The following is a 57671-nucleotide window of genomic DNA, read 5'->3' as shown; positions in this document are numbered from 1 at the left end:
ATTCGTAATGAAAAAACATCGTCATCTGAGTTGGCGATGTTTTTATTTATTCTTCATTTCTTTTATATACTGCTTTTCCTCTTCTGGTGATAAACGTTCTGTTGCCTTGCCAGTATCTCCACCTTGAAGGCTCCATAAAAAGTTGTGCTCCTCAACAGTTTGAGAAAAATCTCCTCTTTCCCATCTATTTATAATAGAAAATAACTTCATTTTATATTGAAAACCTGTACTATTTTCAATATCTCTTTTCACATTAGAAATTTCCTTGTTTGTCATTTCTACAAAACCCCATTTTTCAGAGGATTTTACCTTTTGGTGTACCATTTTGTGCATAGTAGAAATAATTTCACCTTCACTAACTTGTGAAAATTCTTCTGCAACTTTCTTCTCTTTTTCGTTTGCCACTTGCTGGGTTTGAATATTTTTATTTTCTTTTTCCACATATGCAAGCAATTTCTTTCCGCCAACTATAGACGAGAAAATTACTATAATTGTAATGCATATACCTACGCCCCATTTAAAAAGCATTATCTCTTCATCGCTTCTCTAACAAGATGACTATCTACATACTGCTTAAACTTCACAATTTTTCCGTTCTCAAGTTGCCATACATGAACAAATTCTGCTTCAAATGATTTTCCCGTGTCTTTATAAACTCCTGAATACATACCTTCAGCAATAATTACATCTTTTCCGCTTACTTCATGATATGTATTTACACTCGCTTTATAATCATCCCATTCTGATCCTAATCGGCTAAATACATTTTCCATTATTGCTTCTACACCGATATAAGTTCCCCCGTACGGGAACCCTTCTGCCTCTGTCCATTCTACTTTTTCAGAGAGGGCTTCTGCTAAATGTTTTGCATTCGAAGAAGCTGATCCTTCATATGTACTTCGAATAATTTCTAAATTTGATTTAGGCATGTTACTTCCTCCCGTTTTATTTATTTTTTATACACAGTGTAACCAAAACTGTTACACTGTGTGTAAAAATATTTAAATTGTTTTATTCTTACTCTACACATTGTAATCATTATAGTTACAACGATGATTCAAGTCAACAATTTATAAATAAGTTTACTTCGTTTTCATTACTTTCTCTTTTACGAAACGATCTACATATCCTTCTGCTTTTACAACGAATAAATACGCACCCATTGATAATAATGCAAGATCTAATTCATATCCTGGGTTCTTTCCATCTCCTAATAAACCTGCTGCTCCATTTACCTTTACGATTGCTCCAGCTAAAATAAGAGCGAATAGCAATCCTACATATCGTACGCCTAAACCGATAATTAATAATATACCACCAACTAATTCAACTGTTGCTACGCCATATGCAAGACCACCTGGTAAGCCAATGCTTGTAAACCAGCCTGCTACGTTATCGATACCTGATTGAAACTTCGCTAAACCATGTGCAAAGAACGTTACTCCTAACACGATACGAATAATTAAGTTACCAATGTATTGATTCATTTTGAACTCTCCTTTTTGTTTTGTTATGGTGAACTTTTATTCACAAGTCAAAACAATACGGTATTTCATTTCATTCGTCAAATACTTTTTTAAAGAAAACAAAAAACATTATCCCTTTTACGGATAATGTTTTCCTACAAAGTAGCGTTAATTCAAGCTTTTATTCTATCGCATAGAAAAAGTTGAAACATTTTTCCAGCACCAATATAAGGCAGTAAAGAAACGTCCTCTTCCACAACCATTCCAACAACATTCACTTTCTCATCTACAGGCAAATCATGTATGGCAACTTGCATTTCTCCAGCATATCTACCGTACAATTCATTATCAATTGTAATGCTGCCTTTCTTTCTTAAAATTGCATTCATTGGCTGTAAAATCACTTTATTTTCTTCTCGTGATTCTACAGACCGAATGACATCACGGGCTGGATCCAGCCTATTTGTATGCACTCGTTCCACTATTTTTAATACTTCTTTATCAGTTATAAACGCTTTGTACCGCAGCGGAATAACCCCTCTACTCGCACTCGCTATCTCTTGTACACTTTCTACACTTCCGCTTATATCCCCGATTAACACCTTATCGACACCACAATGTTGTACAAGTTCTAAATACGCTTCAAGCGGGCGCATATTGCGATGTTTTTCTAACGTTGGTAACCCTTCATATAACGGACCACGTTTTTCCGCATCTCCTGGAATAAATGCCATTGTTTTTATTCCGCACGCATGTAAATATTCGTTTTGTTTTTGTAAAAAGGACTTTGCTAGTCCTGTTTCTGGGCGTGGGTAAAAATTATGCCACGCTTCTACATTCTCGACCCGTATCTTTTCAGTAATTAACTCTTTCCAAAATGAATCTGTAATCGTACTCGCATTTAAAGCTACTTTCATCTTGTGAGATACGCGTGCGATTTCTTTTGGCGTGATGCCATAGTCCATTCGTAAACCAGTAATTCCCCACTCTACTAACTCTTCCACATTTTCGTACGTCATTCCTAAATGGTGTAGCGATTTTTGGGAAACATCAACCATTAATTCCATTTCATTTTCAAGAGCCTGTTTCCCAAGTATTTGAATTAACTCTTTATACGTATTTGGATCATCTTCTGGTATATGAAGTGATGTAAAAATAGATAAAAATCCGTTTTTCTTCGCTACTTTTAGCCATTCTTCTTGTTTCTTTACTCGCTCTTTTGAAAGATAAATTGATACTCCTAGCATATGAATCTCCCTTTCTATGAATAAAAAAAGAGAAAGGAATCCCTTTCTCTATATGTTTTCTGCCATTTCTTCTTTAAATCCGAAGAAGTACGTAAAGATGAATCCGAAAGTATATGCAACGACTAATCCAAGGAAATATAGTAAATATTTATTATCAGCAATTAACGGAATTAATGATAATCCGGATACACCAATTCCGAGTGCAGCTGTTTTCATAACTGCTTGGAATGCACCACCGACAGCTGCCCCTAAACAAGCGGTAAGAAACGGTTTCCCAAGTGGTAATGTAACCCCGTATAATAACGGTTCGCCAATTCCTAAAAATCCAACTGGTAATGCCCCTTTAATTACGTTACGAAGTCGTTTGTTTTTTGTTTTCACATAGATGGCGATCGCAGCTCCTACTTGCCCAGCTCCAGCCATTGCGAGTACTGGTAATAAAGGTGTTACGTGCGTTTGATTAATAAACTCCATATGAATCGGTGTTAAACCGTGATGTAATCCGACCATAACGAGCGGCAAAAATGTTCCTGCAAGTACTGCTCCCGCAAACGCGCCACCAATACTTAAAATACCATTAATTCCGCTTGTAATTCCTTCAGATAAGAAACCTGCTACCGGCTGAATGGCTAACATCGTTACGATACTTACGACTAACACAGTAATAAGTGGTGTCACGATAATATCAACTGCATTTGGCACTGCTTTTCGAACTTGTCTTTCCACTACAACCATAAGCCACGCTGCAAAAATAACTGCAAACAATCCGCCCCGTCCGGGTACGAGCGCTTCACCAAATAATTTTACAGTCGCCATCGCCGGGTTGAAAATTAAAATACCAGCAATTGCCCCAAGAACCGGTGTCCCGCCAAACTCTTTCGCTGTATTCCAGCCGACTAAAATGCCTAAGAATGTAAAGATACCGCCGCCAATGAGTAGCAACATTTGTAGCCACGTTGCATTCGGATCAGCACCTGCATTTTTCGCAAAGTTAGCGACCCCATTTATAATACCTGATGCAACAAGACCCGGAATTAATGGAATGAAAATACTTCCTATTTTTCGTAAAAAGTTTTTCACTGGTGTATTATTTTTCTTCTTTATCTCTGACTTCATCTCTTGCCCAAGATCTTCAAGGTGATGATCTGCCACCTCACCAATTCGGAGCCCCGTTAAACCTTCCATCTCAGCTGCTACTTTATTTACCGTTCCCGGACCAACGACAACTTGAAGCGTCTCATCTTCAATGATGCCCATAACCCCTTCAACCTTTTTCAAAAGGTCCATGTTTACTTTACTTTCATCATAAAGTGTTAATCGTAGTCTCGTCATACAATGCGCAATGCCACGAATATTTTTTATTCCCCCAAGTTGCTCCGAAATTTCTTTGGCCATTCTCTCTTCTTTCTTCATAATAGAATCCCCCTCCCTATTATTTATAGTGCCTTCTTCACAAACCCTTTTGCTTCTTTTAGTTTCTCTAGTGCTTCCCCATACTCACACTGCAACAACACCATAACAATCGCAGCTCTCACGTTACGTTCTGCTTTTTCATAATACTCTGATGCTACTTCATAACTAACCCCTGTTGCTTCCACAATAATTCGTTTTGATCGTTCTACTAACTTTTCATTCGTAGATTGCACATCTACCATTAAGTTTTTATATACTTTCCCTACACCAATCATAGAAGCTGTTGAAATCATATTCAGTACTAATTTTTGCGCTGTACCAGCCTTCAACCGCGTTGAACCTGTTAAAATTTCTGCGCCTGTTTCTACTTCCACATTTAGTTTTGCATATTTACTTATTTCAGCATTTTTATTACAGGAGATACTAGCTGTACTCGCTCCTACGCTATTCGCGTACTTCAAGCCGCCAATGACATAAGGAGTTCGACCACTTGCCGCAATTCCAATTACAGTATCTTTCTCGTTTAATCCAATACTTTTTAAATCTTCTCCCGCTAACTCTTGGCGGTCTTCGGCACCTTCTACCGCTTTAGTAAACGCTTTCAATCCACCTGCTATAAATCCTTGCACCATTTTATCATCTGTGCCAAATGTCGGCGGGCATTCCACTGCGTCTAAAATACCTAAACGACCACTTGTACCAGCCCCAATATAAATGAGTCGCCCTTCTCTTTCAAATGATTGAATTACAGTTTGCACAACCTGTTCAATCTGTTCTATTTCTTTTTCAACTGCTAACGCAACAGTTCGATCTTCTTCATTCATACTTTGCAGAACTTCTTTTATGCTCATCTCATCTAAATTCATCGTCTTCTCATTACGGTGTTCTGTCGATAAATTTTCTAACATATTCCCACCTACTTTGAAATTTAATTTCATACTTTTATTATAACTTTAAGAAATTTAAAATCAATATTACTTTATTATTTTATGAAATTTCATTTCTTTTCATGACGAATTTATGTCCGTCCGTATGCAAAAAAAGATGGGTTTCCCCCATCTTCTCATTTTAGCTTCCGTAATCGCAAAGCTTCTTCTCTTGTCTCCATAAATTGATCCAGCACTTTATTACCAATACGATTAAACGTAATGACATATAAAGCATCAATCATATTCAATTGCGTCATTCTCGAAGCAATACTTGCAATGCGATGATCTCGTTCTACATCTGGCATACAAAGACGAATATCTGCCTCTTTATATAACGGTGATGATTGATCAAGCTTCGTAATCGCAATAACTGTTGCACCTTGTCTCTTCGCATATTGCGCCATTTCAAGTACATCTTTCGTACGACCAGATGTTGAAATGGCCACAAATATATCGCCTTCTTTTAAATTTGTCACAAGCGGCAACATCATATGAAAATCAGATAGCATCATCGCTGTAAATCCGAGCCTTGTAAATTTATAAGCTCCGTCCATCGCCGGAGTAGCTGATCCGCCTACCCCGTAAAAAATAATTTTATCGGCATTTACAATATGATCTGCAGCTTTTTCAAGTTCTTTTTTATCTATCGCCGTCACGCTCGCCTCAATTGCAGCTTTATTCACATACGTAACTTTATTAAACAAGTCGTACGGTCCATCTTCCGTATTCATCACTGAAAAATCGTTAATATTATAATCAGCAATCGTTAATTCGCGAACGAGCGCGATTTTAAATGCTTTAAAACTTCCGATTCCAATCGACTTACAAAAGCGAACAACACTCGCCTCACTTGCGCCCGCATTCGTTGACACTTCTTTCGTCGTTAAGTTCGGAACAATCTCTGCATTCTCCGTTATGTACATGGCAACCTTCTTTTCAGCTGGTGAAAATTGATCCATATTACTTTCAATTTTAAATAGTAATGTTGAAGCTTTCACTATTTAACCTCCACTTCTTACGGTTGCGTTTACTTATTTTCTCTTGCTTCAAGAAGGTAAAAACCATCATCGCCAGGAGGATGAAACACATTTACAATGCGATTCCCTTTTTGGTAAACAGTTCTTTCCCCTTCTGTCCACTTCTTTTCCCAACCGTTCATCCAAATCGCAACATCAGGTAAAAAAGCAGTATATTTCAGCTTCTGGTCGTACTCACCATCTGCTTCTTCCGAGAAAATAGAAACCGGAAAATCTTTCACTTTTGATTCTTTCCATGCAGTAAATGGTATGCACAATAAAAGAAGTATAATTACACCTATAATCTTTCCCTTCGTAATCCTCAAACACATCCTTCTCCTTGTCATATCACATACATAGATTTTACCATAATTACAAACCTTTCATGCCACATGACTATTGCTTTTCCAATAAAAAAAGAGCTTACCTACATCAGATAAGCTCTTCCTCTTTACACGAAATATTTCTTTAAAAGCGGCGGCGTAATAATCGTTGTCAATATAACAACAATAACAATCGCTGTGAAATTTTCTTTCGCTAATAAATTTGCCGTAAGTCCATTCGCTGCGATGATAAGCGCTACTTCACCACGTGATACCATCCCAGCTCCGATACTAATAGAAGATTGAAGGTTGAATCCTGTTAGCCTTGCTCCTAAACCTGATCCAATTAACTTTGTGAAAATCGCAATAAGCGTCATAATGATAATGAACCAAAGCTGGCTTCCGATACCTTGAAATGTAATTTCCATTCCAATACTTACAAAGAACACTGGCACAAATATCGCATACGCAATCGGTTCAATTTTATGTTCTACCTCGTGCTTATACTCTGTTTGAGAAATGGCAATTCCGGCTGCAAATGCGCCAATAATACCTGCAATCCCCATCATTTCACTATAATACGAAAAAGAGAAACAAATAATAAGAGCTGCACTAATTAGAGCTTCTGTTACACGAAGTGGTACAAGCATTTTCATAATCCACGGAACAACTTTCCATGCGATAAAAACGATGCTGACGAAGAAAATAATTTTCTTTACGATAACAAGTGTTATATTCACATCTTGCGTTCCTAAAAAACTCATAACAAACGCTAATAAAATAACGACGATCACATCGTCAAATACGGCAGCACCTAAAATCGTTGTACTTTCTCTCGTATTCATTTTCCCTAAATCTCTTAGCGTTTGTACCGTAATACTAACTGACGTTGCGCAAAGTAATAACCCTAAAAAAATTGCATGAGATTGTATTAATCCAAACAGCAATCCTGTTACATAACCACCTATGAAAGGAAAAATAATTCCACCAGCTGCTACTGCAAATGATGATTTCAAATTCCGATTTAGTTCTTCTAAATCTGTTTCAAGTCCAGCCATAAACATAAGGAGTAAAACACCAATCTCACTCAGCTCATCAATCAGTTCAGAACTATTTATAATACCAAGTACAGCTGGACCGATAATAATACCGATAATTAATTTACCAAGTACAGAAGGCTGGCCAAGCCTTACGCTAATATCACCAGCTAATTTCGTACAAAGTAAAATGACGACAAGTTCAAAATAAAATAACATAGCATCTTCTCCTACTTTAACTTTAATCAGTGGGTCGTTAACCCTCGTCCATTCCTGCAAGTAGTTTCTCCTATTCATCCGCATTTTATTTGTCATATTTTTATTTGACAAAATATTCTGAATTATATTAAGATTAATCCAGCAATTTTAAAAAACTACGCACCATAACTGTACCTCGATTTCCTTACATACTCTTTTCTAGTGGGCTCATACTACATTCGCAGTTATGGAAATGAAAAACGGGGGGAGAGTCCAAAGTGAAATCATTATTACGAAAAAAGGCGATTACTACTGAATCACCACGACAACTACAAAGAACATTAACCGCACTTGATTTAACGTTTTTAGGAATTGGCGCCGTAATTGGCACAGGGATTTTTGTATTAACAGGTATTGTTGCAGCGAAACATTCTGGTCCTGGTATTATGTTATCATTTCTTATTGCTGCATTTACTTGTGCTTGTGTAGCCTTTTGTTATGCCGAATTTGCTTCTTCTATTCCTGTCTCAGGAAGTGTGTATACTTACGCATACATGACAGTCGGGGAAGTCGTCGCCTTCATCGTCGGATGGTGTTTAATGCTCGAATATTTACTGGCAGTCGCAGCAGTAGCTGTCGGTTGGTCTGGTTATTTACAGTCTTTACTACAAGGATTTAACATCCATCTGCCCGCCATAATCGCCTCGGCACCTGGCGTAGGAAAAGGTGGTCTCATTGATTTACCAGCTGTTTGTATTTTACTCATCATTACCGGTCTTTTAAGTTTTGGTATACGTGAAAGCGCACGCATTAATAATATTATGGTTCTGATCAAGTTAGCAGTTATTATCGCCTTTATCGTAGCAGGTGCAAAATATGTAAAACCTGAAAATTGGACACCGTTCATCCCATTCGGATACGACGGTATTATTACTGGAGCTGCTACTGTATTCTTCGCCTTCTTAGGCTTTGATGCAATCGCAACCGCTGCGGAAGAAACGAAAAAACCACAGCGTGATTTACCAATTGGCATTATCGGTTCCCTTCTTATTTGTACTGTTTTATACATGATTGTATCTTTCGTTTTAACAGGTATGGTTCCGTATACACAATTAGATGTTTCTGATCCAGTTGCATTTGCCTTACATTTCGTTGGCGAGGATACAATTGCAGGACTACTCGCTGTTGGAGCGATGACTGGAATGACAACCGTTCTCTTAGTCGTTATGTATGGACAAGTTCGCGTTTCGTATGCGATGAGCCGTGACGGTTTACTTCCAAAAGCGTTAGCACGTGTAAATAAAAGAGTGAAAATCCCTTTATTAAACACGTGGATTACTGGTGTTGTTGCCGCTTTATTAGCAGGACTTTTAGATCTGCACGTATTAGCGAATTTAGTAAATATCGGTACATTAACAGCCTTCACATTCGTTTGCTGTGCAGTACTTATTTTACGAAAAACACACCCTGACTTGAAACGCGGATTCCGTACACCTTTCGTACCTGTATTACCAGTTGTCGCTATTCTTTGCTGTTTATATTTAATGGCTAATTTATCTAAAACGACATGGATTAGCTTTATAGCTTGGCTTATAGTCGGTTTATGCTTCTATTTCTTCTACTCTAGAAAACATAGTCATTTAGCTACTGAAAAAGCAAACGATGAACAGAAAAAAGCATAACAAAATAGCTCGCCAATAAAACGGCGAGCTATCTTTCTGTATTATTATATTTTTTCGTTAACGATTGTAAAATGAAAAATATGCCGATGCAAGCTGTAAACGATGCCCAATTTCCTATTGGTGTTGAGTATTTAAAAACGCCAATACTTACAAGCAATAGAAAAATAATCACCTGATATATAAGCTTCCACTTTTGCATATATTCCCTCCTTTACTTCGTTCCCTTCTTTTTCTTCTTCCATGCATTTAAACTATCAAAGAAGAAGTTAATAAATAACGTGCCTAAACCCGCTAATAAAAACGTCATTAAAAATAGAACCCATATACTTTTTTCTTTTAAGAAATAATATCCTACAAGGAGCACAACCGCGATCCATACATATTCAAGAATTCTTTTTAACTTTTTCTCTTCCAAATTATTCGCTCCTTCATTCTATGCTACTTTTAGTATAACAAAAAAGAAGCCTATCATGATAAGCTTCTTTTCTTCTCTCTTATTTGTTTATGCTTTTTTCAACGAGTGAAATCGCATATTCCATCGTACGATTCATCGTTTCTACTTGTGTATCTTTTACTTTCGCATCTTTTAACACAGATTCTGCCACTGTAATTTTTTGACTCAATGATTTCACTGAACCGTCTGTTACATTTGCAGCTTGTGCTTTTTTCACTACTGCTTTTGCAGATTCAATATTCATTTGTAATTTTTCTTTCAATGTTTTCGGTTGTTCTACTACTTTAGATTGTATAAATGTTTGATTTGCAGTTTTTAATTCATTATATGCTTGAACAATTTGTTCTCCCGTACTCGCTACATTTTCAAACACTTGTTTTGCATTATTATAGCTTTTCTCTAATTCTTGAAATGCTTCCTTTGAATATTGACCTGGCTTATCCCCAAACTCATACGTACCAGCTAACACTTCTTTTACTTTTCCAAGTTCTTCAAATAACGCATTTACTTGCTCTAACTTCGTACGGTTATAAAACTCATTGTACGCTGCTAATACTTCTGAAGAACTTAACGCTTTACTATATAATTTCGCAAGCGCGATTTGTCCATTTAACGGAATACCACCATTCCCATTGCTATCAGGATCCGCTCCAAGTGCAAATGGTACATTTGGATGATACACTTTTCCTGTAGCCGGTTGGCTATTTACTTTTTTACCATCTACATAAATAGCTACTTCACTTCCGTTATACGTTCCTGTTAAGTGATATGTTTTGTTTGCTTCTAATTGAACGCCAACACGTTTATAACTGCCACCAATGTGAGCCCATAATTCAACATATCCACTTCCTGTAGATTCAAAACCAATTCCGCCACTCTCTGTATTTTGCAAAATACCTTGTCCGCGAATTTCATTCATTGCAAATACTGTTTCTAACGTAAACGTATTTGCAACTTTTTCTTTTTGTGCTGCTGAAAATGGAAGGTATCCAAATGTGTTTGCTTTTCCGTTTAATTTCATAACATTCTTTTTCAATGCTTTATCATATTCAATAGTCACATTGCCCTTCACATCACCTTTTGTACCAAATGGTGAATTGTCTTTAAATGTACCATCTGCAAAGTTCACATCGAAAACATCAGCCTTTGGTACTTTCACATTCGGGTCAATATTATCTTTTTTCGTAGTAATTTCCGCCGTTAATGGTTGTACACTTTCATTGCCAAATGAATCAATCGCAACTACTTCAAGTGTATATGTTTTCCCACCATCTAACCCTGCCAGTGTAAATGTGAGCTCTTTCGGCACTGGATCACGATAAAACTCTGAGAATGCCAACAATTTATTCTTTATTTCTCCCGTTTGCTTATCTCTAGCTTGTACGCGATAAGAGTGAACAAGAAGGTTATCCAGCGCTTGTGGGAATGTTACTGTTGCTGCATTTTCTGTTACATTTGATACAGCAAGCTTTGCATCCTTAGCAAAGTAAGGCTTTTCTTTATCACGATCTTCTACATGTGTAAATGTTTCTTTCTTTGCTGGTAATTTAATTTTCCAAGGCTCGCCTGTCCAAGAATTTGTATGGAAATCACGGCGATTGATCGTTACTTCTTTATCGTCTACTTCTACTAATAAGCCTTGGCTTAATGTACTAGCTCCTGGCGGGATCGTCCCTTGTACTTTACCACCTTCAACTTCCATATAACTTACTGAAGATGTACCAACTGATGTAAAGTCTTTTTGATGAATCGATCTCGGGTCATCTAACGGATAATGTGAATGACCTGAAAACGTAATAACTTGTGGATATTCTTTTAACACCTCGTTAATTTTCGCACTATCTTTTGTCCCCCACTCTTGGCTACCGTATACTGTATCTTTAATATGTTGGTGTAAAAATACGAAAATTGGTTTTTCCGGATCATCTTTTTGTGCCTTTGCCATTTCTTCTTTTAACCAATTAATTTGCTTGTCTGAATAATATCCATGAGTTGTCCCATCTTCCGGAGACATAACAAGGAAATGATACCCTTTTACCACTTTGTGATAGTAAATCGATTCCATTCCTGTTTTTTCTAAGAAACGCTTCTGTGCGCCCTCTACAGATAAACCGTTCCAATAATCATGGTTACCAAGAGAATTCATTCGCACGGCATCTTTATTTGCATTTTCATTATACACTTGCATGAAACGATCATATTGTTGCAGTGATCCTGAATCAGTAAAATCTCCCACAATTACAAACGCATCTTGTTTAGGTGCAAGTGTATTCAGTTGCTCGATTGCTCGTTTCCAGCGAAACGTATCATCCGTTCCACTATTCTTAATATGTACATCACTTACAACTGGAAAAACTATCTTCTTCTCACTCGGTGCCTTTTCTTGCTTTTTCTCTTCCGCTTTAACTGATGTACTCCACGGAAATGATACGAACGCTAATACAAAAAACATTAATAATCCAATAAGTCCTTTTACTTTGCGTAAAGCTGTTCTTTCCACGTGAATCCTCCTCATATAATCAATTAATTACAATGATTATTGTACTGAACACATATTAACTTCATATAAATTACAAATAAAATTTATTTAATTTTTGTAAATATACAGTCAATTTGTTGTAACATCCAACATTATTTGTATTATCTTATACAACCATCTTTTGTCTAACAGACTCTTATTCATGATTATGAGTTGGACGCCTATTAAACAAACTTTCCTGAAATTTTTTGCCCCTTTATTAACACAACTATCGTTTTGCAACATTTAATAGTAATAAAAAGAAACTATGAAGGGAGGAGCTATTAATGGCTTGTAAAAAAAATATCGGCTGTTATGCCCCTTTATCTATCATTTGCCCTCCCTATGATCCACCTACTCCCCCTGACCCACCATCTTGTGAATTAGTCAACAATGAATTCGCTGGTAATTTTTTTATAACAAAAGAAATTCCACCGCCTTCTGAAAGTTCTACATTAATCTTATGGGAAGGAGATGGTGTACTTAAAATATCGGGTAATATTTCTGTATATAATAGCACTAGTAGTACTGAAGCGGTTACGGTTCAAATTATTGGACAGGTGACAAATACTTTTACTGTCTATCCTGGCAACACAATGTCATATACAGGTCAATCATTACAATCTGTGGCAATTATTAATCTCCCAAATAATCCAATTCGGTATATAGAAGGAAAATATTGTTGTCAATTCTCATTTTGCTTTTAAAGTGATTTATGACCTCAACTTACAAACTATAAGAAAAAGCATACCATTTTGGTATGCTTTTTCTTATGAAATTGGATAACGTACCGTTAAACATAATTGTCCTTGGCTTACTCCCGTTCCTGTCGTTACAATTTGAATTGTAGTAAAGTATCTTACTGTAAATGATCCACTGCTTTGTGGTTGTACAGTAATTGTATTCACCACTGTTGCTCCTACTAAAAAATTCACCGTAATTGGAGCTGTACCTACATCATATTTCACATAACCTGATGCATATAAATCTTGCGTAATATTATTCGTATACACTGTTTCAGTTACCGCACCAGTAGCAGCCCAATCTATACATACCTGATCTTGAACAAGTGTTTTACTGGAACAGCATGATAAGTTAGAATTGTACATCTTAGCCCTCTCCTTTTCTATTATGAAAGTGGATAACGTGTAGTTATACAAAACTCCCCTTGATATGTTCCAGCTGTTGCAGCAGGTAAAATTACTTCAATTGTCACGAAACGACGGTACGTAAAAGCTATACTTGTTCCTGGATTCAATGTTTGTGTATCAATTGTAGCTCCTGCTGCATCTAAAACTGTCAGTGTGATCGGAGCCGGTCCGACGTCATATCGAACAAACCCTGTTCCAATCATATTTTGATTAATATTATTGTTGTACAGTACATTCGTAATAGCAGTCGCCACTACAGTTCCTGACCACGGACTACACACTTTATCTTGCACATAATTTTTATCTGGACAACAAGTTAATGCTGACCCTGAGCACTCACAAGACATAGTTGTTTCCCCTCTCTCTTTTATATTCCCTATATGTGTATGTCCCCCAGAGTCTTTTGCCTGTACTATTCATCTATTTTCAAAAAATATTCATATGACTAGATAGATTCCGTTTTGTTTCTTTTTTTCATATATTTATAGACAAAAATACTAGCCACGATAAGAAGAACGCCTCCTAATATCGGTAGCATATATTGTCCAACAACATCCGCCGCTTTTGCCCAATGCGGACCTAATTTCATTCCAAAATACACATATAAAGTCGTTAACGGGAACATTGCTACAAATGTATAAATACTAAATTTCCATATGTTCATTTTTGCCATACCACAAGGAACAGAAATAAGCGTTCGAACTCCCGGTACAAAGCGTCCAACAAATGCTACAACTGGTCCATATTTCTCAAAGAAATCATCTGCTTTTTGAATTTGTTCTTCTTTAATAAAGAAGTATTTCCCGTATTTTATTAATAGAGGACGACCACCGTAATAACCAAGTGCGTATAACGTTAACGGTCCTGTCGTTCCGCCAAGCGTTCCAGCTAATACAGCTAGCCAAAAATTCATATCACCCTCGTACACCCAATATCCAACCATAGGCAAAACGACTTCTGCTGGAATAAATTCAAACGTTAAAGCCAATACAACTCCAAAATAAGAAAACTGCTTTAAAAACTCGATTATATCTAAAATCATTTGCTCCATATTTTCTAGCCCAACTCCTATCCTACATTTACGTTATGCTTTTCTTGTAATTGAACTGGCGCCATTTTTACAATTCGGTTCAGAATAAATAACACAATCCCAATATCATCTAAAATACCGATGAACGGTAAGAAGTCTGGAATTAAATCAAGCGGCATCGCTACATAACCAACTAAAAAAGCAATAGATAAGATTTTCTTCTTTATTGAAACCTCTTTTGAAGTAAAAAAGTCAAATAGGAATGGAACGAAACGACGAACATGAAATACAACTCTTAATCTACTAATCAATTTTTTCATTTTTATATCTCCTCTCCTTGTATACGAAAAGGACCCTACCAAATATGGTAAGGGTCCTAAAAAAGACAATAAGGGGCCTTTACCATTGCTGGTAAAGGTCTCACTAACAACGAAACGTTGCCAATAAAGCCGAGGGTTTCTCCCTGTAATGACGACTTTACTGTAATAAGTTACTCCCCTTTATATACACAATTTTATACAATCACATTAAAATATTTTGGAGGGCTTGTCAACATATTTTATATCCCAAGCCCTTCCGTAAAAAACAAAAGACGTATAGGAAATTTCTTACTATCTCATAATATACATAATCATTTTTAAGCGAAAGGAGATGTTTCATTTGCATACCGTCTGGAAAGGTGCGCTTTCACTTGGACTATTAAATATGGGAATTAAACTATATAGCGCCGTAGAAGAAAACGATATAAAATTTTTAAGTCTCCATAAAGAATGCTTAACACCTATTAAATATAAAAAATTCGCTCCTGATTGTACGGATGAAGAAATTGATGATAAAGATATTGTAAAAGCCTATGAATATGCACCTCATAAATACATTATTATGGATGAAAAAGAATTAGCTGCGTTGCAAAAAGCTCACGAACCACGATCCATTCGTATTATATCTTTTATCCAAAATAACGAAATTGATTCTGTTCTCTACGATCGTTCTTATTTTATAGGCCCTACCCCTGGACATGAAAAATCGTATTTATTATTAAAGGAAGCACTTGAGCGTACGAATAAACTTGGTCTGATCCATATTTCCATTAGAAAAAAACAACATTTAGCTATTATCCGTAACTTTGAAGATGGACTTATGTTGCAAACCATTCACTACCCTAATGAAATTCGCGATATAACAAATACACCTAACTTACCAAGTAATGAAAATTATCCTATCCAAAAACAAGAACTCACCGCAGCTATTAATTTAATTCACCACCTTACAAATCCTTTTGAACAAGAAATATATACAGATGAATATAAAGAAGCCCTTACCGAATTAATCGAAAATAAAATTGAACAACAGGAAAAAACGGAAACAATCTCTCCAGCTCCAAACATCATTAATATTATGGAGACATTACAGGCAAGTATTGAACAAGCAAAAATAAAAAGAAACAATAAAACAGAAAAAGAGGCCAAATAAAATTGACCTCTTTTTCTTTAAAGCGGATTACACTTCGGCATTTCAAGTCCAGACGATTGAGCTAATTTTAATAAATAATAACATTCCTCTCTTGCCATATGATCTGCCATTCTCGCTGATAATGCACTTAATATTTCATTCGATAACTCCAATTCTTCCACTTCATGTAAGAAATGTGAAAATAATTTTAGTTCAAGTGAAACATCTTTTGTAAACTTCTTTAATGCTGGAAAATGATGCAGCTCCGTTCGTAAATATCCAGTCATCTCAACTGCCTTTAAGTAAAATTGTTCAAAATGCTTCGTAAATTCTTCGCTTTTCTCTTTTAATCCTTTTTCAACAAGATCTAGCCCACCAGAAATAGAACCCGCATGACCAGCCGCATCCGTTAGCCAAACGAGATGATAATGTAATTCATGAAAAACAGGCGGAACTTCCCCTTTCTTTAAAAACTCTAAAACCGTTATATACTCTTCCACTTCGTTTACCATATGATTAATAAAAGTCGGCGTAAAATGAATGGTAATTTTTCCTTCCAACTGTTTCTGTATAATATTTAATTTAAACATCCGAATCTCCTTAGCGGCTTGTTCTGCCTCTTTGGAAAATGTCACGAGATTCACATTACGAACTTTATTTAACAGATTCGTAAATGTTTCAACAAAATAAGTAGCTTTCTTTATATCTTCTTTTTCCTTTGGAGCTAATGCATCAAGTAAAAACTGCGCATGATCAGTAAGTACCTTTAGCCAAAATTGATGCTCAAACAACGCACTTTCTTCATAATTTCTCTCCACCAAATCCCCTCCGTCTATTCATCCTTCTCTACTACTTGAAGTTTATATCCATCTGGGTCTTGTACTACAATACTCCTCGCGCATTCATTTTCTGTATATAAAATTTCATAAAACGCTAGCTTCTTTTTCAATTTCTCTATGTCAGAAATCGTAAATGTTAAATCCTCACATGAATCTGTAACACTTTTTTCCCGCCCACCTAACATGCGATTCATAACAAAACTAATTCTCGTTGAATCGGCATCATACCAAACCCCCGTTACATCTAATTGTGGTCTTTCTAAACTAGGTTTAATTCCTAAAATCCCTTCGTAAAAATATAACGTTTCCTTTAAGTTTTTCACTTCCAATACAATGAATTGTTTCACAGTCTCCACATTCATTCCCCCCGTACCTATTACTTTTTTATATGTGTCATAAATGCTCATTATGTCTGAATACAATACGTAGTAATGAACATGTAAGGAGGTTTATTCGTGAATAAATATATGAGATCATTCGTGCCCTATCATAGTCCTCAAGATCCTTGCCCTCCTATCGGAAAAAAATATTATTCTACTCCTCCTAATTTATTTTTAGGCTTTCAACCGCCAAACTTACCACAATTTACGCCAAAAGAAGCGCTACAAAAAGGGACTTTATGGCCTGTTTTTTATGACTATTATGAAAATCCTTATAAAAAAGGGCGGTGACTACTGACGTGACTCAATCGCTACCAGAAGAATATTATCAGCTGTTACTGGAGCTTCAAGAACTAGACTTTGTACTAGTCGAACTCACTCTTTATTTAGATACACATCCAGATGACACTGCTGCTATTAATCAATTTAATGACTTTTCCTATAAACGAAGAGTATTAAAACAAAAGATGGAAGAAAAATACGGGCCACTCCAACAGTTTGGAAACAGCTATTCGAATGCCCCTTGGGAATGGAGCAAAGGTCCTTGGCCATGGCAAATATAAAGGAGAGAAACTATGTGGATTTATGAAAAAAAATTACAGTACCCTGTTAAAGTAGGAACTTGCAATCCAGCACTTGCAAAATTATTAATTGAGCAATATGGCGGTGCAGATGGAGAATTAGCTGCTGCACTCCGTTACTTAAATCAACGTTATACAATTCCTGATAAAGTCATTGGCTTACTTACTGATATTGGTACAGAAGAATTTGCTCACCTTGAAATGATCGCTACGATGGTTTATAAGCTGACGAAAGATGCGACTCCTGAACAAATGAAAGCTGCTGGCCTTGACCCTCATTACGCTGATCATGATAGTGCACTCCACTACCATAACGCTGCTGGTGTTCCATTTACTGCAACCTATATACAAGCTAAAGGAGATCCAATTGCCGACCTATACGAAGATATTGCGGCTGAAGAAAAAGCACGCGCAACATATCAATGGCTCATTAACTTATCAGACGACCCAGATATAAATGACAGCCTACGCTTCTTACGTGAACGAGAAATCGTTCATTCACAACGTTTCCGAGAAGCGGTAGAAATTTTAAAAGAAGAACGTGATAAAAAAATATTTTTTTAAAACACGTATCCTAGCGGTATGTGTTTTTTTACGTTTAAAGTTAAATCCTTCCTATTAAACATATAAATAGTATATTTATTCGATTTAATGCATTATTTTTTAATTTTTTCAAAATTCCCTATTGCTTTCTAGTCATCAGACCTTTAAAATAATAACAGTTACTCGACAAATTGTTTGAATTTTCGACAAAAACACTCATTAGGAGGATTTTCTTTATATGCGTACAACTTTAAAACCAGCGCAAATACTCTCGATTAGTTTATTACTATTCGCAGTTTTCTTCGGTGCTGGTAATATGATTTTCCCGCCCCTTCTCGGTCTTTCTTCCGGAGAAAATATGTGGATTTCCATTACAGGATTTATTATTACAGACGTCGGTTTATCTTTACTAGCTATCGTCGCTGTTGCTCTTGCCGGTGGTAGTTTCAACACTTTAGCAAGCCGTGTTCATCCAAAATTCGCAGCAGTATTCGCTATCATTATTTATCTTTCAATCGGCCCACTATTTGTTATTCCACGAACTGGATCTGTATCTTACGAAATTGGGATTGCACCACTTTTCCCGGACCAATGGTACTCTATGTTAGTTTTTAGTGCGATTTTCTTTACAGTCGTCTACTTCTTATCATTAAATCCATCAAAATTAGTAGATCATATCGGAAAAATATTAACGCCAATTTTACTTGGAATTATTGCAATTATGGCAACAAAAGCAATTCTTTCACCTGGAACGTTTGCAGAACCTGTTGGTGACTATAAAGAAATTCCATTTTTCAAAGGATTTCTTGAAGGGTTTTTAACGTTAGATGCAATCGGTGCACTTGTATTATCAACGATTGTTGTAAATGCAATTCGCCAAAACGGTATACAAGAGAAGAAATCGATTGCGAAATATACAATTATTTGCGGTAGCATCGCAGCTCTATTTTTAACAATTGTTTATTTCTTACTCGGTTATATCGGCGCTTCAAACGGCAATCTAGGACAATTCGAAAACGGTGGTCAACTATTAGCGACTGTTATGTACCAATTCTTTGGGACAAGCGGGAATGTTTTATTAAGTATCGCCATTATCTTCGCTTGTTTAACAACAGCAATCGGCGTTGTAAGTGCATTCGCAAACTATTTCGCAACAGTACTAACAAATGTTTCTTACAAAAAGCTCGTACTATACGTTTGCATTTTCAGCTTCGTTATCTCAAACTTAGGTTTAAGTTTATTAATCAAAATTACATTACCTGTATTAATTATTTTATATCCAATTACGATTATTTTAATTTTCGTATCATTTATCGATAAATATACGAAACGTAAACCTTCTGTCTACATCGGAGCAATGATCGCAGCATTCATTATTAGCTGTATTCATGCACTTGATAATGTGGGAATGATACCAAACTTTATCGCTAATATCGTACACACGATTCCTTTTTATAACTTAGGAATCGGCTGGATCGTTCCAGCAATAATTGGTGGTATAATCGGATACTTTATTCCGCAAACAGAAGCTGAAGGCGAAGTTTCTACAAAATAAAGAAAAGAAGCAAGCATGAAATACATGCTTGCTTCTTTTTATTTTCACATCGTATGCTTAAAAGTAAATAACTCTTCTTTCGACTGCACAACAGATTGTTCCTCTTCTACAACATCCTTCTTTAGCTCTCCTCCTAATCTTACTTTCATCATCGCCTCTTCGATACTTTTTACAATCATATTTCCTGAAAAAATAGTAAGTCCAAAAAATGTAATCGGAACGAGAGGGATCCACGGATTCACTGTTAATGACCTAAAGTATACTCCAATTAAACCTGACCATTCATGCGTATAAGATTCCGCCTCTTTTATTTGTCCACCAAACATTACAGTCCCACCAAAGAACACTTCAAGTAATCCTAAGTGCAGTAAAATAGTAAGAGTCTGCGTAAACTGCTGAAGAAATACGAGTATAAACGGCATATAGAGATGCGGAAAAATATGTTTTATAACAATATGTCTTCTCGATCCACCTAATATGCGCGCGGCATCAACAAATTCTTCCGTTCGCAATTTACGAACTTCCTTCGCAACATACAGTGCAATAACTGGCATTACAAGCAGTACAAGTAATACCACTTGAAACGAAGCCCTTTCAAAAAAGGTTGTTGTCTCCTCTCCGCTTCCAAATGTATTTGCAGATTGAAGAAAAAAATACGCAATCATAACTGTCGGAATAACTGTAAAACTATCAAAGAAAGCCTCAATTTTTGAAAATCCTCTTTTTATATACGTTCCGAGTACGACACCGAAAAACACACCTATTACCATTCTAAGTGCCGCAATTAAAATAGATATACCAATCGTCCACTTCGCGCCCTCAATGACTAAATGTAACAGGTCATACCCTTTCCGGTCTGTCCCGAGTAAAAATTGTAATGAAGGTGGAAACGGTGGCACTTGTGGATTTTCATCCACATCATATTGCAATGTAACTTGTCTAATATGTCCATCATTCCATAACGTATTTCCGATGCTCAAAAGAACTAATAGGAGAAGAAACCCAATGCTTATCCAAAATCTTTTATCACGTTTTATATACGTCCACATATTATAATCTCTCCTTCATCGCAGCCGGAATGAGATAATGAAACAATTTAAATAAAATAAAAATCGGAATATATATAAGAAGCACACTAACGATGAAAACCTCAACTCTAATACCGAAATACGATTTCAAAAACATAAAAATACCACCCGTATTAAAAATCCATTCTATAATATATAAATTAGATAACATAAAAAAGATATTCGTTTTCGCAAAGAATAATGTACTAAGCAACACATTTCGTAAAATATGACGATTTAAAATATGAAAGCGCCCCAGCCCTTTCGCCTTAGCAAATAGTACATAATCTTTTTCTAGTTCATTTTCAAAACGAAGCACGACCATTTTTACAAACATAATCGTAGTTGGGATGCTCAAACACAATATTGGCAACCCCCTAATCGACTCGCCTCCAATTGAAGCAATTTGAAAAGGTAAAAAACCTGTTTGTTTGAAAAACCATACAACTAAAATTTGTGATACTAAAATAAGAAGGATATCTGGAATGGATTCTAGCAAGATAAGAAATGATTTAATTCGATGTTGTATACGCGGTGAACTACTCATAATTACATAAACAATACAAAATGCTACAAATAATGAAATGAAAAAAGCAGCTAAAAATATAACAATTGTTTCTTTATAATGGACAAACAACTGCGGAAATAAAAATTTATCTCCCACATATTTAAAATTGGAGATGTCCATTAAATTCACAAACACTTCTTGTAAACTCTTTATGTACTGTGATGCATGCAGCTCAAATCCATAAAATAATTTCGGCAGAGCCCCTAAAATAATAATCCCCAAAATCGAAATAAGAAATTGAACCGTCACTTCCATTCCATTCAAAAATACCTTTTTGACCATTTTCGCCCTTCTCTCTCTATAATTTACCCCTTAATTTTATTCTTAATTTTCTGAATTGTAAATATTTAATATATAAAAAATCGCTAGGTTATGATCCTAACGATTCTTTGTGTAACTGTTTTTCTCTTTTCGCAAATGGCATATATAAAATAAAACATCCAATAAGCGCTGCGAGTTCTAATGAAATAATATAGTAAGGATGTGGTCCTAACATATCAAGTAATGAAGCTGTTTCTGGCTTATGAGCTAAAAACATATAATTACCACCTGTTTTGTAATTTACAAACGAAACAATTGGAATCAATATGTTTAAAAATATCATTGTGCGTTTAATAGATTGTACTGTCGGACGATATCCTTCCACCCAAGTCATAAAGAGTGGCGCCCAAATGAGCAATATATGCGCGATAAAATATTCAATGAACCTAAAATGCGGAAAAGCATACTGCAAGTTTGGCGTTAAAATGGCTTGTGATGCACCAATAATTCCCGTAAAAAATACAATCTCATATATTCGATAACTTTTCGTTACAATCATAATCGACGCTAATAATAAACTAATTGTACATAACTCAAACGGTAATGAAGTAGCTAGCTCAAAAATCCCCGCTTTCCACTCCCACATATGAAGCCCAATTTCACTACCTATAAATAAAAATGCAATCGCATATCGAACCGTTATATTCCACTCATTTTGACGTAATACATCTTGGTATTGATATAAAAAAACGATTCCCACCAACAGAATAAATAATATAATGGCATGTTGCCTTGAGTAGGGAATAAACGGTTTTAATGGATGCGCACTAAAATAAGCTTCCATCTTCCTTCCTCCTCTCCTTCATACAATATTATTGTAAGAAAGAAACAACGAGTCAATTCATTTGCTTACACTGGGACAAGCTCTACCTTACATTTACATATTCATACCTTACAAAACTGTAAGGTTATTGTAAGCTAAAACGATTTGTCAGATTCTTCACCTCTTCTATACTTAATGTAGATACTAAAACGAACGAAAAGGTGATAAATAGATGAAAAAGAAAAATAAAGTGTTAATTACTAGTGTAGTAGCAATCGGAATTGCAGCTGGATCATACTTTGCATTTGCTGGGGGCGGTTCAGATGTAGCAATGGCATATAGCGGATATAAAGTAACTGAAAAACAAATCCAAAACGCGCAAAAATTTGGTGGCGAAGTTATTCCAAATGGAATTGAAACTATTTCATTCGATCCAACAAAAGGAACATATGAATTAGCTGTAAAAAAAGGCGATGAAGTGAAAAAAGGTCAGCTTCTATTTAAATACAATGACCCGACTGCTAAACAAGGTGTAACAGAAGCAGAAATGCAAAAGAAAATCGCACAAAAAGAAGTAACGTTGTTCCAAAAACAAATTGATGCGGCGAAACAAAAATTACAAAAAGATAAAAATGCAGGCCTTCCTGCTGAAGCATTAAAAGCATCAGAAGCTGAAGTTGGGCAATTAGAATCACAACTTGAAATGAAAAAGTTTGAAGTTGAAAAAGCTGATGAAATGATTAAAGCAGCAAAAGAGAAAGTAAACACTCTTTCTGTAACAAGTCCTGCTGATGGCGTAATTGATGATATCGTGAAAACTGCTGACGAAAAAACAGGTATGAGCGGAATTACTCTTCGTCACGCTGGTCAATTTAAAGTAAAAGGTCAACTTTCTGAATATGAGCTTGCTAGTATGAAAGTTGGGCAAGAAGTAACTGTTTCATCAAAAACTGTCGCTGGTAAGACTTGGACAGGAAAAGTAACAGAAATCGGTTCTACACCATTAAAGAGCATGGATGAAAATAAAACTGTTTCTAACTATCAATTCACTGTCACATTAGATAATAGTGACGAATTACAAAACGGTTTCCACGTTTACGTAACAAGTAAATCTGGCGAAGCAACTGGTACAATTGTTCCGAAAAGCAGTATTGTGAAAAAAGGTGACAAAAATGTTGTCTTCGTTGTAAAAGACGGTAAGGCGAAAGAACAAGCAGTTACTGTTGAATTCGAGACTGATAGCGAAGCAAAAGTTTCTGGAGTGAAAAAAGGAGAGGAAATTATCTCTAAACCTGAAAAAGACTTAAAAGATGGTATGGAGGTTGTCGCCCAGTGATTAACTTAAAAAGCATCACGAAATCCTTCCAAAATGGTGCAGAATCCGTTCAAATATTACACGGAATTGACGTAACACTGAACCAAGGAGAATTCACTTCTATTATGGGACCTTCTGGTTCTGGTAAATCAACATTAATGAACATTATCGGTTGCTTAGATAAACCGACGACAGGTACGTACGAACTAGCCGGTCAAAATATTTCAAACATGACTGAAACAGAACTTGCACACGTACGTAATAAAGAGATCGGATTCGTATTCCAAAACTTCATGTTATTACCGAGACTTACAGCGCTTCAAAATGTAGAACTACCTCTTATTTACGCTGGAGTCGATAAAAAAGAAAGACGCGAGCGCTCATTAGCTGCTTTAACAAAAGTAGGTTTAGCTGATCGTGCCACTCACTTACCGAACGAATTATCAGGTGGACAAAAGCAGCGTGTCGCTGTTGCACGCGCAATCGTAAATAACCCGAAATTTATCTTAGCCGATGAACCAACGGGGGCACTTGATACGAAAACAAGTACACAAATTATGGACCTCTTTTACGAATTAAATAAACAAGGCTCAACAATCATTATGATTACCCATGATCGTGAAATTGGAGAAGCTGCAGCACGTCAAATTGTAATTCGTGACGGAAATATCGTCCAAGATTGGAGAGGTTAATTTTGAACACGAGTGAAAATATACGCATGGCCCTTTCCTCTATCTTTGCCCATAAAATGCGTTCTATCTTAACGATGTTAGGTATTATTATTGGGGTTAGTGCCATCATTACCATTATCTCGATTGGGGATGGAACAAATGCAAAGTTCCGCGAACAAATCGGGAATGAAAAAAAAGATCAGTTTTCTGTAAATTATAAGACAGAAGATTATTCAGATATGGACGGAAAAATTTCCTCAAGCATGTATGAAAATATATCCAAAATTTCTGGTGTGCAAGAAGTTTATCCAGATGTAAAAGGAAAAGAAAAAGTATATGCAGGAAAAAAAGAATTAGACCTTGATATTACCGGTGCAAAAGGTGATTATTTTGAAGATACATCTAAATTCAAACTTGAGCACGGCAGATTTTTAACAGCAGCTGATTTAGACAGACCTGAACACACAATTGTATTAAATACAGATGCTTTTGATAAATTATATTCTTCATGGGAACCAAACTTATATATAGATATAAAAGGTACACCATACAAAGTAGTTGGCGTATATTCAGTAAAAGCAATGATGGGTGGCATGACATTTAAAGAAGGTGTCATTTCAGCAGAAAACTGGCCTGTACTATTCGGGAAAAATAACTACGATTCTGTAACGGTAAAAATTGCTCCTGGTCAAGATAAGGAAACTGTTCAAAAAGCAGTTGTAAAATCATTAAATGAAGCAAAAAAACCAGAGCATTCAGGTAAATTTGAAGTACCAGATCCACAAGAATTCTTAAAAGAAATTGATAGCTTCACAGGTATATTAAAAAGCGTATTCGGTGGTATTGCTGCTATTTCCTTACTTGTAGGTGGTATTGGTGTAATGAACATTATGCTAGTATCTGTAACAGAGCGTACACGCGAAATTGGTATTCGTAAAGCTTTAGGTGCAACACGTGGTAAAGTATTAATGCAATTCTTAATTGAAGCTTGTATTTTAACAGCATTAGGTGGTTTTGTCGGATTTATGCTTGGAATCTTCTTCGCATGGATTGTCGCAATGTTTGCAGGATGGCCACTTGTCGTTTCACTAAAGCTAGGACTTATCTCTGTTGCCCTATCTATGTTAATCGGTATACTATTTGGTTTACTACCAGCTAACAAAGCTGCAAAACTGGATCCAATTGAATGTTTACGATATGAATAAACAAAAACGTAGGAGTTTACACTCCTACGTTTTTTATTTATCTATTAAATCATGTTTCTTCTATTATATATGTTTCACGTTATAAACATCTTTCATTATTTTAATCTACTAAATCTATTATAGAATCCTATTATTGCAAAAATACTATTTGAAAGTCGAAAATCAAGGCGTAATTTTTTCCATACCTCGACTTATTTTGTAACAATTATAGCGATTTTTTATTAAATTTCACCTTATTTCTATTTCTCCACAACTGAAATAGTTATTTTTACATAACTAGTTACCTGCTCCAACAACAAAATACGCCTTTTTTGTAATGTCTACGAAATAATTATGTAACACATATGAAATATTATTAATCTATTAGAAATTGAAATACTCTTTATTTTATGTATCACATGCTCAAACCTCCCCTGAAAACTATAAGAAAGCGCTTTTAGGATATTACTGGAATTATTACAGAATATTAATGAGCCGTTACGAAAGCTTTGTAATTCTATGTTTTTCGCAAATAAGAAAATAATGGTTGCTATAATGAGGTCAACGAAAACAAATGCAATGGAGGCTATTATGAAAAAATTTATGGGTATAGCAACAGCAGCGGTTTTTGGTCTTGGGATTTTCACAACATCTGCTAAAGCAGAAACAATCGTAACGACTGATGTACTAAATGTACGAGAAAACCCAACTACTGAATCAAAAGTTGTAGGAAAATTATTAGATGGATATAAAGTTAACGTTTTACATACAGAAAACGGATGGTCAAAAGTGAAATTGAATAGCGGTAAAGAAGCTTTCATTAGCGCTGACTACACAAAAGACACTTACTACGTAACAGCTAACGTATTAAACGTACGTGCTGGTGCAAACACAGACTCAGAGATTCTTGGTAAATTGAAACAAGATGACGTAATCGAAACAACACACCAAGTTGAAAATGGTTGGATCCAATTTGAATATAACGGAAAAACAGCTTATGTTCACGTTCCTTACTTAACAGGTAAAGCTCCAGTTAAAGTTCAACCAGTAGTTAAAGCTGAAAAAACAACTACAGTTCAAGATACAGCTAAAGCCGTGGCAACAACTAAAGCTCGTGAAGTAGCTGAAACTCAAGCAAAAGCTAAAGCGGAGGAAGCAACTAAAGCTCGCGAAGCAGCTGAAGCTCAAGCAGCGGCTAAAGCTCGTGAAGCAGCTAAGGCTCAAGAGGCAGCTAAAGCTCAGGCAGAAGCTAAAGCTCAAGAAGAAGCTGAAGCTCAAGCAGCAGTTAAAGCTCAGGAAGCAGCTAAAGCTCGTGAAGCAGCTAAAGCTCAAGAAGAAGCTGAAGCTCAAGCAGCGGCTAAAGCTCAAGAGGCAGCTAAAGCTCGTGAAGCAGCTAAAGCTCAAGAGGCAGCTAAAGCTCGTGAAGCAGCTAAAGCTCAAGAAGAAGCTGAAGCTCAAGAGGCAGCTAAAGCTCGTGAAGCGGCTAAAGCTCGTGAAGCGGCTAAAGCTCAAAAACCAGCTACACAACAACCTGTCGCAAAAGAAACTGAAACAAGTGCACCATCATCTTCTCGTGAACTACGTGTTGTAGCAACAGCTTATACAGCAGATCCACTTGAAAATGGTTATAAAGCAGGCGACCAAGTAAAATCAGCTTTAGGTCACAACTTAACAGCTAATCCAAACATGAAACTAATCGCGGTTGATCCAAGTGTCATTCCATTAGGTTCAAAAGTATGGGTTGAAGGTTACGGAGTAGCAATCGCTGGTGATACTGGTGGGGCTATTAAAGGAAATAAAATTGATGTTTTAATGCCTGATAAAGGTACATCAAGTAACTGGGGACGTAAAACAGTTACAGTTAAAGTATTAAACTAGTTCGTATAAAAAAGAGTCGGTCTCAATGAGGCTGACTCTTTTTTTATGATTCTTACATTCTTTCTCCTTCACTCCCGTCCGATTCTATATACGATAGACTACCATTTCAACAGAAAAAAGAGGATGCCACAGCATCCTCTCCTTCTCTTCCCTATTCCACACAAGTAAACTGTGTCCAAGCTCCTACATAATCTAGTAAGAATAACTCTTCTTCCGCAATTGTACCGACAATATTTTTCCGTTCATCTATCGGCATTTCTTTTAGAATGATTTGTAGTTCACCTTTATACTTTCCGAATGAGTTGTTACCTATTACAACTTGCCCTCTTTCCTGTAATACACTTTCGCGCACTGGGAAGTCATAGTCTTTGTACTTTTTACGTACTTCTGTAGAACGTACCATATATTCTGTTATGTCACCGCGTCTTACGTGTAATTCTTGCAGTGTCGCTTTCTTCTCTACTTCAGTCACTTCGTCTACAAAATGTACCTTTAGCTGTAACATGTAACGATTTAAGTTTCCTAGTTTCTCTAACTCTTCTTCACTCGCATAAGCATTTCCGATAATAACATCATCAATAAGCCCTGTTGCCCATAAATGCTTCGCTTGTACTTCAATCGGTAAGTTACGATGTTGTTCTAACGTACATAATCCGTCATTAATATCCCATGGACCGATTTCAGCTGCATGTGACGTAATAAAGGCAGCCGTGCGAATACCGTGTTTTTTAAAACGTTCACTACAGCGAATGAAATAATCATACGGAAGACCAGTGAACTTTTGCGGATAGAAGTTATGACAACCAATTAAAGCTGGCTTATTCGCCTGATGCGAAAGGATATTTTCTAAGTATGCAATATCGTTACTTACGTTTAGTTCAATTTTTAAGCCATACGGATTATTCGTCATTTTTGCTTCTGTTAATCCGTCAAAACCTAAATCTAAACGAATACCATCTGCACCTAACTCTGCAAAGAATGATAGATCGCTATAGCTAATACCAAGTTGATCAAATACTGCCGGAGCTACATCTAAAATAACTTCCATATTGTTATCTTTTGCATGATGAATAATTTCTTTAAATTCAGCTACAATTTCTTCTTTCGGACGATTCACAGATAATAGACATGTGAATATTCTTGAAAAACCGTGGCGTGCCGCTGCCGAAATGTATGCCATATCTTTTTCTTTCGTTGAATGTTCTGGATAAAGTGAAATTCCTAATTTACGCTCCATGCTTTTGCATCTCCTTCACACGTTGTATTAATGCCATGCTCGTAAATCTATATTTTGCAGATAAACATGTTGCACATAAAATCGTTGGTACAATAATCACGTACGGTGATTGTAAGCTTAGCATTACATAGGCACCCATTGAACTACCGATAAATACAATTGATACTAGTAGTAAAACTAATAAAGATTTACTTTGTACCCATTTTGAATAATGTGCAATACACTGCCCCGCTACAAATGTAATTAAGATGATAATTGCTCCGAGCATTTTTCTTTCTCCTCTCCTGCTAATTGTTGTTTCTCATACATTTTGAAGAACGGATAGTAAATAACGAATGAGATAACAAAGTTAACAAGTACAAGTACACCGGCCATAATTGTCCAGTCCGTACTAATAACCGCTGCAATTGGTGCTAACATCGTAAATGGCAATTTCGCCATCATCATCGGAATCATACCTGAAACAACTGCGAAATATGATACTGTCGTTGTCACTAACGGTGTAATAACGAACGGAATAATTAAGATTGGGTTCATTACAATTGGTGCCCCGAAAATAATTGGTTCGTTAATATTGAATAAGCCTGGCACGAATGATAATCTACCTAACTCTTTTAAGAACTTAGATTTAGAGAACATAAACATAATAACTAAAGCTAACGTTGATCCTGATCCACCGATCCATACGAACCATTGAATAAATTGCTCTGTAAATAAGTTTGGTAATTGATGTGCATTTCCTGTAGCTGTGAATACTTCCATATTTTCAAGAATTGCCGAATCCCACATTGGACGAATGATCGGTCCTAAAATCGCAGGGCCATGTATACCGAATGACCAGAAAAATACGATTAAGAATACTGTTAATAAACCGCCGAATAAATTATTTCCTACTAATACTGATTTTAGTGGTGCGATTAAATATGTGATTGTTGTATTTACATCAAATTTCAAACCGTAGCGAATGCCCCAGAATAAAAGAATAACTGCTAACGTTGGAATTAATGCTGCAAACGAATTTGAAACTGCTGGTGGTACACTATCTGGTAATTTAATTGAGATATTATGCTTAATCATAAAGTGATAAATTTCTACTGCAATTAAAGCTGTAACAATTGCGCCGAATAAAGATGTGGCACTTAATGTTCCTACTGAAATATATCTACCTGCATCAATAACACCTGGTACGGCTTTCGTAATTTGAATTGGTTCAACTGATGCTAGTAAAAAGGCGAGTACAGATAATAACCCTGCACTTAACTGATTGAGCTGATAAAAGTTCGCGAGTGAAGCCCCTACCCCAAATGCTGCGTATAACGCCATTAGTCCTACTGTAAATCGGAATGGAATATCTAAAATATGGCGAAACGGTGCAATCCACTCCATATATGCATCAATTGGTAAGTTTAAAAAGATAACGAAAAATGATCCGACAATCGTTAACGGCAATGTAGAAATAACCCCGTTTCGAATTGCTAATAAATGTCGCTGTCCGGCAATCTTTTGTGTTGTTGGCATAATCTTTTGTTCCATAAAACTCATAAAACCATTCATCAAAACCCCTCCTCTTTCTCTTTTCTATGAAAGGATGAAATAAAGTTATAACATTATAATGTTTATATTTAAAAAAATATAATTATGCTAAAACTAATTGTTCTGCTTGTTTCAGTACTTTCAAACCATCACACATGCCATAATCTCGTTGGTCTATAATCGCAACTGGTATATTGTATGAATTTGCAAGAAACTCTACGGCTGGAAATAAATATTTCACTTGCGGACCAATTAAAACAACATCAGCATTTTTTATTTCCAGTTTCACAAGTTCTGAATCAACTGCTTTAATTTTATAATCCTTCCCTTGTTTCATTGCCTCTTCTTGCATTTTTCTTACAACCATACTCGTTGACATGCCTGCTGCACAACATAATAAAATGTACATCTTATACTGTCACTTTCTCTTCTATTCGTTTATGAAGAGTGATAAATTCTTCCGCAAGTTCTTTCACTGTAATTGCATTCATTAAATGATCTTGTGCATGCACTAACAGTAAACTGATTTCTGCATGATTTCCTCTTGCTTCTTCTTGAATTAAGTCCGTTTGAATACGATGAGCTGCTGAAATTTCTTCACTAGCAAGTGTCATCTTTTCACTCGCACTCTCAAAATCTCTTTGTCTTGCAAAAGCAATTGCTTCAAGTGCCGCGCTTCTCGCGTTGCCACCATGTAAAATTAACGCAAATGGAGTTTGCATATCAGTCATTTTAAATTCCCCCAAGCTATCTTTTTTCTATATTTTCATCTTATTATGAAAACGCATACAATTAAACATAAAAAACTTCCGTTGTATAACGGAAGTTTTTACATACTTTTCTTATATAGATAATAATACTTCTTGGAAATCTTCAATACCTTCAGCATGAGTTAATTTCTCTATCGTACTTTGACTAGACATAATATCATATAAAAAATCATAAAGCTTTTGTAAATCTTCATTATTATTGCGCTTTACACTAAATAAAATAATAACTTGTACTTTCTTATCTCCCCAATCAACAGCCTTCTCAAGTGTACAAAACATTAAAAATGTTTTCTCACTTAATAACTGCATCGGATGTGGAATCGCAACTAAATTCCCAACCGCTGTAGGGGATGTATTCTCTCTTTCCATAACAGAGTCATAAAAGTGTTCTGGTACATAGTTTTTCTCAGCAGCTTTCTCACATAAAAATCGGATAACCTCTTCCTTCGTAGAAGCACTGTGATTTAAAAAGATTAAATCTTCCTTCATATATTGCTGTACACTAGTATTCACATGCGTAAATAACTGCTGACCAATTGACTTAATCTCTTTATCATCAAATATTGAGTTTACTTTTATAACAGGCACAGGTAAACCACTTGGTATATGAATCGTACTAATAATACAATCTATTTTATCTTTATAAAGGTCTTCTACTTTCAATTGATAATAACCGGTAATTCCCACAATCTCTAATTTATCTCGGAACTGTGATAGAATTTTATATTTCAATAGTTGGGCACTTCCTTGACCAGTTGCACAAACTAATAAACATCTTTTCTTTTGATTCTGTTCCTGTAAACGACTCATCGCTCCGCCGAAGTGAATCGCAATATAACCAATTTCACTTTCCGGAATCGATTCTCCCGTATATTCACCAATTATATCTCCAACGAGAACCGCAATTTCAAAAGCATACGGATAATTCTTTTTCACTTCTGCCAAAAGAGGATTTCTCGTATTTAACTTATACTTTAAACGATTTAATAACGTTTTTAAATGAACACCAAACCCAAATAATAATTCTTCATCATAATAAAAAATAAGATTCCGTTCTTCCGCTACTTTAAAAAGAATATGTTGCATAAATGCATATAGATCTTTCCCTAATAATTCTTCCACATTTTCATAACGATCTTTCGCTGTAACAGCAGTACTTAATAAATGCATCGTTACATATAAAACTTCTTCTTCTGGGAATGAAAAATGCAACTCTTTCTCTAACTCTCCTAAAATCTCTTTCGCAATTGCATATTCTTTCTTTATTATGAGTTCTGATTGCTCCGCATTTAGTCCTTTCATATAATGTTGATCTTCACAACGCTTTAATGCAATTGCAATATGAATGACTAAATTATCAATTTCTATATCTGATAAATATATCGTTCCTCCTTCGATATACTTTAATATAATCGAACGGATAAGCGGTATATGAGGTAACGATAAGCATGTATCATTCTGCTCAAATTGCTCATGAAACGGAGTATGATCATAACGCGGTAAACCGTATTGTGATAAACAAGAACGAATATGAAACTCCTCTCCCACAATACGTATACCATAATACGGTCTCTTTTCAATTTGTAATTGATAGCGACCACATATATCTGTAACATCTTTCATAATTAAATTTACTGTCGATTTACTTACATAAATCTCCTCTGCTAACTGTGAAAGCTTCACATATCCCTCAGTCGTTAAAATACGTTGCAGAATGTACGCTATCCTTTCTTCATAAGAAGTCGGGATTTTTTCTGTCTGTTTTTGAAATAGACTCACGCAAAACTCTTCAAACTTCTTCGCTTGTATAATTTCTAGTTCGTATCCAGTCCCTCTTTGCGATTCAATTTTCGCTCCGTTTTCTTCCAATATATCATTTAATAATTTTATATCTTTTTGAATCGTCTTCGTTGATACATGTAAACGGCTCGCTAAAAAAGCTCGATTTAACATCGATTTCTCTTCTAAAAACTCCTCTAAAATAGAAACTAATCGCTGATGCACCTTTGTCATAGCTCTTCCTCTCGCAATTTATATATAAAAAGGAAAAAGCTGCTGAGGTCAGTAGTTTTTTCCTTTTTTAATTTATCTATTTCTTTAATGTAAATCCGAATTTATCCCATGCTTGTAAATAGTCTAGTAAGAAAATCTCTTCTTCTACAATTCGACCAACTACATTTGTTTTTCCTGTATTCACCATATCTTTTAATGCAATTTGCAATTCACCTTTATATTGGCCATATTGCTCATTATCAATTAAAAGATCGCCGCGCTTAATTTCACGTGTATTATGAGGTTTAAACTCTTCTTTTTTATATTTCACACGGCTTTGTGTCGAACGAATCATATATTCAGATACATCCCCGCGATAAAAATGAGGTTCGTCTAATACGATAATTTTTTCTAGTTCTGTCGTTGTATCATATAACTCTATATCAAATGTTTGTTTCTCTTTATTTAATGCACCTAGTGCTTGTAATTCTACTTCTGATGCATAAGCATTCGCAATAATAACATCATCAATTAATTCTGTTGCAAATAAATGCTTCGCTTGTGTTGTCATTGGTAATTCACGATGCTGCTCTAACGTACATAATCCTTCTGTTACGGGCCAAGGTCCATATGTTGCATCAAATGATGAAATAAAAGCAGCCGTTCTCATACCGTAATCTTTAAATTGTTTCGAGCATTTCATAAAATGATCATATGATAATCCGGAATAACGATGCGGATAAAAATTATGGCAACCAATTAAATTTTCGCGATTTGGTCTATGGCTCATAATATTATCTACATACTTCGTACCGTTACTCATATTAATCTCAATTTTTAAGCCATACGGATTGTAAGTCATAATTGATTCTTCTAATCCTGAGAAACCAACATCTAAACGAATACCGTACGCACCTAGTTCATGGAAGAATGATAAATCATTATACGAAATACCTAGTTGTTCAAAAACAGCTGGACTAATATCAACTAATACTTGGAACCCTAATGCATTTGCATGAGAGATCGTTTCTTTAAACTCTTCTATAATTTTCTCTTTTTCTCCATCTACAGACAATAAGCATGTGAATACACGTGTAAATCCGTATTTACTTGCTAATGTTAAATATTCCTTATCTTTCTCTACTGTTGAATGTTCTGGATAAATAGAAATACCTAATCGTCTCATATGTACACGCCTCTTTCTTCATTGTTTTGTAAACCTTTTCAAATATATGTAGTGAAAAAGTATATATCCCCTTCTCATTCACTACTTTTTGAATCCGCTTTCTTTAAAGAAAAAATAGTTTCTATCATTCATACCAACTACCAGTCTATACATCTATACTTTACAACTTTTTTTCATAGTTGTGTAGCTTTTACACAAATTTGTCAGTTTTTCACCTCGAAAATTGTTGTACGTTTTCAAGGCACCTTCCTTGACTGTTTCATTGGCCAATACATATACTCGAAAGAAAAGAGAAATTTTTATATAGGGGATGAATATATGGGAGAAGCAATACTCGTAAAACGAGAACCGTTATGGACGAAAGAATTTGTTGCGCTAATTCTAGCAAACTTATGTATGTTTTTAGGATTTCAAATGTTAATTCCGACTTTACCTGTTTATGTGAAAGAAATTGGAGGTACAAGTTCCAATATTGGATTTGTTGTCGGTATGTTTACTGTTGCGGCACTTTTTGTTAGACCGCTAACTGGAAATGCCTTGCAAAAATTCAGCAAAAAAATCATTTTAATGATCGGTACTGCTATTTGTTTACTCGCTATGGGTAGTTATCTTTTCGCTTCAACTGTTTTCCTATTACTTGCCGTTCGAATTTTACACGGAGCTGGTTTTGGTATTACAACGACTACATATGGAACTGTCGTTTCAGATTTAATTCCGCAAGCTCGCCGCGGTGAAGGCATGGGATATTTCGGTCTTTCTGGAACGATTGCGATGGCGCTCGGTCCACTTATCGGACTTTGGCTTATGCAAACATATAACTTCACGATTCTTTTTTTATGTGCACTTTCCTGTACAATTGTTTCATTAATATTAACGAAACTACTTCAAATCAAAAAATCGCCGCAACCACCAAAGCAAGCATCTAGTACCTTCCTCGACGGATTTATCGAGCGCAAAGCTTTACTTCCTTCATTATTAATATTATGTATTACATTAATGTACGGAGGAATCGGGAGCTTTATTACATTATTCGCTACCGAAGTCGGAATTGCTGATATAAGCCTCTTCTTCTTATTTAATGCACTTGCAATCGCTGTTACTCGTCCATTTTCCGGAAAGTTATATGATGCGAAAGGTCATTCCTTCGTAATTATTCCAGGAGTTATTATTACGTTTACAGGGATTATTTTATTGTCGTATACAACTACCATTCCAAGCTTAATTATTGCAGCAGCATGCTACGGAAGTGGTTTCGGAGCGATTCAACCTGCACTACAAGCGTGGATGATTGACCGAGTAGCACCGCACCGACGAGGAGTCGCAACAGCTACATTCTTCTCAGCATTTGACCTTGGAATTGGTGCTGGCGCGATTATTTTTGGATTCATTGCACATTTTACAAACTACGCAACTGTATATCGTTATTCCTCTCTATTACTTATTGCTTTCCTATTCATTTACATCACAAGTGTAAGAAGACAAAAGCATGGAAATAAAAACACAGAAAAAGCTGCTGGATAATTCCAGTGGCTTTTTTATCTTATTTTTGATGTTATAAAACTACATGCATTTTCCTACATATTTTTTAAATTTTCATCAAAAAATATACGATGAACTCGCAGACGCTTTCCTTGATATTCAACCGAACAATACTATTCTAAAAAGTGTGATTTCTTTACAAAATTAAGATTTATATAAGATGAAAACCAATAAAATACAGCTGTTTCTTTAAGTAATTGTAAACTTTTCTTCTCTTTGTAAATTTAGTGTAAATTTTACTAGCAAACCGTTTACACTGCCTCACGGTTCAGTTAATAATTACATCGTACATGAAATTTAAGGAGTGGAATGCGTGGAATATAATGTTCAAGATATGATCTTCCAGTTCATTGGTGGATTAGGTATTTTCTTATTCGGGATTAAATACATGGGCGATGGACTGCAACAAGCAGCTGGAGATCGTCTTCGCGATATTCTAGATCGTTTTACAACAAACCCACTGATGGGTGTACTAGCAGGTATGTTAGTTACTGTATTAATCCAATCAAGTTCAGGAACAACCGCTTTAACAGTCGGTCTTGTAAGTGCCGGATTTATGACATTAAGACAAGCAATTGGTGTTATTATGGGTGCGAACATCGGTACGACAGTTACTGCATTTATTATCGGAATTAAAATCGGAGAATACGCACTTCCAGTTATGGCAGTTGGAGCAATCTTACTATTCTTCTTTAAAAATAAAAAAGTACATTCTATAGGTCAAGTTGTATTCGGTTTTGGTATGTTATTCTTCGGTTTAGAATTAATGAGCGCAGGTATGAAGCCTCTTCGTTCTTTAGAATCATTCCAAGAATTAACGGTTAGCATGAGTGACAATCCAATTCTAGGTATTGTTGTTGGTACAGTCTTCACTTTAATTGTACAAAGTTCAAGTGCAACAATCGGTATTTTACAAGAACTATTCGGTCAAGGTGCAATCGATTTACAAGCTGCCCTTCCTGTATTATTCGGTGATAATATCGGTACAACAATTACAGCAGTATTAGCAGCAATCGGTACTTCAATTGCTGCAAGACGTGCAGCATTGGTTCACGTTATCTTTAATATTATCGGTACAATCATCTTTACAATTTTATTAGTACCATTTACAAGCTTAATCCAATATTTCCAAACGTCATTAAACTTAAATCCAGAAATGACAATTGCATTCGCACACGGAACATTTAACGTAACGAATACAATTATTCAGTTCCCATTCATCGCTGTATTAGCATGGATTGTAACGAAAATTATTCGTGGTGAAGATGCTGCTATTGATTTCAAACCGCAACATTTAAATCCAATCTTTATTGAACAATCTCCAGCTATCGCTTTAACAGAAGCTCAAAAAGAGATTATTCGTATGGCTGAGTTTTCATTACATGGATTAAAAGAAGCAAATCAATTTTTAAATACACAAGACAAAAAACACGCGAACATGGCTACTCAATTAGAAGGAGCTATTAACAATTTAGATAAAAAAATTACCGAGTATTTAGTTTTACTATCAGAAAAACCACTTTCACCGACAGACTCTGAGAAGCATTCAGTTCTAGCAGGTGTTGTTGGAGATATTGAACGTGTCGGTGATCATGTAGAAAATCTTGTAGAACTTGTAGATTTCCAAATTTCAAATCGTGTTTCTCTATCAGGCGAAGCATTAGCTGAACTAAATGAAATGCTTGAGTTAACAATTTCAACATTACAAGACGCAGTTGAAGCTTTAACAAACTTCGATACTGAACTAGCTCAAACTGTTATTGCAAAAGAACGTAAAATCGATCAAATGGAACGTGTTCTTCGTAAACGTCACGTATTACGTCTAAACGAACGTAGCTGTTCAGGTGATGCAAGTATCATCTTCGTTGATATGGTAAGTAACTTAGAGCGTATTGGCGATCACGCTGTAAATATCGCTGATGGTGTTTTAGGTGAACAAGGTAAAGTCAATTTAAAACAATCATTATAATAAAAAAGAGACGCTAACGTGAGCGTCTCTTTTTTCATTTCATATTTACAACCGTTCTTCCTTTTAACTTTCCTTGCAATATAAGTGTAAACTTCTCATCTAATTCTTCTAATGCACATTCTTCTGTATAAAATCGTAACTCTTTATTTCCCCATTCATTGGCTAGGAGCGTCCACACATCTCTTCTCACATCCACTGGGCATTGCACTGAATCTATCCCTAACAGGCTGATACCTCGCAAAATAAACGGATATACCGTTGTTTGTAATTGCTGGCCTGCCACATTACCGCATGTCGTTACGCACCCGCCATACTTTACCGTTTTTAAAGCTGTTTCTAACATATATCCACCTACAGTATCGATAACCCCGGCGTATATTCCTTTTAACATTGGTCTTCCTGATTCATCATTCAATTCCGCGCGATGCATCACTTTTTTCGCTCCTAGACGTAGTAGCATCTGTTCCTCTTCCATTTTCCCTGTCGCTCCTACTACGCTAAACCCTAACTTACTTAAAATACTTACAGCTACACTTCCTACACCGCCTGTAGCACCCGTTACTAAAACATCGCCCATACTAGGCGTTACTCCTGCTCTAATAAGCTTATATACTGATAAAGCGGCTGTAAAACCTGCCGTCCCGTACATCATACTTTCCTTTAATGACATTCCCTCTGTTGAGACTCCCACGACTAAAGTCGCAAGCCCTAATCCTTACGGATTGACGGGTGGGATTCTTGAATGACTAAACGTTCGCAGTCCATTTCTGTTTTGAACAGACTTCAAGATGAGGGCATCTCATTGCCCCTCCTAAGACAGTGCGTATAGCATCTTAGGCTGATTGACTGTTACCATCAATCACAGTTGCGTAGCGAATATTCATCGCCCCAACAATATCACGATGTTTCTCAAATCCACATCGGCACTTGTATTTTCTGTCTGGTGCTTTGTTCTTTTCAGAACATTTCGGACATGTTTGACTTGTATAAGCAGGGTTCACATATTCTACCTTAATACCAACTAAATTCGCTTTGTATTCAATGAATTGTGCTAAACGATAGAATGACCAAGTGTGTAGATTTTTCTCGTTTTTACGGCTTGTTCTTGCCGTCTGTCTAATATTCGTTAGTTGTTCTAAACGAATAACAGAAATGTTATTATCGGTTGCAAAGTCAATGATTTCACGACTTACTTTGTGGTCTTGGTCTTGCATCCATCTTTGTTCTTTATCATCAAGTTGTCGAATGGCATTTAATTTCTTATTTTCACCTAACTTCTTACGAACACTACGAAACTTACGTTTCATATATTTGTTTTGTCTACCATTGCCGAAGAAACGAACTTTATCATCGTCTGTGATGGCTACCGCAGGGACTTTAAGACCTAAATCTACCCCTAAAATCTTCGTTCCTGTTTTTTCATTTGTAGGAATCGTGACAGATATTTGAGCAATCCACTTATTAGATTTCTTCGTGATACGAAGTGTACCTAACTTGTGTGTTAACAAATTAAAATTGCGATTATATTTATCAGTTAATAAAGCACGAACCTTTAAGCGAGTTGATTTTCCATTTACCATGAGTGGAACTGAAATGTGCGTGAAGTCAAACGAATAGTTTTGATTGTTCCATACACAAACAGGTCTCTTTAGAATCGGAATAACTTTGTATTTACTTTTTTTCACCTTGGTAGAAAACACACTTTTAGCGTCTTTAATTGCTTGGTTCTTCACTGCGCTTGGAAGATTAGCTTCAACATCTTTTGTACTTTTCTTAGTGCTCTTCTTCGCTTCAGCCATTTCAGATACAAGTGTATTAATGACTTTGATATACTCATAGCTACTTTGTTCCAATAACTGAATTTGTTCTTTTGTTGGAAGCAATTTAACTTTGACTGTGATTGTTTGTGACACAATTTTCACCCCCTCGTCTTTTGATTTTCAACATACTGTTTAATTGTCTCAGTCGATACATTTCCAGCAGTAGAAACAAAATAGGAACGTGTCCATAGACTTGGCAAGTGTTGAAGATGAGGAAACTCTCCTCTCAAACGCTTCGATGTCACTCCTTTAATTTTCGCCATTGTGTCAGCAGGACTAAGTGTTGGTAGTATATTTAAGAACAAGTGAACGTGGTCTTTGTCGCATTCCATTGCGACAATAGCAACATCCATTTCTCCGCATATTTCTTGAACCAACTCTTTGAAACGTTCTTCTACTTTTGTGTTAAGAAAAATCTTTCTTCTGTATCGCGGGCAAAACACAAAATGGTAGTTAATTAATGACACAGTTGTTTTGGTTCTTCTATAATCATTTATCATATTCACATTGTATCAGTTTTACTTTTAAACTACACCACAAAAGATACCAATATTTTGGATACTTAAAGTACCACAAACTTAGCGATTTTTAGTGGTACTCCGTATCCAACCTCACTTTCATCCCATACCTAAAGGCGATGGGCTTTCCCGTTCGGAAAGGGCTGTAAAGGGACAATTCAAGATGCCGGCACGCGAATATATTCTCCGAAACCACCAGAAGTATTCATCCCTAAATCATATCCCGTTACAATGACTTGATCTCCTACCTTAATGGTAGCATCTTCACTACTCACAACCACTCCTGCTGCATCAATTCCTGGCGTATGAGGATATGTTCTCGTAACACCTTTATTACCAGTGGCTGAAAGAGCGTCTTTATAATTTAGTGAAGAATAATGAACCTGTATGAATACGTCCCCTTCAGGTAAACTACTTACTTCTCTCGCTACAACGTTTCTTACAAACTGCTTACTTTCTGTTTCGTTCACAACAATTGCTCGGAATGATGTATGATTCATTACGCCCTCTCCTTTATCCGTCAAATTCTTCTTTATTATATGGAAGAAACAAGTAAACCTACTCGCTTCTTCTTGGCTATATTTCAACAAATCTTACTTCTCTATCACTTTCTCACAATACATATTTTCATTTCTACTAAAACAACTTATACTTATTTTACATCTAAAAAATATAATATAGAATATCTGACTTTTTATAAATATATTGAATTTTTACGAAATGTAAATGTTTTGTAATGTTTTTTTTCGTCAAATTTCATTATAATAAGTGGATATGAGTGTCGTATTTCAATCCAAATGAAGGAGTACAGGAAATGGAGCAAAACCCATCTTTGCAAGAAAATACACGCAGTAAACCGAAAAAAAGTAAGAAAAAAATAAAAATTATTATAAGCGTTATTCTATTCTTTTTAATAGTAGGTGGCGGTTATACTTGGTTTTTAGTAAATAAAGCATCTTCTGCTGTTCGAAATGCCGCACACGATTTAGCACGCGGTGATAAATCTGATTTACGTGATAAAGTTGTAAAACCTATTACAAACAATGTCTCTGTCTTAGTAATGGGTGTCGATGAAAGCGATGTCCGAGGAAAAGAATATGGTGAAGCTATAAGAACGGATGCACTATTACTTGCAACGTTTAATAAAGATAGCAAAACTGTAAAACTATTAAGTATTCCACGAGATACATATACGTATATTCCAGTGGAAAAGAAAAAAGATAAAATTACACACGCTCATGCATACGGTTCTACTAAAAACGGAAAAGATGGTGGACCACAAGCAAGTATTGATGCAGTTGAAAAATTACTAAATGTTCCTGTTGATTACTTTGTAAAGTTTAACTTCAAATCATTTATGAAAATTGTCGACGATTTAGGCGGCATTGAAGTTGATGTACCCGTTGAATTTACGGAACAAGATAGTAATGATAATGCTGATGCAATTCACCTGAAGAAAGGTGTTCAAAAGCTAAATAGTGAAGAAGCTCTTGCTCTTGCTAGAACACGCCACATCGATAGTGATGCAATGCGTGGGCAACGTCAACAGCTCGTTATTGAAGCAATTTTAAAGAAACTAACAAGCGTTGGATCTGTAACAAAAGTTGGTAACATCATTGATGATATTAACGGACAATTCGTTACAAACTTAACATTCGATGATATGCTTTCATTCTATAAGTACGGATCGGATTCAGAAATTGAAAAATTACAAATTCAAGGTGAAGACTGCTACATGGCAAAAGGTGATGATACTTGTAGCAAATCTGCTGGTGGCGGCCGAACGTATTACTACAATCCAGATAAAAAAGAATTAGCAAAAGTTACAAACGATCTTCGTACGCACCTTGGATTACCTGCATATACAAAAACAGACTCTGATTCGAAAAAAACAAGTACAGAGAAAACAAAAGAATCTAAGTCTGAAAATTCAAGTGAACGCGAATCAAGTAACAATGAAGTGAAAAATAAAAATAGCAATGAAGATACAGAAACATCGTCTAACGACAATGAATAATAAAGAAGCAGTTCTCTATGGAGGTAGAGTACTGCTTCTTTTTATTCCGTCACAATCAAAAATCAGAACTTTCTAACTATCTTTTTTAATATTTTTAAATTATAATAAATAGTAGCAATCTATTCCAATTATCAGGGGGTTCATACATATGAAAGCTGCAGTAAAACATAACATCTCAGATTTTAGAGACTACTTAAAGTCAAACGATATATACATGGAAGAAAATATAGATGAAAATAATGGTTCTGTTCATTTTTCAGTAGGATTAGAAACAGAAGCTGGCGCAAAAATTCAACTTCTCGCTGCTTTCCAAAATGAAGATCCTACTGTGGATATATACTGCTTCAATGTTGCTCACGTACCCGATGCAACAGCAACAAATGATATTTTGCACGTTATTAATGAATTAAACACATCTTATCGATTTGCAAAATTCACATTAAACAAGCAAAATGCAATTGATATTTCAACATCTCTTGCATTCTCAGAACCAAACTTTAATCCAGCGCTTGTCTTTGAACATACTCTAGCGCTATATAGATTAGCAAATGACGAATATAAGAACTTAATGAAAGTGATTTGGGCATAAATAAAAGGATGGGCTGCAAGCAGCGCCATCCTTTTATTTCGATATCATATCAATCCACATCTTAACAGCAGTTCCTACAATCAAAATCGATAACATATATTGCAGTGCTTTTTGATTGATCTTTTTCCCAACTCGCGCTCCAAGCGGCGCAGCAAAGATGCTTGCAATCGCAATAATAAGAGCTGGCATTACAACTACTTGCCCAGTTATCACTTTTCCAGTCGTAATCCCTACTGAGGAAATGAACGTAATAGCGATAGAGGTTGCTATCGTTGTACGTATTGGCAGTTTTAAAATGACTAGCATAATCGGAACTAAAAGGAACGAACCTCCAGCACCTATAATACCTGATGCTCCGCCTACACTAAACGCTAACAAGCTTGCTAACCATTTATTATATTTCAGTTCATCACCATTATTTCGGTTCGGTACGAACATCATAATAGCAGCAATTGTTGCTAACGCTGCATAAACAACATTGACCGTATGTTCCTCTAATGCATTAGCACCAAAACTACCTATAAAACTTCCTATTAATATACTAGCTCCCATATACACAACGAGCGTTTTATCCATATCATTACTTTTCCGATAAGCCCATGCCCCTGCAAAAGTTGCAAAGAATACTTGCACCGCTGTAATACCACTCACTTCATGTGCAGTATAGCCAGTAAATCCTAGCAATACCGGAATGTATAAGATCATCGGATAATTAATAATCGCACCGCCAATTCCAACCATTCCTGATATAAACGATCCTATAAACCCAATTATAAAAAGTAATACGACTAAGCTCATCTTACATCCCCTCCCTTCTAGAAAGAAGATGAATTAAATGAATAAGTTCACATTCCCATCCGAAGCATCTGCTAAATAAGCTCCTACTCCTGCAAACTCTACCCCTTCCATAATCTCTTCCTCTTTTAACCCTAATAAATCTACTGTCATTTGACAAGCTACAAGTTTAATCCCCTGTTCTTTCGCCAAATCAATTAAATCTGGTAACGGCATCGCATTATGTTTTTTCATAATACCTTTGATCATCTTTGGGCCCATACCGACAAAATTCATTTTCGATAATCCCATCTTGTCAGCACCACGTGGCATCATCTTTCCAAATACTTTTTCTATGAAAGTTTTCTTTACCTTTACATGTTCATCTTTCCTTAAAGCATTTAATCCCCAGAAAGTATGAAAAATAGTTACCTCTTGATCATAAGCAGCTGCACCATTTGCAATAATATAAGCAGCCATCGCTTTATCATAATCTCCGCTAAATAAAACGATTGTTGTTTTCTTTTGTTGTTCCATGTTGTTCTCCCTCCGATTACCTATAGGGGTATTCTAATTTTTATAAAAAAAGCATTTCGCCCTATTCTACTTTACCTTCCCACGCTAACATACCACCTACCATATTAATCACTCGAAAACCGTAACTTTCTAAAAACTGAACTGCTCTTGCACTTCTGCCGCCAGAGCGACAAACGATAATATATTCTTTCTTTTTATCCAACTCATGCATACGAAATTCTAACAGCCCTAGTGGAATGTTACACGCTTCTGGAATTTTCCCTTCAGCTACTTCTTCTACTTCACGTACGTCTACGATATTTACTGCTTCTTTACGCAACAATTTTTCTTCTAATTCTTTTGCTGTCATTTCTTTCATTTTACATTTCCTCCTCACAAACCATTCATTCCGCCTGAAACATTGATAACGTGCTGAAATCCTAATTTTTTTAATACTTTTGCTGCTTGCTTACTTCTCATCCCGCTCTGACAAATAACGATTACTTCCTTATTTTTATCTAACTGACTTGCTCTACTAGCTAACTCATTTAAAGGGATATTTTGAAATCCTTTCATATGATTTCCTCTATATTCACTTACTGTACGAACATCGATAAGTTGTTTCCCCTTTTTTCCCGCTATATTCTTTAATTGTTTTCCACTTATATTTTGAACACCTTTAACTGGTAAAAAACGCGACATAACAACTACTACAGCAAATACAATGAAAAGCGTACTTAGTATTGTATTCATATAACCAACCTCTCTATATTTATAAAACTACTACGCCTTCTTAATCCAAAACTTCAGCACATCATCTTCTTCTACATGCTTTACAATGTCATGACCACTTTTATTTGCCCATGCTGGAATATCCTTAATAGACCCTTTATCCGTTACATGTACTTCTAACACTTCTCCCGTTTGTAAAGTATCCATCGCTTTCTTCGTTCTTACAATCGGCATTGGACACGCTAAACCTGTCGCATCTAATACTTGTTTTACATTCATCATCTATTCCTCCATTTTTTATTTATTTCATTATTCGTGCACTGCACAACGATTTGGACCAATCTCCATTTCACGCTCTTTATCCACACTTGGGTGAATTTTACCCATATTGGTTTGACGGATTTCTTCATATGCATTTGGCTGAGGTGGTAAGTTTTCTGTTACAGTTTTACGGAACTCTACCTCATCCTCAATATTTAACCCTGCATTATTCGCAAACAAATCTTTTAATTTTGCGCTAACAATACCACTTTCGTTCATTTCACTTACTTTTGAATAATGAGCTGGTAACACAACTAAATTTTGAGATAGCTCTTTATATCGGCTATATAAAGTATTACGTAAATCACTTACCCAATCTTCAGCCTTCCCAGCAAGATCTGGACGCCCGATGGAATCTACAAATAAAATATCGCCTGATAATAAATAGGAATCATCTACAATAAATGATGTACTTCCAATCGTATGCCCCGGTGAGTATAATGCATCAATTTCAATTTTAGTACCCCCCACCGTAATAACAGATCCTTCAACAAGCGGTTCGTATGAGAAAACAACTTCCTCCGCATCTTTTGGCGGTAACCAATACGTACCACCTACTTTTTCCGCTAACTTATGTCCTCCAGAAATATGGTCTGCATGTAAATGTGTATCCATTACATTCGTAATCGTAACAGCATGCTCTTTCGCAAATTCTTCATACGCTTCAACTGTTCTTACTGCATCAATAACTGCTGCTTCACCGTTTGAAACGACCATATAAGATAAACAACCTTTTCCAAGGCGGTTAAACTGATACATACTTCCGCCATTTTTTAAATCTCCAACTTTTACAGGCTTTACATATTCACTCCATGCCTTCATACCACCAGCTAAATAATAAATATTTTCTAATCCAGCCTCTGTTAATTGCTCTGCCACAAATATAGAAGACCCTTCTTTTGCGCATACTACTAAAACATCTTTATCTTTAGGCAATTCACTTGCAATATGATCTACACCCTCTAATAAATCAAAGTACGGCACATTCATTGAAGTAACTTCTTTCCCTTCAATTTTCCAATCTTCATAATCCGTCTCATTACGAACATCTAAAATAAACAACTCTCCGAATAAAACTTTCTCTGCAACATCTTTTGCTTGTAATGATTTAACACTCATCTTTTTACCCCCTATGGTATATTTACATTTAAAAAAATTTAATTCTTTATATTCCCTTGCCACTCTAACATACCTGGAATGACATTTTTCACATTTGTATAACCTTTCTCTTTCAACATATGGCAAGCTACATCACTACGGTTACCAGTTCGGCAAACAACATAAATTTGCTTCGTCTGATCTAAAACTGCACTGTCTAACTCTCCTAACGGCACCGAAACGGCCGATGGAATATGACCAAAAGCGAATTCCGCTGCTTCTCGAACATCTAATACAATACACTCTTCATCGCTTAATAATATCTCTTCCAACTCCGTATTCGTAATCGTATGAGGATACTTTGCTACTTCGTTCACTTCATGCTCATGTGCTTTCCTAATGTAATGCCTCAAAACATCGCCCTCTTGTTTCGTCCCGATATATTGATGCCCTACTTTATTTGCCCAGCTTTGTATATCTACTGTAGATCCTTTATCTGTTGCCTTAATTTCAATCACTTGTCCTGATGCTAATCCTTCTATCGCCTTCTTCGTTTTCACAATCGGCATCGGACAAGCCAAACCTTTGCAATCTAAACTCATATTCACTTTTATACTCATAGTCGATTCCTCCACAACTTATACACATATACCTGTAGGGGTATAATAAAATGTTTTTGAAAATCTGTCAACACTTACGTTTGACAGATTATCGGCTTTTTACAAGTAATTGAACAGCTTCTTTAATTAATTCTTCATTTGAACCATTACCACTTTCAAACTGTTCACGTAAACATTGCTCTAAATTTGTTCCAACAACAAGTCCAATTGTACGATCAAGTGCAGAACGAGACGCCGTTAACTGTGTAATAACCTCTCGGCAATCTTTTCCTTCTTCCATCATACGAAGCACACCACGAACTTGCCCTTCAATACGCTTTAATCTATTTTTCATGTCTTGATTATATTCCATTGTATAATCACCTCATTACCATTATGTCACTATTTATAACCTATGACAATATATTATACCCTATAGGGTATTTTGTAAACCCCTATTTTTAATTTTCACCTCATATATTTGCAAAACAAAAAGCGAAACCTTAATCTATAGGCTTTCATCTCCCACCAAATTTTGAAGTGGAAGATGAAAAAATATCAATATACAATACGTTCTGGTAATACTGTTCCATACAATTTAAAACCACCATCTACATTCTTTACCTTATATCCTTTTTCCATTAACATGCGCGCTGCAACATATCCTCTCATACCGAGTTGACACGTAATATATATATCTTTATCCACTGGCACTTCATCCAAACGATCACGTAATTCATCTAACGGAATATTAATAGAGCCTTTAATCATTCCTTGTTTGAGTTCATTAGGCTCTCGAACATCAATAAGATATCCACCATTTTCAACAATACGATCTATTTCATGCCATTGTACTGTGTCCACAAAACCATCTACTATATTACTTGCCGCATACCCTACCATGTTTACTGGGTCTTTTGCAGAAGAATATGGCGGGGCATATGATAATTCTAAATCTGGCAAATCAAGTACAGTTAAATTTGCTTTTATTGCCGTTGCGATAATATCCATACGCTTATCTACACCGTCACGTCCTAACGCCTGTGCTCCATAAATTTTTCCGCTATCTTTATTAAAAATTAATTTTATTAGCACTGGCGTAGCATTCGGGTAGTATCCCGCATGAGAATTTGCCTGTACATGTACTACCTCATAGGGTATATTTAATCGTTTTAATATTTTCTCATTTACTCCAGTCGAAGCAACTGTTAGAGCAAAAACTTTAGCTACAGAAGTTCCGAGCGTACCTTTATATAAAGAATCCGTATGACCATGAATAATATCTGCTAACATACGACCTTGACGATTAGCTGGCCACGCTAAAGGAATCATCGTTTCTGTTTCAGTAACAAAATCTTTCACTTCAATCGCATCACCAATTGCATATATATGTGGGTCAGACGTTTGAAATTTCTCATTTACTTTTATCGTTCCTTTAACTCCTAGTGCTAACCCTGCATCCTTTGCTAAACTACTCTCTGGTTGTACACCAATTGCTAAAATAATCATATCTGTCTCTATAACTGAGCCACTTTTTAAACGTACAACATTCCCGCTCTCTTCTAATGCATCTACACCATCTTCAAAAACAAACTCAACATCGTGATTTTTCATATGCTCATGCACATATGCCGCCATTTCATAATCGATTGGTGGCATCACTTGATTTGCCATCTCTACAAGAGTAACCTCAATCCCACGTTCTCTTAAGTTCTCAACCATTTCCACTCCAATAAATCCGCCACCAATAACCATCGCATGATGTGGTTTCTTCTCATCAATATACGCTTTAATACGATCTGTATCAGGTACATTTCTTAACGTAAACAACGCCTTCGCTTCTTCAATACCCGGAATAGGTGGAACAATTGGTTTCGCCCCTGGTGAAAGAATTAAAATATCATATTGCTCGCTATATGTTTCATTTGTCGTTACATTCTTTATCGTAATTGTTTTCTCTTCTTTATTAATCTTTACTACTTCACTCAATACACGTATATCTAAATTAAAACGCTTCGACATTCTTTCAACAGTTTGTACTAATAATTTTTGTCTTTCTGCAATGACATCGCCAATATAGTATGGTAAGCCACAATTTGCGAATGAAATATATTCACCGCGCTCCACCATAATAATTTCATCTTCTTCACTTAATCGACGAAGCCTTGCAGCTACTGATGCGCCGCCGGCAACTCCGCCTACTACAACTATTTTTCTGGACATATTTTAAACCTCCATAGTATTTAATTTTCTCAAACCCCACACAAACCTATACCTGTATGGGTATATAATAAGATATACAAAGAGCATTTTCAATATATATGTTTTTCTTTCACAAATTTGAAACAAATAAAAAAGAACTTAGATATCTCCAAGTTCTCTTACGTATAGTTCTATAGCTTTCTGTACGATTACATCTGCTGTATTTTCCTCCGGTGGCATCAATAAATTTGTAACCGGCCCATACACAACAGGACTTAATTCCACTTCATAACCACCATATGAAATTTCTTCCTTTGTCGGCAAGTAACCAATATATCCGTTCATATATCCACCAAAGAAAGCCAATTCATTTTGAAGATTCTCTTTCACTTCTAATGCCGTTTCCGAAAAAGGTTCCATTGGTATACCTGAGAACATACCATCATTAATTTGAAACAATTGCACTTCTAAACTGCTCATTTGAATCGCTCCATTTCTCTATGTAACTCCCTTTTGTTTAAGAATAGCATATTTTACCTTTTTCCAAATAAAAAAGAACAGACATAGCATTCTATGTCCGTTCTTTCCGTCACACATACTTCCGATGCACCATCTTCCCATCATAAGAAAACACAACACCCTTACTCTCTACGATCGACTCCATATGCACCGTTCTTCCCCATAGCTGATGAAGATATGGCAATACCTTTTCTAAGTATTTTAAATCGAGCTCAATTCCTTCGTAACTATGTTTAATGTACAATTCTCCATTCTTTAAGTAGTCCCCGTCTTCTACTACTAAGTACGGGAAACCACCATTTGTCCGCATATTTACGAGCTGATCACGTACATGCTCCCACTCTTTATCTATTACTTTATATTCTTTTCCTTGACGCTGGAATAAGTACATATCTTCTCTCATTACGAGATCTTTATTTAAGTAGTTTCTTAAAAACGATACGTCCCATTCGATTTCGCGTACTTCAAAGATTTTGTCACGACCAGATCCTGGTTTGACACCTCGTCTTTTCATTTCTTCTGTCGGGTTGTTGTAGCGCTCCTCAATATCTTCAAACATTTTAATACCGAGGTAGTATGGATTAATGCTTGTTTTGGATGGCTGAACGACGCCCGCATTTAATTTCGCAAATTCAATTGCTTCATCAGATGTTAAGTCCATTTCGCGAAGTATGCGTTGATGCCAGTATGATGCCCAGCCTTCGTATTGCTAAGGTGCTTAACTGTTAAAAATTAACTCTAACAAACTTCATTATTGATTTTCTCGATTCTTATTAAAACTAAAATACCCATTGGCTTAGTTTAATAAAAAGTTAACAAAACTTTTTAAAAGGGTCTGATTTTTTATTTTTAGAAATATATTCCTAAAACCCACAACTTATAATATAATTATCTTTATAAACAGATATCAATTTTTTCGGAGGAGAATATAATGACAATAGCTGCAGTTGCACAAAACATTAATGCATTTAGAAATCATTTACAAGCAGAGGATTTCCACATGATGGAAAATGAAAATAATGATGGTTCTATTTTCTTTTCTACAGATCAAAGAACAGATAGCGGAGCAAATATACGCCTAGTGGTTGCATTTAGCAACGATTATACTAGCGTAGATATGTATTGTTTGAACATCGCACAGGTTAATAACCCTCTAAAAAAAGATGCTATACTAACACTGTTAAATGACTTGAATACAGATTATAGATTTGCAAAATTTACAATTGAAAATTCGAATTCTATTACTATTTCAATTCCTTTAGACTTTTCTGAAACTAATTTCGACCCTTCAGTAGTAATGAAACATCTTTTCGGGTTATATAATTGCGCAGATAAAGAATACCAAACTTTCATGAAGTTAATATGGGCTTGATTTAATAGATAAAAATAACGGGGAATCTTCCCCGTTATTTTTCAAATCACCTATTTTACTTTAATTAATACTTAACTATAAATGCCATCACACATACTTCCGATGCACCATCTTCCCATCATAAGAAAATACCACACCTTTATTCTCCACAATCGACTCCATATGCACCGTTCTTCCCCATAATTCATGAATATACGGGAGAACCTTCTTCAAATTTTCACTGAATGCAAACAAGAATTTATTTTGCATTTACACTTAAAATATTGTATATCTCTGTAATTACAATAGGTGACAAATCAAGCGAATCTAGATTATGTTCTTTTAACCACTCTATACATTGCTTAGGTGTTAAATCTGTGTCTACAATATATTCTGAGATAGCAATTGCTGATGTTCTAGTTAACCCTAAGCTCATCAAAGAAATTTGAGTCCCCTGAGATACACCAAATTCTAACCACAGGCTTAGCTCTGGAATATCTTTTACTATTTCCTCGTAACCATTACACTCTAAGAAATATTTTAAAATATCAATATAACATGAAGAATATTTAACAAATTTAAATCTTGCATACTCTTCGATATCCCTCATAGTATCTCTGATAACAGTTTGGAGATTTTTATTTTTCTCTTTCCAATACTTCCAGTTTCGATTAATTATCCTAGATAGACTATAACCTCTCATCCATTCCACAACTAGTAATGCATGCGGATATGTTATTGCCGCTGGATCTCCCGACAAAAATCCACTTATCTTCTCAACTATTCTACAATATTGATCCAATGCCTCATCACTCTCAGGTAGCAAAGGAACATATTGTTCGATTTCTTCGTCACACTCTTTGAAAAACTGTAATAATTTTTGCTGAGCAATTGGACTGACAGCGGGATTTTTCAGTATTATCTCCTTAGGAATCTCTATGTCTTGTAGAGATTCTGCGATTGTTTTTTCAACAATCTTTACGGTTTCTTTCTCGTATGAGTCTAAAAAAGGAGAATTATTCAGCCCATCATTTCTAATATGTTCTCCCAAGAAATAACCAAATCCATACTCTAATTCTGGATTACTACTTGCCTCTTTTCTCGGTGTCCCAGCCTCTATGAAGTCTATAAGTTGATCGATATTTTGGACAACCATATCAACACTTGGCTCTATCACATACTTTTTCTTGATACTTGGTGGTTCTCCATTCCAAAGCTTTGAATCAGTTACATCTACACATATAACATTACCTTGAAATTCCTTCCCTTGTCTGCCAGCTCGTCCAGCTAAGTTCCAAAAGTCAATTTCATTCATTGGTGTACCAATCCCTTTTTTAGGTCCTCTAATAAATATAGATTTTGCAGGCAAGTTCATTCCTTCAATAAGAGTGGATGTACATACTAAATATTTAATTTTCCCATTTTTAAATAACCGTTCTATCTCATTTTTTATAATTAAAGGCAAATTCCCATAATGAAAGGCTATACCTCTTGTTAATATTTCTGCTAATACATAATCTTTATTAATTACCTTTTTTATCAGCTTAATCAAATCATGTATTTCTTTATCAGTTGTATCTGCCTCATCTCCCCGTAAATCCCATAAAATTTTGGCACATTTCTCTGCCTCCGCAGGTGCATTAGCATAAATTAAATTTCCACCTTCCTTATTTCCTAATTCAAAAGCAACAAATGGTAACCTCTTGCTAACTTGAGTTGGACGATTTCTCATTGTAAACTTCCCTAAATATATCCTATTATCTTTTAAGCATAGTTCTATGTTCCATTGTGTGGGTTTCCTAGGAACTTGAGAAACCCATAGAAGATTTTGATTTACAGTAACTTGTTCAGTAACAATTGATTTTTTTAAGGAACCGCTCGTTGCTTTATTTAAAAATATTTCTGGATTAGATGTCATCGGACTAGAAAAAATAAATTTCGCTTCACTAGTTCGACGAATAATTTCTTCTATAACCTGTTGTAATAATATACCTCTAGAACCGTCTCCAATCTTTTGTGCCTCATCTACAATGATCATGCTAGGCTTTATCTCATGATTATCCAACAGCATCCATTGTAGCCTTTCTTGAGTTAATACAAAGACTACACTTTCATTTTCCATATCTTTCGGAAAGATTGGAACTGAAGTAACATAAACCTTTCCTAATTTATTTACAGATAAAGCTTTATGTAAATCGTATTCCACTTGTTGTATTAAAGCTCTTGTCGGCACAATATATACTATCACTTGATTGTTTTGCTTTTTTAAATACTGAATTAGCATTTGTAAAATTATAAATGACTTACCTGCAGAGGTGGGAGCGGAAATACTTGTCCAATCATTTTCCATAGCGCCTTTATAGGCATCCAATTGAAATCGATTAACATATAATAAATTATTTGTTCCTTGATCAAGTACAGAGTATTGTATTCCCCTCTTAATCATCTCTAGTTGAAAAGTTAATGGTACATTCTCTTTGTAAGTAGTAGGTATTAATTCTTTCTCCATAGCTAACTGGATAGTTGAAGCATTTGTCATAGAATCTAAAATGATTGTTGCAGCTAATTTTTGATTCTCGTTCGTCTCCAAAGAATTTAAACAATATTGAGCAATTCTATAAGCTACATCTAAATGTTCACCATTATCTGATTTAGCAAGAATACTCCCACATAAAAGCATATATTCCCAGTCAATTACCTTTTTCATAAACTCATTATTTTCCGTATTGATATTTACAAATTGTAATGTAACAGATTGCACTACCACAGGCAAAAGATTTTCTTGAAATCCATCTAAATTATATAATTTATGAACTAACCTTTTTTTAGACATTAGCAAGCTCTCCTAAGAAACTATCTCTAAATGTTTTTACACATGGGAATGGAACTAAAAACACTTCTAAAATAAAAGAATCTAGAGGTGTTCTGTTTTTTATTTGTTTTTCTAATTTCTTTTCCCACCTTCCTAACTCATCTTTAATTTCATTTAAAACACTATCTTCATCCTTAGAGTTTGGCACTAGTGGATAAGCACCATTATCAAACCCAATCAGACAAACACCTCTATATTGCATTTTTTTAAAGGAAGGACTATTTGGATTAAGAAAATCTAATATTGCATCTTCTAATTCCTCGTTACATAAATCCAGATTATCTGTTATCAATTGTAAATCTCTATTTTGTGAAGCTTTTGTACCACCATCATCAAATAAAAATGGCTTTAAACTATCTAAACAATTCTTTAGTGCACTATCAAATGATTTATACAACTTAGATTCTCCCCAGTACAGGGCAAGCTTTTTAGTATTTCTGTCATACCCTATATGAATACCGTCGGCTCCGTGGTAATGCATTTCAGAACTTGTTTTCAAAGGCATTTTACATAAAAGCTGTGGCAGTCCTAAGAAAGCTTGAACTAACATATATAACAGCATTTCACCACCTTCACCAGACTTCTTCAGACTGGTAAAAAGCTGCTTCGCTTTCATCTTCAACTCAACTGTGTTTACAGTAGTATTTGATTTCTGATCTTTTTCTTGAGCCTCCATAATTTCACTTCTAGGAATTGCATAATCAATTAATCTTGCTGCAACTGCTCTTGCCAAATCTTTTACTCTAGGTTGATCATTCCCATTAAAACCAATCATATAACAATGAATATTCGATTGAACATCTGTCAACTTCTTATTGAATGCTACATTGGTTAAGAAAGCATTCAGCTCACTTCCCTTTTCTCTCTGCAAATTTCCAATAATTAAGTCTAGTAGATCTCCTGATGCATATTCTTCTTTTAAGATTTCCATCTTCCCCTCCAAGATCGCTATTATATTTACAAACAAATCCCAATACATAATTTTACAACAGTAAACTACTATTTTAAATAATTAAAATAAAAAGCAAGCATTAAGCTTGCTTTCACACTCACACATACTTCCTATGCACCATCTTCCCATCATAAGAGAAAACAACACCCTTATTCTCCACAACCGACTCCATATGCACCGTTCTTCCCCATAGCTGATACATATAAGGCAATACTTTCTCCAAATACTTCAAATCAAGTTCAATTCCTTCATAATAATGCTTTAAGTATAATTCACCAGTTTTTAAGTAATCTCCATCTTCAACCATCAGATATGGAAAGCCACCGTTTGTTCTCATATTTACGAGTTGATCTCTTACATGTTCCCACTCTTTATCTACTACTTTGTATTCTTTCCCTTGCCTTTGGAACAAGTACATATCTTCTCGCATAACTAATTCTTTCGTTAAATAATTACGAATGAAGGATGTATCACTGTCCATCTCACGCACTTCAAAAATCTTCTGCTTACCTGATTCAGGTTTTATTCCTCTTCTTTTCATTTCCTCAGTTGGATTGTCATATCGCTCTTCAATATGCTCAAACATTTTGATTCCGAGGTAGTACGGATTAATGCTTGTTTTTGAAGGCTGAACTACACCCGCATTTAATTTTGCAAACTCAATTGCTTCACTTGAAGTTAAATCCATTTCTCGTAAAATCCTTTGATGCCATAGACTTGCCCAGCCTTCATTCATAATTTTCGTTTCCATTTGTGCCCAAAAGTAAAGCATTTCTTCGCGCAACATCGTTAAAATATCCCGTTGCCATTCTTCCAACTCACGACTATATTCTTCGATAAACAACAATAAATCTTTTTCTGGTTGCGGTGGGAATTTCTTTTTTTTACGGATAAGTGGAGATTCTCTCTTTTTCTTCGCATCATCTAAACCCCATAAATCATCATAAACCGTTTTTCTTGTTTCTTCTTTTTCTTCCACATACATATCATCTATTGTCCACGCTAGTTTATTTCTTACCAATGAAGGATCAATGTGTTCTTGAATCGCCAGTACCGCATCTAAAAACTTTTCGACTTCCTGTCTTCCGTATTCGTGCTCATATGCTTTTATTCTTTCTGCGGTCGCAGCCATACTTTCGACCATGTCTCGTTTAGTATTTGAAAATCTAATATTATTTTTGAAGAAATCACAATGTGCCAGCACATGTGCAACAATCAACTTATTTTGAATAAGGCTATTTGTATCTAATAAGAACGCATAACATGGATTCGAGTTAATTACCAATTCATAAATTTTGCTTAGTCCTAGATCATAATGAAGCTTCATTTTAAAAAATTGTTTTCCAAAGCTCCAATGTGAAAAACGAGTAGGCATTCCATATGCCCCGAATGTATAAATAATTTCAGCAGGACAAACTTCATATCTCATCGGATAAAAATCCAGCCCAAATCCCGTCGCAATTTCTGTAATTTCATCGATAGCATATGCAAGTGCACGATCTTGACTCATTACGTTTTCCCTCCTCTTCTCCTATACAGTAAATATATGAGACAAGAATAGAAAACATGAGACAAGTTTATCTTACTTAATGTTTATAATTCTAAAAATTGGAAAAAATTACTTTAAGAAGGGTGCTACACAAAAGAAAAGAAAACTAAAATTACATTTTAAAAGGAGGACAAGTCGTGCTTTCTAGAGTTGTAAGTAATTTAACTGGTGGAGTTGTTGGAGGAGCCTCTGGGGCATCTTTATTAACAGGATTAGGGTTAGTATGTGGTGGACCTGTAGGTGCAGCAATTGGTTTTGGTGTTGGCTCAATTACAGGAACAGCTGCAGGTGCTATTGCTGGAAATGAACTTGCAAAACAAATTGAAGACTGTAAATAGTAATTCAATATAAAATAATAGAGGTGAAAAACATGGAATGGGATAAATTTTCTGAAGGTGCTTCTGTAGGTTTTGATAATTTTATTGAAGTAGCAAAAGGTGAAAAAGACCTCCCTACTGCTATGCAGGACATTAAAGATCATTTTACAGAGGATAAAAACTAAATTCAACCTCAAAACCAAGCTATATCAAGCTTGGTTTTGAGGCTATATACTATGCCATCTTTCTTAGAATCTTAATAATATTACCTAAGCAAATTTACAATAGTAATGCTATAACAGTAACTTTATCCTAGTAAATAATAGAAAGGCATATTTAATCACTATGATCGAATATACCTAATAAAAATCGATTCTTTTCTACAAATCTTTGAAAATGGGACAAGACCGAACAAGTTCTAAAACCGAGAGGATCATTTATGTTTTTCCTAAAAACCGAGAGCGCTAAAATTTGAAAATGTAGCAACTATGCGAAATGGACAAGAACCCTTGAAACCACTAGGGACAAGCACTCCTTGTCCCCTTTTTCTCGGTAATAACAAATAACAGCGATCGCTAGCACTTGTTATTACCGAGAATTCCATCAGCTGTATGTATCTAATATTGCGCTAAAACCGAGATTTATTTTATCACTTCAAGTAGTTTCATAGAAAATATAAGAACGAGTTTTAGCGAAGGGGAGCATAATTTGATTGCAACTCTTTATTGACTTTCAATCAAAGTAGCCGTTCTCAGCCTGTACAAATTAATAAAAGCTTGTCCATTTATTGATACTACAACTTTTCGGTCATCTTTATCTTCTTACCGAGCCGATAGCTTGTACACACTTGATATATCAACACATTAGATCATCTATTTTTGTTCATTTTTCATTACAATCCTAAGAAGGATTGTAATGAGAAATAAAGTAAATGTATCGTCATCTGCCAGCACAATATATGCTTCTCATTTATTTTCTCACAAATCTTGAGCGAAGTGGAAAATTTATTTTTGGGATACAGAAACTCCCTACACAAAACAAATAAACCACCTATTCATGGTAGGTGGTTCATTCACTGATTAAGTTTTCATATATTTTGTAATCTAAGCGCATATCCC

At 35.5% G+C, this 57671-nt stretch carries 62 protein-coding genes and 5 pseudogenes (2 of these 67 cut by a window edge); 19 read left to right on the top strand and 48 right to left on the bottom strand.

The window, feature by feature from the left end:
• Positions 1-8: the end of a DMT family transporter gene (locus PDK19_RS07485; protein ID WP_001146279.1), read on the top strand. 904 nt of this gene lie to the left of the window's left edge; 8 of the gene's 912 nt are visible here — the last part of the coding sequence; the start codon falls outside the window, past its left edge; the stop codon is at positions 6-8.
• A 34-nt stretch (positions 9-42) separates the two neighbouring features.
• Here PDK19_RS07485 and PDK19_RS07480 read toward each other — a convergent pair whose 3' ends face one another.
• From PDK19_RS07480 to PDK19_RS07440, 9 genes are all read right to left on the bottom strand, one after another.
• Entirely contained in the window at positions 43-528 is a 486-nt protein-coding gene (locus PDK19_RS07480) for a PRK06770 family protein (protein ID WP_014893279.1), read from the bottom strand.
• Positions 528-929, bottom strand: a complete 402-nt coding sequence (locus PDK19_RS07475) for a nuclear transport factor 2 family protein (protein ID WP_014893280.1) — start codon at positions 927-929, stop codon at positions 528-530. The genes PDK19_RS07480 and PDK19_RS07475 overlap by 1 nt, the downstream gene beginning before the upstream one ends.
• A gap of 153 nt (positions 930-1082) precedes the next feature.
• Positions 1083-1487 (bottom strand): DoxX family protein, encoded by a 405-nt coding sequence (locus PDK19_RS07470; protein WP_014893281.1) that lies wholly within the window; start codon positions 1485-1487, stop codon positions 1083-1085.
• Positions 1488-1639: 152 nt separating this feature from the next.
• Entirely contained in the window at positions 1640-2713 is a 1074-nt protein-coding gene (locus PDK19_RS07465) for a DUF871 domain-containing protein (RefSeq protein WP_074615251.1), read from the bottom strand.
• Between the two features lie 48 nt (positions 2714-2761).
• Entirely contained in the window at positions 2762-4126 is a 1365-nt protein-coding gene (locus PDK19_RS07460; RefSeq protein WP_000711286.1) for a PTS transporter subunit EIIC, read from the bottom strand.
• A gap of 23 nt (positions 4127-4149) precedes the next feature.
• A complete protein-coding gene (gene murQ / locus PDK19_RS07455; RefSeq protein ID WP_262722896.1) occupies positions 4150-5034 on the bottom strand; it encodes an N-acetylmuramic acid 6-phosphate etherase in 885 nt (294 codons plus the stop codon).
• A 155-nt stretch (positions 5035-5189) separates the two neighbouring features.
• Positions 5190-6053, bottom strand: a complete 864-nt coding sequence (locus PDK19_RS07450; protein ID WP_074615249.1) for a MurR/RpiR family transcriptional regulator — start codon at positions 6051-6053, stop codon at positions 5190-5192.
• Positions 6054-6082: 29 nt separating this feature from the next.
• On the bottom strand, positions 6083-6397 hold the full coding sequence (locus PDK19_RS07445) for a hypothetical protein (RefSeq protein ID WP_001223243.1): 315 nt from the start codon (positions 6395-6397) through the stop codon (positions 6083-6085).
• A gap of 125 nt (positions 6398-6522) precedes the next feature.
• Positions 6523-7746: a cation:proton antiporter gene (locus PDK19_RS07440; protein WP_374203341.1), complete on the bottom strand. Its 1224-nt coding sequence runs from the start codon at positions 7744-7746 to the stop codon at positions 6523-6525.
• 161 nt (positions 7747-7907) lie between these two features.
• On the opposite strand from PDK19_RS07440, the gene PDK19_RS07435 reads away from it, so the two are divergent.
• Entirely contained in the window at positions 7908-9311 is a 1404-nt protein-coding gene (locus PDK19_RS07435) for an amino acid permease (protein ID WP_000838699.1), read from the top strand.
• 28 nt (positions 9312-9339) lie between these two features.
• Here the strand turns inward: PDK19_RS07435 and PDK19_RS07430 are convergent, their stop codons facing one another.
• From PDK19_RS07430 to PDK19_RS07420, 3 genes are all read right to left on the bottom strand, one after another.
• On the bottom strand, positions 9340-9510 hold the full coding sequence (locus tag PDK19_RS07430) for a hypothetical protein (RefSeq protein ID WP_041184469.1): 171 nt from the start codon (positions 9508-9510) through the stop codon (positions 9340-9342).
• Positions 9511-9522: 12 nt separating this feature from the next.
• Positions 9523-9726: a hypothetical protein gene (locus tag PDK19_RS07425; protein WP_000391504.1), complete on the bottom strand. Its 204-nt coding sequence runs from the start codon at positions 9724-9726 to the stop codon at positions 9523-9525.
• A 79-nt stretch (positions 9727-9805) separates the two neighbouring features.
• On the bottom strand, positions 9806-12265 hold the full coding sequence (locus tag PDK19_RS07420) for a LamG-like jellyroll fold domain-containing protein (protein ID WP_139303005.1): 2460 nt from the start codon (positions 12263-12265) through the stop codon (positions 9806-9808).
• 305 nt (positions 12266-12570) lie between these two features.
• On the opposite strand from PDK19_RS07420, the gene PDK19_RS07415 reads away from it, so the two are divergent.
• Complete coding sequence (locus PDK19_RS07415) at positions 12571-12990, top strand: S-Ena type endospore appendage (protein WP_000752309.1); 420 nt, start codon at positions 12571-12573, stop codon at positions 12988-12990.
• Positions 12991-13053: 63 nt separating this feature from the next.
• On the opposite strand, the gene PDK19_RS07410 is transcribed toward PDK19_RS07415, so the two are convergent.
• From PDK19_RS07410 to PDK19_RS07395, 4 genes are all read right to left on the bottom strand, one after another.
• Complete coding sequence (locus PDK19_RS07410) at positions 13054-13392, bottom strand: DUF3992 domain-containing protein (protein ID WP_000282809.1); 339 nt, start codon at positions 13390-13392, stop codon at positions 13054-13056.
• 20 nt (positions 13393-13412) lie between these two features.
• Positions 13413-13781: a DUF3992 domain-containing protein gene (locus PDK19_RS07405; protein ID WP_014893284.1), complete on the bottom strand. Its 369-nt coding sequence runs from the start codon at positions 13779-13781 to the stop codon at positions 13413-13415.
• A gap of 98 nt (positions 13782-13879) precedes the next feature.
• A complete protein-coding gene (locus tag PDK19_RS07400; protein WP_074567633.1) occupies positions 13880-14485 on the bottom strand; it encodes a DedA family protein in 606 nt (201 codons plus the stop codon).
• Positions 14486-14502: 17 nt separating this feature from the next.
• Positions 14503-14784 carry a YkvA family protein gene (locus PDK19_RS07395; protein ID WP_000733844.1) on the bottom strand — a complete coding sequence of 94 codons (282 nt, stop codon included), beginning with the start codon at positions 14782-14784 and terminating at the stop codon, positions 14503-14505.
• 340 nt (positions 14785-15124) lie between these two features.
• Between PDK19_RS07395 and ku the strand changes: the two genes are divergently transcribed.
• A complete protein-coding gene (gene ku, locus PDK19_RS07390) occupies positions 15125-15937 on the top strand; it encodes a non-homologous end joining protein Ku (protein ID WP_000557763.1) in 813 nt (270 codons plus the stop codon).
• Between the two features lie 17 nt (positions 15938-15954).
• On the opposite strand, the gene PDK19_RS07385 is transcribed toward ku, so the two are convergent.
• Together PDK19_RS07385 and PDK19_RS07380 are read right to left on the bottom strand one after the other, a co-directional pair.
• Positions 15955-16734, bottom strand: a complete 780-nt coding sequence (locus tag PDK19_RS07385) for a DUF2935 domain-containing protein (RefSeq protein WP_014893285.1) — start codon at positions 16732-16734, stop codon at positions 15955-15957.
• Between the two features lie 14 nt (positions 16735-16748).
• Positions 16749-17162 (bottom strand): VOC family protein, encoded by a 414-nt coding sequence (locus tag PDK19_RS07380; protein ID WP_124878215.1) that lies wholly within the window; start codon positions 17160-17162, stop codon positions 16749-16751.
• Positions 17163-17210: 48 nt separating this feature from the next.
• Here PDK19_RS07380 and PDK19_RS07375 point away from each other — a divergent pair, with 48 nt between their 5' ends.
• The 4 genes from PDK19_RS07375 to brnQ2 all read left to right on the top strand — a co-directional run bounded on the left by PDK19_RS07375 (position 17211) and on the right by brnQ2 (position 19814).
• Positions 17211-17426: a spore coat associated protein CotJA gene (locus PDK19_RS07375; protein ID WP_001046260.1), complete on the top strand. Its 216-nt coding sequence runs from the start codon at positions 17211-17213 to the stop codon at positions 17424-17426.
• Positions 17427-17434: 8 nt separating this feature from the next.
• A complete protein-coding gene (locus PDK19_RS07370) occupies positions 17435-17698 on the top strand; it encodes a spore coat protein CotJB (RefSeq protein ID WP_000194492.1) in 264 nt (87 codons plus the stop codon).
• Between the two features lie 12 nt (positions 17699-17710).
• Positions 17711-18280, top strand: a complete 570-nt coding sequence (gene cotJC, locus PDK19_RS07365; protein ID WP_000265273.1) for a spore coat protein CotJC — start codon at positions 17711-17713, stop codon at positions 18278-18280.
• 217 nt (positions 18281-18497) lie between these two features.
• Positions 18498-19814, top strand: coding sequence for a branched-chain amino acid transport system II carrier protein BrnQ2 (brnQ2, locus tag PDK19_RS07360; RefSeq protein ID WP_001260908.1), 1317 nt, complete (start codon positions 18498-18500; stop codon positions 19812-19814).
• Positions 19815-19858: 44 nt separating this feature from the next.
• Here brnQ2 and PDK19_RS07355 read toward each other — a convergent pair whose 3' ends face one another.
• The 3 genes from PDK19_RS07355 to PDK19_RS07345 form a co-directional block, all read right to left on the bottom strand.
• On the bottom strand, positions 19859-20863 hold the full coding sequence (locus PDK19_RS07355; RefSeq protein ID WP_270706850.1) for an ABC transporter permease: 1005 nt from the start codon (positions 20861-20863) through the stop codon (positions 19859-19861).
• A gap of 1 nt (position 20864) precedes the next feature.
• Complete coding sequence (locus PDK19_RS07350) at positions 20865-21731, bottom strand: ABC transporter permease subunit (protein WP_270706848.1); 867 nt, start codon at positions 21729-21731, stop codon at positions 20865-20867.
• 88 nt (positions 21732-21819) lie between these two features.
• Positions 21820-22554, bottom strand: coding sequence for a YwaF family protein (locus PDK19_RS07345; protein ID WP_270706846.1), 735 nt, complete (start codon positions 22552-22554; stop codon positions 21820-21822).
• A 211-nt stretch (positions 22555-22765) separates the two neighbouring features.
• Between PDK19_RS07345 and PDK19_RS07340 the strand changes: the two genes are divergently transcribed.
• The 4 genes from PDK19_RS07340 to entC all read left to right on the top strand — a co-directional run bounded on the left by PDK19_RS07340 (position 22766) and on the right by entC (position 27581).
• On the top strand, positions 22766-23869 hold the full coding sequence (locus PDK19_RS07340) for an efflux RND transporter periplasmic adaptor subunit (RefSeq protein ID WP_270706845.1): 1104 nt from the start codon (positions 22766-22768) through the stop codon (positions 23867-23869).
• Entirely contained in the window at positions 23866-24540 is a 675-nt protein-coding gene (locus tag PDK19_RS07335) for an ABC transporter ATP-binding protein (protein WP_098541748.1), read from the top strand. Before PDK19_RS07340 ends, PDK19_RS07335 begins: the two co-directional genes overlap by 4 nt.
• A 26-nt stretch (positions 24541-24566) precedes the next feature.
• Complete coding sequence (locus tag PDK19_RS07330; protein WP_406895467.1) at positions 24567-25724, top strand: ABC transporter permease; 1158 nt, start codon at positions 24567-24569, stop codon at positions 25722-25724.
• A gap of 447 nt (positions 25725-26171) precedes the next feature.
• Positions 26172-27581, top strand: a complete 1410-nt coding sequence (gene entC / locus PDK19_RS07325) for a cell wall-binding protein EntC (protein ID WP_262723094.1) — start codon at positions 26172-26174, stop codon at positions 27579-27581.
• A gap of 151 nt (positions 27582-27732) precedes the next feature.
• Here the strand turns inward: entC and PDK19_RS07320 are convergent, their stop codons facing one another.
• The 7 genes from PDK19_RS07320 to PDK19_RS07290 form a co-directional block, all read right to left on the bottom strand.
• On the bottom strand, positions 27733-28818 hold the full coding sequence (locus PDK19_RS07320) for a DUF871 domain-containing protein (protein WP_262723092.1): 1086 nt from the start codon (positions 28816-28818) through the stop codon (positions 27733-27735).
• Complete coding sequence (locus PDK19_RS07315; RefSeq protein ID WP_000900037.1) at positions 28808-29086, bottom strand: hypothetical protein; 279 nt, start codon at positions 29084-29086, stop codon at positions 28808-28810. Before PDK19_RS07315 ends, PDK19_RS07320 begins: the two co-directional genes overlap by 11 nt.
• Positions 29062-30372 carry a PTS sugar transporter subunit IIC gene (locus PDK19_RS07310; protein WP_001013055.1) on the bottom strand — a complete coding sequence of 437 codons (1311 nt, stop codon included), beginning with the start codon at positions 30370-30372 and terminating at the stop codon, positions 29062-29064. Before PDK19_RS07310 ends, PDK19_RS07315 begins: the two co-directional genes overlap by 25 nt.
• Before the next feature lie 82 nt (positions 30373-30454).
• Positions 30455-30760 carry a PTS sugar transporter subunit IIB gene (locus tag PDK19_RS07305; RefSeq protein WP_000275647.1) on the bottom strand — a complete coding sequence of 102 codons (306 nt, stop codon included), beginning with the start codon at positions 30758-30760 and terminating at the stop codon, positions 30455-30457.
• 1 nt (position 30761) lies between these two features.
• Complete coding sequence (locus PDK19_RS07300) at positions 30762-31082, bottom strand: PTS lactose/cellobiose transporter subunit IIA (protein ID WP_270706840.1); 321 nt, start codon at positions 31080-31082, stop codon at positions 30762-30764.
• 111 nt (positions 31083-31193) lie between these two features.
• Positions 31194-33134 (bottom strand): BglG family transcription antiterminator, encoded by a 1941-nt coding sequence (locus tag PDK19_RS07295; RefSeq protein ID WP_270706838.1) that lies wholly within the window; start codon positions 33132-33134, stop codon positions 31194-31196.
• A 76-nt stretch (positions 33135-33210) separates the two neighbouring features.
• Positions 33211-34299, bottom strand: a complete 1089-nt coding sequence (locus PDK19_RS07290; protein ID WP_270706837.1) for a DUF871 domain-containing protein — start codon at positions 34297-34299, stop codon at positions 33211-33213.
• Positions 34300-34617: 318 nt separating this feature from the next.
• Here PDK19_RS07290 and PDK19_RS07285 point away from each other — a divergent pair, with 318 nt between their 5' ends.
• Entirely contained in the window at positions 34618-35820 is a 1203-nt protein-coding gene (locus PDK19_RS07285) for an MFS transporter (protein WP_049112927.1), read from the top strand.
• Between the two features lie 331 nt (positions 35821-36151).
• The gene (locus PDK19_RS07280) at positions 36152-37807 is read left to right on the top strand and encodes a Na/Pi cotransporter family protein (protein ID WP_000456274.1); all 1656 of its coding nucleotides are present in this window, start codon (positions 36152-36154) and stop codon (positions 37805-37807) included.
• A gap of 34 nt (positions 37808-37841) precedes the next feature.
• Here the strand turns inward: PDK19_RS07280 and PDK19_RS07275 are convergent.
• The 4 genes and pseudogenes from PDK19_RS07275 to PDK19_RS07260 form a co-directional block, all read right to left on the bottom strand.
• Positions 37842-38483: pseudogene (locus PDK19_RS07275) on the bottom strand (zinc-binding dehydrogenase); the annotation flags it as partial.
• Positions 38484-38640: 157 nt separating this feature from the next.
• Positions 38641-39720, bottom strand: coding sequence for an RNA-guided endonuclease TnpB family protein (locus PDK19_RS07270; RefSeq protein ID WP_014893289.1), 1080 nt, complete (start codon positions 39718-39720; stop codon positions 38641-38643).
• Between the two features lie 5 nt (positions 39721-39725).
• The gene (tnpA, locus tag PDK19_RS07265; RefSeq protein ID WP_014893290.1) at positions 39726-40127 is read right to left on the bottom strand and encodes an IS200/IS605 family transposase; all 402 of its coding nucleotides are present in this window, start codon (positions 40125-40127) and stop codon (positions 39726-39728) included.
• Positions 40128-40306: 179 nt separating this feature from the next.
• Positions 40307-40645 (bottom strand): annotated as a pseudogene (locus PDK19_RS07260) (alcohol dehydrogenase catalytic domain-containing protein); the annotation flags it as partial.
• 314 nt (positions 40646-40959) lie between these two features.
• Here PDK19_RS07260 and PDK19_RS07255 point away from each other — a divergent pair.
• Together PDK19_RS07255 and PDK19_RS07250 are read left to right on the top strand one after the other, a co-directional pair.
• Positions 40960-42162 carry an LCP family protein gene (locus tag PDK19_RS07255; RefSeq protein ID WP_074567628.1) on the top strand — a complete coding sequence of 401 codons (1203 nt, stop codon included), beginning with the start codon at positions 40960-40962 and terminating at the stop codon, positions 42160-42162.
• A 148-nt stretch (positions 42163-42310) separates the two neighbouring features.
• The gene (locus tag PDK19_RS07250) at positions 42311-42751 is read left to right on the top strand and encodes a YbjN domain-containing protein (RefSeq protein ID WP_000642369.1); all 441 of its coding nucleotides are present in this window, start codon (positions 42311-42313) and stop codon (positions 42749-42751) included.
• A 33-nt stretch (positions 42752-42784) separates the two neighbouring features.
• On the opposite strand, the gene PDK19_RS07245 is transcribed toward PDK19_RS07250, so the two are convergent.
• From PDK19_RS07245 to spoVR, 11 genes and pseudogenes are all read right to left on the bottom strand, one after another.
• Positions 42785-43549 (bottom strand): sulfite exporter TauE/SafE family protein, encoded by a 765-nt coding sequence (locus tag PDK19_RS07245; RefSeq protein ID WP_000060728.1) that lies wholly within the window; start codon positions 43547-43549, stop codon positions 42785-42787.
• A gap of 33 nt (positions 43550-43582) precedes the next feature.
• On the bottom strand, positions 43583-44062 hold the full coding sequence (locus PDK19_RS07240) for a DsrE/DsrF/DrsH-like family protein (RefSeq protein ID WP_000437736.1): 480 nt from the start codon (positions 44060-44062) through the stop codon (positions 43583-43585).
• Positions 44063-44123: 61 nt separating this feature from the next.
• Entirely contained in the window at positions 44124-44420 is a 297-nt protein-coding gene (locus tag PDK19_RS07235) for a rhodanese-like domain-containing protein (protein ID WP_014893292.1), read from the bottom strand.
• Positions 44421-44434: 14 nt separating this feature from the next.
• Positions 44435-44794: a rhodanese-like domain-containing protein gene (locus PDK19_RS07230; RefSeq protein ID WP_016716527.1), complete on the bottom strand. Its 360-nt coding sequence runs from the start codon at positions 44792-44794 to the stop codon at positions 44435-44437.
• 30 nt (positions 44795-44824) lie between these two features.
• A complete protein-coding gene (locus PDK19_RS07225; protein ID WP_016716526.1) occupies positions 44825-45055 on the bottom strand; it encodes a sulfurtransferase TusA family protein in 231 nt (76 codons plus the stop codon).
• A 27-nt stretch (positions 45056-45082) separates the two neighbouring features.
• On the bottom strand, positions 45083-46213 hold the full coding sequence (locus PDK19_RS07220; protein ID WP_270706835.1) for an MBL fold metallo-hydrolase: 1131 nt from the start codon (positions 46211-46213) through the stop codon (positions 45083-45085).
• A 38-nt stretch (positions 46214-46251) separates the two neighbouring features.
• Complete coding sequence (locus PDK19_RS07215) at positions 46252-46812, bottom strand: sulfurtransferase TusA family protein (RefSeq protein ID WP_074567627.1); 561 nt, start codon at positions 46810-46812, stop codon at positions 46252-46254.
• Between the two features lie 88 nt (positions 46813-46900).
• Complete coding sequence (locus PDK19_RS07210; RefSeq protein WP_000456206.1) at positions 46901-47164, bottom strand: metal-sensitive transcriptional regulator; 264 nt, start codon at positions 47162-47164, stop codon at positions 46901-46903.
• Positions 47165-47349: 185 nt separating this feature from the next.
• On the bottom strand, positions 47350-49014 hold the full coding sequence (gene cdr / locus PDK19_RS07205) for a CoA-disulfide reductase (protein ID WP_000087565.1): 1665 nt from the start codon (positions 49012-49014) through the stop codon (positions 47350-47352).
• A 138-nt stretch (positions 49015-49152) separates the two neighbouring features.
• Positions 49153-49467: pseudogene (locus PDK19_RS07200) on the bottom strand (neutral/alkaline non-lysosomal ceramidase N-terminal domain-containing protein); the annotation flags it as partial.
• Positions 49468-49582: 115 nt separating this feature from the next.
• A pseudogene (spoVR, locus tag PDK19_RS07195) lies at positions 49583-50215 on the bottom strand (stage V sporulation protein SpoVR); the annotation flags it as partial.
• Positions 50216-50443: 228 nt separating this feature from the next.
• On the opposite strand from spoVR, the gene PDK19_RS07190 reads away from it, so the two are divergent.
• A complete protein-coding gene (locus PDK19_RS07190; RefSeq protein WP_097648743.1) occupies positions 50444-50884 on the top strand; it encodes a hypothetical protein in 441 nt (146 codons plus the stop codon).
• A gap of 87 nt (positions 50885-50971) precedes the next feature.
• On the opposite strand, the pseudogene PDK19_RS27385 reads toward PDK19_RS07190, so the two are convergent.
• The 4 genes and pseudogenes from PDK19_RS27385 to PDK19_RS07175 form a co-directional block, all read right to left on the bottom strand.
• Positions 50972-51097: pseudogene (locus PDK19_RS27385) on the bottom strand (hypothetical protein); the annotation flags it as partial.
• 25 nt (positions 51098-51122) lie between these two features.
• Positions 51123-53696 carry a DEAD/DEAH box helicase gene (locus PDK19_RS07185; RefSeq protein ID WP_097648742.1) on the bottom strand — a complete coding sequence of 858 codons (2574 nt, stop codon included), beginning with the start codon at positions 53694-53696 and terminating at the stop codon, positions 51123-51125.
• Positions 53689-54666: a HamA C-terminal domain-containing protein gene (locus PDK19_RS07180; RefSeq protein ID WP_097648741.1), complete on the bottom strand. Its 978-nt coding sequence runs from the start codon at positions 54664-54666 to the stop codon at positions 53689-53691. Before PDK19_RS07180 ends, PDK19_RS07185 begins: the two co-directional genes overlap by 8 nt.
• 118 nt (positions 54667-54784) lie before the next feature.
• Positions 54785-56197: a SpoVR family protein gene (locus tag PDK19_RS07175; RefSeq protein ID WP_097648740.1), complete on the bottom strand. Its 1413-nt coding sequence runs from the start codon at positions 56195-56197 to the stop codon at positions 54785-54787.
• 176 nt (positions 56198-56373) lie between these two features.
• Here PDK19_RS07175 and PDK19_RS07170 point away from each other — a divergent pair, with 176 nt between their 5' ends.
• Both PDK19_RS07170 and PDK19_RS07165 read left to right on the top strand, forming a co-directional pair.
• Positions 56374-56574, top strand: a complete 201-nt coding sequence (locus PDK19_RS07170; protein WP_097648739.1) for a glycine zipper family protein — start codon at positions 56374-56376, stop codon at positions 56572-56574.
• A 32-nt stretch (positions 56575-56606) separates the two neighbouring features.
• Positions 56607-56738: a hypothetical protein gene (locus PDK19_RS07165; protein ID WP_255254328.1), complete on the top strand. Its 132-nt coding sequence runs from the start codon at positions 56607-56609 to the stop codon at positions 56736-56738.
• A gap of 883 nt (positions 56739-57621) precedes the next feature.
• Here the strand turns inward: PDK19_RS07165 and PDK19_RS07160 are convergent.
• On the bottom strand, positions 57622-57671 hold the final stretch of the coding sequence (locus tag PDK19_RS07160; RefSeq protein WP_097648738.1) for a recombinase family protein. The gene runs 1582 nt beyond the window's last position; only the last 50 of its 1632 coding nucleotides appear in the window; the start codon falls outside the window, past its right edge — the gene reads right to left on this strand; the stop codon is at positions 57622-57624.

The organism is Bacillus cereus group sp. BcHK124, assembly GCF_027712065.1.
GTDB lineage: Bacteria > Bacillota > Bacilli > Bacillales > Bacillaceae_G > Bacillus_A > Bacillus_A pacificus.
This window is presented reverse-complemented; position numbering and strand designations above follow the sequence as displayed.

Coding starts and splice junctions, on each gene's coding strand:
- PDK19_RS07480 (WP_014893279.1), bottom strand. CDS start 528: ATGCTTTTTAAATGGGGCGTAGGTATATGCATTACAATTATAGTAATT.
- PDK19_RS07475 (WP_014893280.1), bottom strand. CDS start 929: ATGCCTAAATCAAATTTAGAAATTATTCGAAGTACATATGAAGGATCA.
- PDK19_RS07470 (WP_014893281.1), bottom strand. CDS start 1,487: ATGAATCAATACATTGGTAACTTAATTATTCGTATCGTGTTAGGAGTA.
- PDK19_RS07465 (WP_074615251.1), bottom strand. CDS start 2,713: ATGCTAGGAGTATCAATTTATCTTTCAAAAGAGCGAGTAAAGAAACAA.
- PDK19_RS07460 (WP_000711286.1), bottom strand. CDS start 4,126: ATGAAGAAAGAAGAGAGAATGGCCAAAGAAATTTCGGAGCAACTTGGG.
- murQ (WP_262722896.1), bottom strand. CDS start 5,034: ATGTTAGAAAATTTATCGACAGAACACCGTAATGAGAAGACGATGAAT.
- PDK19_RS07440 (WP_374203341.1), bottom strand. CDS start 7,746: ATGACAAATAAAATGCGGATGAATAGGAGAAACTACTTGCAGGAATGG.
- PDK19_RS07430 (WP_041184469.1), bottom strand. CDS start 9,510: ATGCAAAAGTGGAAGCTTATATATCAGGTGATTATTTTTCTATTGCTT.
- PDK19_RS07415 (WP_000752309.1), top strand. CDS start 12,571: ATGGCTTGTAAAAAAAATATCGGCTGTTATGCCCCTTTATCTATCATT.
- PDK19_RS07410 (WP_000282809.1), bottom strand. CDS start 13,392: ATGTACAATTCTAACTTATCATGCTGTTCCAGTAAAACACTTGTTCAA.
- PDK19_RS07405 (WP_014893284.1), bottom strand. CDS start 13,781: ATGTCTTGTGAGTGCTCAGGGTCAGCATTAACTTGTTGTCCAGATAAA.
- PDK19_RS07400 (WP_074567633.1), bottom strand. CDS start 14,485: ATGGAGCAAATGATTTTAGATATAATCGAGTTTTTAAAGCAGTTTTCT.
- PDK19_RS07395 (WP_000733844.1), bottom strand. CDS start 14,784: ATGAAAAAATTGATTAGTAGATTAAGAGTTGTATTTCATGTTCGTCGT.
- PDK19_RS07380 (WP_124878215.1), bottom strand. CDS start 17,162: ATGAGCATTTATGACACATATAAAAAAGTAATAGGTACGGGGGGAATG.
- cotJC (WP_000265273.1), top strand. CDS start 17,711: ATGTGGATTTATGAAAAAAAATTACAGTACCCTGTTAAAGTAGGAACT.
- brnQ2 (WP_001260908.1), top strand. CDS start 18,498: ATGCGTACAACTTTAAAACCAGCGCAAATACTCTCGATTAGTTTATTA.
- PDK19_RS07355 (WP_270706850.1), bottom strand. CDS start 20,863: ATGTGGACGTATATAAAACGTGATAAAAGATTTTGGATAAGCATTGGG.
- PDK19_RS07350 (WP_270706848.1), bottom strand. CDS start 21,731: ATGGTCAAAAAGGTATTTTTGAATGGAATGGAAGTGACGGTTCAATTT.
- PDK19_RS07345 (WP_270706846.1), bottom strand. CDS start 22,554: ATGGAAGCTTATTTTAGTGCGCATCCATTAAAACCGTTTATTCCCTAC.
- PDK19_RS07340 (WP_270706845.1), top strand. CDS start 22,766: ATGAAAAAGAAAAATAAAGTGTTAATTACTAGTGTAGTAGCAATCGGA.
- PDK19_RS07330 (WP_406895467.1), top strand. CDS start 24,567: ATGGCCCTTTCCTCTATCTTTGCCCATAAAATGCGTTCTATCTTAACG.
- PDK19_RS07320 (WP_262723092.1), bottom strand. CDS start 28,818: ATGGAGCGTAAATTAGGAATTTCACTTTATCCAGAACATTCAACGAAA.
- PDK19_RS07315 (WP_000900037.1), bottom strand. CDS start 29,086: ATGCTCGGAGCAATTATCATCTTAATTACATTTGTAGCGGGGCAGTGT.
- PDK19_RS07310 (WP_001013055.1), bottom strand. CDS start 30,372: ATGAATGGTTTTATGAGTTTTATGGAACAAAAGATTATGCCAACAACA.
- PDK19_RS07305 (WP_000275647.1), bottom strand. CDS start 30,760: ATGTACATTTTATTATGTTGTGCAGCAGGCATGTCAACGAGTATGGTT.
- PDK19_RS07300 (WP_270706840.1), bottom strand. CDS start 31,082: ATGACTGATATGCAAACTCCATTTGCGTTAATTTTACATGGTGGCAAC.
- PDK19_RS07295 (WP_270706838.1), bottom strand. CDS start 33,134: ATGACAAAGGTGCATCAGCGATTAGTTTCTATTTTAGAGGAGTTTTTA.
- PDK19_RS07290 (WP_270706837.1), bottom strand. CDS start 34,299: ATGAGACGATTAGGTATTTCTATTTATCCAGAACATTCAACAGTAGAG.
- PDK19_RS07285 (WP_049112927.1), top strand. CDS start 34,618: ATGGGAGAAGCAATACTCGTAAAACGAGAACCGTTATGGACGAAAGAA.
- tnpA (WP_014893290.1), bottom strand. CDS start 40,127: ATGATAAATGATTATAGAAGAACCAAAACAACTGTGTCATTAATTAAC.
- PDK19_RS07255 (WP_074567628.1), top strand. CDS start 40,960: ATGGAGCAAAACCCATCTTTGCAAGAAAATACACGCAGTAAACCGAAA.
- PDK19_RS07250 (WP_000642369.1), top strand. CDS start 42,311: ATGAAAGCTGCAGTAAAACATAACATCTCAGATTTTAGAGACTACTTA.
- PDK19_RS07245 (WP_000060728.1), bottom strand. CDS start 43,549: ATGAGCTTAGTCGTATTACTTTTTATAATTGGGTTTATAGGATCGTTT.
- PDK19_RS07240 (WP_000437736.1), bottom strand. CDS start 44,062: ATGGAACAACAAAAGAAAACAACAATCGTTTTATTTAGCGGAGATTAT.
- PDK19_RS07235 (WP_014893292.1), bottom strand. CDS start 44,420: ATGAAAGAAATGACAGCAAAAGAATTAGAAGAAAAATTGTTGCGTAAA.
- PDK19_RS07230 (WP_016716527.1), bottom strand. CDS start 44,794: ATGAATACAATACTAAGTACGCTTTTCATTGTATTTGCTGTAGTAGTT.
- PDK19_RS07225 (WP_016716526.1), bottom strand. CDS start 45,055: ATGATGAATGTAAAACAAGTATTAGATGCGACAGGTTTAGCGTGTCCA.
- PDK19_RS07220 (WP_270706835.1), bottom strand. CDS start 46,213: ATGAGTGTTAAATCATTACAAGCAAAAGATGTTGCAGAGAAAGTTTTA.
- PDK19_RS07215 (WP_074567627.1), bottom strand. CDS start 46,812: ATGAGTATAAAAGTGAATATGAGTTTAGATTGCAAAGGTTTGGCTTGT.
- PDK19_RS07210 (WP_000456206.1), bottom strand. CDS start 47,164: ATGGAATATAATCAAGACATGAAAAATAGATTAAAGCGTATTGAAGGG.
- cdr (WP_000087565.1), bottom strand. CDS start 49,014: ATGTCCAGAAAAATAGTTGTAGTAGGCGGAGTTGCCGGCGGCGCATCA.
- PDK19_RS07190 (WP_097648743.1), top strand. CDS start 50,444: ATGACAATAGCTGCAGTTGCACAAAACATTAATGCATTTAGAAATCAT.
- PDK19_RS07185 (WP_097648742.1), bottom strand. CDS start 53,696: ATGTCTAAAAAAAGGTTAGTTCATAAATTATATAATTTAGATGGATTT.
- PDK19_RS07180 (WP_097648741.1), bottom strand. CDS start 54,666: ATGGAAATCTTAAAAGAAGAATATGCATCAGGAGATCTACTAGACTTA.
- PDK19_RS07175 (WP_097648740.1), bottom strand. CDS start 56,197: ATGAGTCAAGATCGTGCACTTGCATATGCTATCGATGAAATTACAGAA.
- PDK19_RS07165 (WP_255254328.1), top strand. CDS start 56,607: ATGGAATGGGATAAATTTTCTGAAGGTGCTTCTGTAGGTTTTGATAAT.